Below are 56,444 nucleotides of genomic sequence, written 5' to 3' on the forward strand. Positions count from 1 at the left end.
AAAAGTCATTCGTAAAAAGAGTTTGCGGCGAGCCCTTGGCTCTCCGCCTGTTCTGTTTGACATCGTAAAGAGAAGATTTGTTCGAACTTCATGAGCCGCAAGGATCATGATTTGTCGCAAGGGACGCTCAATCCCTTGCATATGATGGGTTTGCCTAACCGCACCCTCGAACCGATCTCGAGAAGCTGGTCTTTTTGTGCCAATGACATCAAGTGCAACCCGTAGGGTTGTCACGTGAAGTGCAACCTGTAGGGTTGTCACGTGGCGACGATCCCTTTGGGATCGCGTGGCGACAATCCCTTGGGGATTGCGCTTGGGCTGATCCCGTAAGGGTTTGGCTGAAGCGACAATCCTTCGGATTGCGCGGTGGATATTGGCAATGAGAACGATCAAGTGTCTTAAGGGCAATTGGTGGATGCCTTGGCATGCACAGGCGATGAAGGACGTGATACGCTGCGATAAGCTACGGGGAGGTGCGAATACCCTTTGATCCGTAGATTTCCGAATGGGGAAACCCACCTAAGGTGCTTGGAAAATCAGAGTAGCAGGGTGACTGACGCAAAATCCGCAAGGATTGCGCGTGAGGCGACGATCTCTTCGAGATCGCGCAGGCTTGCTGCTGTGGTTTCCAAGTATCAGATATAGGTAACTTATCCTGAATACATAGGGATAAAGTGGCGAACGCGGGGAACTGAAACATCTAAGTACCCGTAGGAAAGGACATCAACCGAGACTCCGGAAGTAGTGGCGAGCGAACCCGGACCAGGCCAGTGGCGATTGAGAGACAAGCGGAACCTTCTGGAAAGTAGGGCCATAGTGGGTGACAGCCCCGTACGCGTAATGCAATCAATCGTCCTCGAGTAAGGCGGGACACGTGAAATCCTGTCTGAAATTGGGGGGACCACCCTCCAAGCCTAAGTACTCGTGCATGACCGATAGCGAACTAGTACCGTGAGGGAAAGGTGAAAAGCACCCCGACAAGGGGAGTGAAAGAGTACCTGAAACCGATTGCCTACAAACAGTGGAAGCCCAAGGTTCGTCCTGGGTGACCACGTACCTTTTGTATAATGGGTCAGCGACTTAGTGTGACGAGCAAGCTTAAACCGCTAGGTGTAGGCGCAGCGAAAGCGAGTCTGAACAGGGCGTTCAGTTCGTCGCATTAGACCCGAAACCGAGTGATCTAGCCATGAGCAGGTTGAAGGTAAGGTAACACTTACTGGAGGACCGAACCCATAACTGTTGCAATAGTTCGGGATGACTTGTGGCTAGGGGTGAAAGGCCAATCAAACTCGGAAATAGCTGGTTCTCCGCGAAATCTATTTAGGTAGAGCGTCGACCGAATACCCCAGGGGGTAGAGCACTGGATGGGCTAGGGGTCCTCACCGGATTACCAAACCTAACCAAACTCCGAATACCTGGGAGTACTAGTCGGCAGACACACGGCGGGTGCTAACGTCCGTCGTGAAAAGGGAAACAACCCTGACCTACAGCTAAGGTCCCCAAGTTATGGCTAAGTGGGAAAGGATGTGAGGATCCCAAAACAACCAGGATGTTGGCTTAGAAGCAGCCATCATTTAAAGAAAGCGTAACAGCTCACTGGTCTAAATAAGGGTCTTTGCGCCGAAAATGTAACGGGGCTAAAGCCATACACCGAAGCTTAGGGTTTGGTCCGCAAGGGCCAAGCGGTAGCGGAGCGTTCTGTAAGCTGATGAAGCCATACCCGTGAGGGGTGGTGGAGGTATCAGAAGTGCGAATGCTGACATGAGTAACGTAAGGGGAGTGAGAGACTCCCCCGCCGAAAGACCAAGGGTTCCTGCTTAAAGCTAATCTGAGCAGGGTTAGCCGGCCCCTAAGACGAGGCGGAAACGCGTAGTCGATGGGAACCACGTTAATATTCGTGGGCTTGGAGGTAGTGACGGATCATTGAGGTAGTCCAATCTTATCGGATTGAACGGGCTGCTGCGTGGTTCCAGGAAATAGCTCCTCCTTATAAACCGTACCCGAAACCGACACTGGTGGTCTGGTAGAGTATACCAAGGCGCTTGAGAGAACTATGCTGAAGGAACTCGGCAAATTGCACGCGTAACTTCGGAAGAAGCGTGACCCTTTTCTACGCAAGTAGAGGAGGGTGGCACAGACCAGGGGGTAGCGACTGTTTATCAAAAACACAGGGCTCTGCGAAGTCGCAAGACGACGTATAGGGTCTGACGCCTGCCCGGTGCTGGAAGGTTAAGAGGAGGGGTGCAAGCTCTGAATCGAAGCCCCAGTAAACGGCGGCCGTAACTATAACGGTCCTAAGGTAGCGAAATTCCTTGTCGGGTAAGTTCCGACCTGCACGAATGGCGTAACGACTTCCCCGCTGTCTCCAGCATAGACTCAGTGAAATTGAATTCCCCGTGAAGATGCGGGGTTCCTGCGGTTAGACGGAAAGACCCCGTGCACCTTTACTATAGCTTTACATTGGCATTCGTAGTGGCATGTGTAGGATAGGTGGTAGGCTTTGAAACCTGGGCGCCAGCTCAGGTGGAGCCACCCTTGAAATACCACCCTTATTACTATGGATGTCTAACCGCGGCCCGTTATCCGGGTCCGGGACAATGTATGGTGGGTAGTTTGACTGGGGCGGTCGCCTCCTAAAGAGTAACGGAGGCGCGCGATGGTGGGCTCAGAACGGTCGGAAATCGTTCGCTGAGTGCAATGGCATAAGCCTGCCTGACTGCGAGACTGACAAGTCGAGCAGAGACGAAAGTCGGTCATAGTGATCCGGTGGTCCCGCGTGGAAGGGCCATCGCTCAACGGATAAAAGGTACGCCGGGGATAACAGGCTGATGACCCCCAAGAGTCCATATCGACGGGGTTGTTTGGCACCTCGATGTCGACTCATCGCATCCTGGGGCTGGAGCAGGTCCCAAGGGTATGGCTGTTCGCCATTTAAAGCGGTACGTGAGTTGGGTTCAGAACGTCGTGAGACAGTTCGGTCCCTATCTGCCGTGGGTGTAGGAATATTGAAAGGATCTGTCCCTAGTACGAGAGGACCGGGATGGACGGATCTCTGGTGGACCTGTTGTGGCGCCAGCCGCATAGCAGGGTAGCTATATCCGGACGGGATAACCGCTGAAGGCATCTAAGCGGGAAACCCACCTTAAAACGAGTATTCCCTGAGAACCGTGGAAGACGACCACGTTGATAGGCCGGGTGTGGAAGAGCGGCAACGCTTGAAGCTTACCGGTACTAATAGTTCGATCGGCTTGATCGTTCTCATTCCTAATGTCCATTTGACGAAGTCAAATGGTTTGTTCTCACTCACGCTTGTTCCGCCCTTCGGGCGGCGCTACGTGGGTGCGGCGCATCGGCGCCGACGGTCGGTCGACCTTGCGAAGCTTCGCTTCGAAGGGCCAGACCCAAGGACGGCCAGGCACAAAAAAGACCAGCGAAAAGCTCCGAGAAAGCACAAAATAGGTCCCCTATTCGCTCCTCTCTATGGCTATTCGCTCAAACCAGCTTCTCGAATAACGTGCGTTTTGCCGACCTGGTGGTTATGGCGGAGCGGCTGCACCCGATCCCATTCCGAACTCGGCCGTGAAACGCTCCAGCGCTGATGGTACTTCGTCTCAAGACGCGGGAGAGTAGGTCGCTGCCAGGTCTGCTAAACGCACGTTCAAACTCACATCCAACCGGATGACAGAGAAATCTTCTCATTGCTTTGTTCGATGCATGTCGTTGCCCCAAAACCGCTAACACTTTTGGGCGACATGCATAAAAGCCCGCCAAGGGATCCCGGGCCGCTCTAAGCGGCCCTTTCATTTGGTGGATACAGGAATGCCGCAGTCGCCAAAGTAGAGCGGCGATCGCGGTGGTGGCGCGGGGTGGAGCAGCCCGGTAGCTCGTCAGGCTCATAACCTGAAGGTCACAGGTTCAAATCCTGTCCCCGCAACCAAACTTACCAAAACGGCCCGCCAGGCTCAAAGCCGGCGGGCCGCTTTGCGTTCGGATAAGCGCCGCCTTGGATCCGGCCTGACCGCCCCAAGCAGACCAAGCCGGCGACCCGCACAAAAATCAAATCCTCCCCCCAAAACCAAATCAAAAAGACAGCCGCCAAGGCTCCAAGCCGGCGGGCCGTTGCGTATGCGAATCACCGTGGAGTGTCGATCCAATCCTGTCCAGGCCCGCAAAAGAGGCGACGCCGATGCCGCGGACAAAAATCAAATCAGTGAAGACCATGGAGGGATGGCCAGGTTCAAGATTGATTGGCCGCCAAGCATGAACAGATTAGCCGGTTGGGCTTTAACTCAGCCGGCTTCCTCACACGCTATTGGATGGTGGATAGCAGGATCTGCGGCCTCCGCTCGCACCGAGACCCTCGATCGCGTGGTGCTGCCCCAATCGGTAGTCCAATTCCGTCGAATCGGGACCGAGGCGATGCCGCTTGGCGGGTCATGATGATGAAGCGTCGCCGAATCGGCAGTGGATTGCCAGCTATCGCTATCTATTGTCATCAATGACGCTCAAGCCATGATCTCCACCAGGAGGTCGCCATACCCAACTGCGCTTTGAACGAGCACTGTGAGAGCTTCATCAGGAAACAGCTCGAGTTCGGCCGCTACAACAATGCCAGTGGGCTTGGCGGCTTCAGGCTGGAAACAGGAAGGCGGAAGCAGGATCGAAAAAAATCCGCCTGCCGGTGGCGCAATCCGCGCTATCCGGTTCCGCCGCGTCCGAAGTCGGCCTGACATCGATCTCATCGCCGCCGCCGGTTCGCGCCACGACGCGCTTGCGGTCACCGAAGAAGGCGGTATCGACGATCTCGACGGCGAGCGCTGCGCATGCAGGTCCGGGCGTCAGCCGGAACGCCTCGGGGCGCACCATCAGGCGGGCCTTCTGGCCGCGATCGAAGGCCTGCGTCGTCTTCACGCCGCTCACGACCGAACCGTCGGCCAGGCGCACGGTCGATGCGCCATTGGCGGTTTCCAGATGCTCGGCGGGCAGGAAATTCGAATTGCCGATGAAGCCGGCGACGAACTCGCTGGCCGGCCTGAGATAAAGGTCCTCGCCGGTGCCGATCTGCTCGATACGCCCTTCCTTGAACAGGGCGATGCGATCCGACAGATGCAGCGCCTCTTCCTGATCGTGGGTGACATAGAGGATGGTGACACCGGTCTCACGGTGGATGCGGCGGATCTCGGCCTGGATCTCCTGGCGCAGTTTCTTGTCGAGCGCCGACAGCGGCTCGTCCATCAGCAGGATCGGCGGATCGTAGGCGAGCGCACGGGCAAGCGCCACGCGCTGCTGCTGGCCGCCCGATAGCGCGCCGGGATAGCGGCCGGCGAAATTCTCCAGCCGCACCAGCGCCAGCATGTCGGCGACTTTCCTTTTCACTTCGGCGTCGGGGCGGCCGCGCACGCGCAGCGGGAAGGCGACGTTTTCGGCAACGCTCAGATGCGGAAACAGCGTGTAACGCTGGAAGACCATGCCGATGTTGCGCTTGTGCGACGGCACTGAAAGCAGCGACTTGTCCTCCAGCAGAACGTCGCCGGAGCTCGGATCCTGGAAGCCGGCGATCGCATAGAGCGTCGTCGACTTGCCGGAGCCGGACGGCCCGAGGAAGGTCAGGAATTCGCCCTTGGGCACATCGATGGTGACGTCGTGGACGGCGACGAAGGCGCCGAACGTCTTCCTCACCGCGCGTATGGACAGGAATGGCCGGGTCATCTCGATAATTTTCTGCGAAAGAGTGCGGTCACGATCATCAGGCACAAGGTCAGGCAGACGAGCAGGCTGGAGGCGGCGGCGACGACCGGACTGAGGTCGGCGCGCAAACTGCCCCAGATCTTCACCGGCAAGGTCTGCAAGGTCGGGCTCGCCATGAAGATCGCCACCACGACCTCGTCCCATGAGGCGAGGAAGGAAAAGATCGCCGCCGAGAAGATGCCGATCCGGATCGAGGGCAAGGTGATCCGCAACCGTGCCTGCAGCGGGCTGGCGCCGCAGACGATGGCCGCGTCCTCGATGGACTTGTCGAAACCCTCGAGCGCGGCGGTGATCGGAATGATGGCGAAGGGCAGTGCCAGGACGGTGTGCGAGATGACGAAGCCGATCGTGGTGCCCGCCAGCCCGATGCGCAGGAAGAAAGCGTAGACGGCGATGGCGAACACCACCACTGGCAGCACCATGGGCGTCAGCAGCAGCCCACGCAGGATCTGGCGCCCGCGAAATTCACCCCGGATCAAACCGAAGGATGCGAACAGGCCAATGATGACGGCGAGGATGGCGGCCATGGCGGCGATTTTTGCGCTGGTCAGCGCGGCATCGATCCAGGTCGGGTCCGCCAACAGCTGCTCGTACCATTTCAGCGTCCAGCCGGGCGGCGGGAAGGCAAGCCAGCGTGAGGAGCCGAACGACAAGAGCACGATGAAAACCACCGGCAGCAGCAAAAAAGCCGCGACCAGCGCGGTAAAGCCGGCAAGCGCCATGCGCAGCCATCCGAGCCTGTCATAGTCGAGCAGCATGTCAGAGCCCTCCGGCGGGGCGCTTGGCGCCGACCAGACGAAGCTGGAGCGCGTAAAGCGCCATAGTGACGACGAGCAGGACGAAGGCGGCCGCACTGCCGAGTCCCCAGTTGAGCAGCGACTGCACCGTCTGGGCGATCATCTCGGCCAGCATCATGTTGGACGTGCCGCCGAGCAGGGCAGGCGTGACGAAGTAGCCAAGCGACATGACGAAGACCATCAGCCCGCCGGCGGCGATGCCGGGAAGCGACAGCGGCAACAGGATACGGCGGAAGGCCTGGAACGGGGTTGCCCCGCAAAGGGCGGCGGCGCGCAGCGTCATCGGGTCGATGGCGCGCAGCGTGCCGACCAGCGGCAGGATCATGAAGGGCAGCATGATGTAGACCATGCCGATGGTGACGCCGGTGAGATTGTTGATCAGTGGCAGCGGCTCCTGGATGATGCCCAGGCCCATCAGGGTCCTGTTGATCACCCCTGTGCGTTGCAGCAGCACCATCCAGGCATAGGTCCGGGTGAGGAGGTTGGTCCACATCGACAGGATGATGATGCCGAAGACGAGCGAGCCGAAGGCCGGCGGCATGATCGCCAGCATCCAGGCTACCGGAAACGCCACCACGATGGTGACGGCGGTGACGACGGCGGCGACGAGGAAGGTGTTCAGGAATACGCGCACATAGGTGCCGCTGCCGAACAGCGCGGCGTAGTTCTGCAGACCGGGCTCGGGATCGGTGACGCTGCGCAGCAAAAGGGCGACGACCGGCACGACGAAGAACAGGCCGACCAGAACGACGGCCGGCAAGGCGCCGCCGCTGCCGGCCGGCAGGCCGGCAATGGCACCGCGTCTGAGAGAATTTCCTTGCATCGGCCGGTTCCCGTTACCCGAACGGGGCGCGGTTCCCGCGCCCCGTCGGTTTCTGTGGCGCTATTTGGTCTGCCAGGCGTACCAGCGCGTGGCGATCTCGTCGCGATGCTCGGCCCAGTAGTTCATGTCGAGGTTGATCTGGCCGTCGACATGAGCGTCGGGCAGGGCCTTGACCGCATCGGCCGTCATCTCGGCCTTGGCCTTGGTATTGATCGGCGCATAGCCGCTGGCCTCGGCGAATTTCGCCTGGCCGGCCGGGCTGGTGGCTGCGGCCAGGAACTTCATGGCGCTATCCTTGTTCTTCGCCCCTTTCGGTACGACCAGAACGTCAGCGGCGGTTAGGTTCTGCTTCCAGGAGACGCCGACATCGGTTCCGTCCTGCTGCAACGCGAAGACGCGGCCGTTCCAGAGCTGGCCGAAGGCGGCCTCGCCGGAGGCGATCAGCTGCTGCGACTCCGCGCCACCGCTCCACCAGACAATGTCCGACTTGATGGTGTCGAGCTTCTTGAAGGCGCGGTCGAGGTCGAGCGGATAGAGCTTGTCCGCCGGCACGCCGTCGGCGAGCAGTGCGATCTCGATGACGCCCGGCGCCGACCATTTGTAGAAGGTCCGTTTGCCGGGGAACTTCTTGGTGTCGAACATGTCGGCCCAGCTAGCCGTGTCGCCGGAGACCGCGCCCTTGTTCCAGGCGAGCACGAAGGAATAGTAGAAGCTGCCGACGGCATGCTCATTGCTGAAGCGGGGGTCGAGATCGGCCTTGGGCACGATCGCATAGTCGATAGGCTCCAGCAGACCATCCTTGGCGGCCTTTATAGCGAAGTCCATCTCGACGTCGACGACATCCCAGGTGACGTTGCCGGCGTCGACCATGGCCTTGAGCTTCCCGTAGTCGGTCGGCCCGTCCTGGAGGACCTTGATGCCGGAGCTGGCTTCGAAGGGCGCCGCCCAGGATTTGGTCTGTGCTTCCTGCGTTGTGCCACCCCAGCTGGTGAACGCCATTTCATCGGCCTTGGCGGCGGTCGCCGCGAGCAGTCCGGCCAGAATGCCGGTCAAAATCAGTTTCATTTTGTTCTCCTCTGTTGGTCTGTTCTTGTTTTTCTCAGTGCACCTGCGCCACACGCTGTTCAGCGCATGACGAAGGGATCGGGGATCGGCTCGTCCGAGGTCTTGATCCAGACGGATTTGGAGCGCGTATAGTCTCTGATGGCATCGAGGCCGCCCTCGCGGCCGAGCCCGGAATGGCCGTAACCGCCGAAGGGAACGAGCGGCGACACGGCGCGGTAGGTGTTGACCCAGACGACGCCGGCATGGATGTCGCGCGCCATGCGGTGCGCCTTGCCGAGATTGCTGGTGAACACGCCGGAAGCCAGGCCGAAGGGGGTGTCGTTGGCGAGCGCCAGCGCTTGTGCTTCGGTGTCGAAGGCAAGCACGCTGAGCACAGGCCCGAACAATTCCTCGCGCACACATGCCAGATTGCTGTCGCCGGCATCAATGATGGTCGGCGCGTAGTAGAAGCCGAGGCCGCCGGGGCGTGTCCCTCCGGTGATCAGCGTGCCGCCCTTGGCGAGGCTTTCCGCGACGATCTTTTCGATCCAGTCGCGCTGACGTTGTGTGGCGAGCGGACCCATTTCGGTGGCCGGGTCCTGCGGATCGCCGATCCTGATCGCCTCGGCCTTGAGCTTCAGCCGGGCGAGGAACTCGTCCTTCACCGAACCTTCGACCAGCAGTCGCGAGCCGGCGACGCAGCTTTGGCCGGTCGCGGCAAAAATGCCGGCGACGACCGCGTTGGCGGCGCTGTCGAGATCGGCATCGGCGAAGACGACGACCGGGCTCTTGCCGCCGAGCTCGAGCGTCGTATAGGCGAGATTTTCCGCTGTGTTCCTGACGATCGCACGCGCCGTGGACGGGCCGCCGGTGAAGGCGACGCGCGAGACCAGCGGATGGCTGGTCAGGCGGCGGCCGCAATCCTGGCCGAAGCCGGTGAGAATGTTGACAGTGCCTTCGGGAAAGCCGGCCTGCTGGACGAGTTCGGCGAAGGCGAGCGATGGCGCCGGGCCATCCTCGGAGGCCTTGAGCACGACCGTGCAGCCGGCGGCCAGCGCCGGGCCGAGCTTGACGGCGGACAGGAAGAGCTGCGAATTCCAAGGCACGACCGCGGCAACGACGCCGATCGGCTCGCGGCGGATGGTGACGTCGAGATCCGCCTTGTCGATCGGCACATGCGCGCCTTCATGCTTGTCGGCGAGCCCGCCATAGTAGCGGTAGTAGTCGCCGACATAGGCGATCTGGGCACGGGTCTCGCGGATGATCTTGCCGGTGTCGCGTGTCTCGAGTTCGGCAAGACGCCCGGCATTGGCGGCGACGAGGTCGCCGAGCTTGACCAGCAGTTTGCCGCGCGCGGTGGCGGTCATCGCCGTCCACGGGCCCGAACGCAGGGCCCGGTGCGCCGCCTCGACAGCACGGTCGACATCGGCTTCGCTCGCCGCCGGCATCCTGGCCCATGGCGCGCCGGTCGACGGATCGATGCTGTCGAAGGTCGCGGATGGCTCGTCGAAACGGCCGTCGATGAAGTTCCTGAAAAGAGCGTCGGTCATGGGCTCGCTATCAGAGGAAGGCCGGCATCACCCGGTCGATGAACAGTTGCAGCGATTTCTTCTTGCGTTCGTGCGAGAGCCCGCTGTCGATCCAGATCGAGTACTGGTCGTAGCCGAGCGCCTCATAGGCCTTCAGCCGGGCAATGACTTCGTCGGCTTCGCCGATCACCAGATTCTGCCTGATCTTGTCGGGAGCGTATTGCGGCATCGCCGCGATCTCGTCCGGCGTCAGCGGCTCGAGCACACCCTGATGCACCGGCTTCTTGTTCTGGAACCAGGCGCCGAACTGGCAGTAGAAATTCGACAGGTCCCGGGCGAGCCGATCGGCGTCGGCCGCATGCTTGGCGACGAATGTGTGCATCAAGAGCATGATTTCCGGCCGGGCGATGTCGGGATGCGCATCGCAAGCGGCGTTGAAGCGCTGCATCAGGCTCGACACCTCGTCGTCGCCTGAAGCCAGCGGCGTTACCTGGACCTTGCAGTGGTTGACGACCGCAAAATCGTGTGAGTTCGGGTCGCGCGCCGCTACCCAGATCGGCGGATATGGTTTCTGCAAGGGCTTGGGCGAGGAAGTGGTCGGCGGGAACGACCAGAACTCGCCGGAGAGTTCGAAGTCGCCGTCCCATAGGCCACGGATCGCCGGTACCATCTCGCGCATGCGCTGGCCCGCGCCCCAGGCGTCGAGCCCGGGGAAGAGACGTTGGTATTCGTAACTGTAGGCGCCGCGCGCGATGCCGATGTCGAGCCGGCCGCCGCTGATGACGTCGGCCATCGCCGCTTCGCCGGCAAGCTTGATCGGATGCCAGAATGGCGCAACGATCGTGCCCGTGCCGAGACGGATGCGGCTGGTTTTGGCCGCCAGGTAGGCGATGTTGACGAATGGGTTCGGCGAGATGGTGAATTCCATGCCATGATGCTCGCCGATCCAGGCCGTCTCGAAACCGGCCTGCTCCGCTTGCAGGACCAATTCCTCGAGCTCGCTCACCAGCTCGGAATGCGGCTTGGCGAGATCCGACCGTTCCATATGCACGAAGAGCGAGAACTTCATCTGTGGTCACCTGTATAGGCGGCAGCGGACGTGGGCGCTTTGCCCAGCGGCCTGACTTCGCCTTCCATCTCATTACCGACATAGACGCCAAAGGCGTCCTGCGTGCATTCCCTGACATAGCGGGTAAGCATCGAGCGGACCGCCGGATCGACGATCTTCAAGTCGCTGATCGCGTCGATGTCGACCAGTCGGATGCCACGATCGCTGGAGGCGGGCACGTCGAACGTGCCGCGATAATAAACATGCGTGCGCGACGAATTGCCAGCGTCGTCCCAGACGGCGAAAAGGAAGCCGAGCTGGGCCTCGATAGCCTTGGCGGCAAGCAGGCCCCGGAGGCTCGTGCCATCGCCGGCCGAGCCCAGTCCCCGGCCGCGCGGCAGTTCGAAGCCATCAGCCGTTTCCAGGAATAGGATCCTGCCGCCATTTTCGAGAATGGCGCCGACATCGGTGCCGGGCTGGGCGGCGGCAAGCGCCTCCTGGCTGAGGCCGGGTGCGATATAGGCGCCGCGGCAGTAGCCGAGAGGCTGCGAGGAGTTGTGCTCGAAATCGCGTACGCGGCCAATAAGGATGGAATGGTCGCCCGCGTCGACCAGCCGCTCCATGTCGCAGTCGAACGACGCGACCGAGCCGTCCAGCAACGGGCTGCCGGTCTGTCCTGGACGCCAGGCCACGGAGGCGAATTTGTCGGCCGCTTTCGAGGCGAAGATGCCGGATGCCGCCTTCTGATCCTCATTGAGGATGTTGATGGCGAAGCTCTTCGAGGTGGCGAAGACGGGATGGCCCAAGGCTTTATGGGCGATACAGACGAGTACCAGCGGCGGATCGAGCGACACCGAGGTGAAGGAGTTGGCTGTGAAGCCGCGCGGCTCGCCTTCGGGCCCGATCGTGGTGACGATGGTGACGCCGGTAAGGAAGGAGCCGAGCGCGCGGCGGAAGTCGCCGCTGTCGAAACCGGAAGTCGCCGTCCCGTCCCCTTGCTCCGCTGCTTCGAGGAAGCCGACGATGCGGCGCGTGGTGCGGTCCGGCGCGGCCACCGCCATCATGTGCCGTTCGCCGGCAAGCACGATGCAGCGGCCATGCGGCGCCAACCGTGCCAGAGCGGCCGACATCGCTGGCGAGGAGTTCCTGTCCTCGGACCCGGTCATGAACAGAGCCGGCACGGCAAGCGTTTGCAGGCGCTCGGCGTGGTCGCCGTCGGCGCGGGCGAACAGGCGATAGGTGCGGGCGTAGCCTTCCGGGTCGACCGCACTGAGCGCGGATACCGTCTTGCCCGCCGCCGCCTCGAGTTCGGCGGGCACCGGATCCCCGAACCAGCGGGCAATGGTCTGTGCCGTGCCAGTCGCGTCGCCCTGGCCGGTGAGGGCGGCCGCGCGCTGGCGGACGGCCTCGGCCAATTCTGGTGGGCGCCGGAACACGGCATTCAGCGATACGATGCCGCGAACGCGCTGGGCTGCCCGCAACGCAAGCTCCTGGGCGACGAGCGCGCCCATCGAGTGGCCGACGACCGACACCTTGTCGAGGCCGAGATGATCGAGCAAGCGAATGGCCTGGTCGGCATAGTCGGCCAGTTCCGGGTTCGGTGGCGGGAGCGGCGACCGGCCATGGCCGAGCATGTCGATGGCGATCACATCCCAACTGCCGGCCATCCTGTCGATCTGCGGCTGCCAGATCGCTGCATTCATGCCGACGCCATGGATGAACAGCACCGGCGCGCCCGAGCCGGCTCGAATGAAGCCGGTGCCATCAGGCGCCGTACCCTGTCGAGCCCATGCCGATGCGGGTGCGTCAGCCATGCAGGTCGCCCACTTCCTTGAGGTCCTGGTAGCGGTCGCCGATACGATGGTGCGGCCGGCCGCCGATCGAGGCGCCGAGAGCCACCACCAACTCGTCCGGCGCCGGCGCGTCGCCGATCTGGAAATGCACTGTCAGGTAGTGCGAGCGCCTACCCTCGTCGTTCTTGTCCATCAGCGGGATCATGATCGGTGTGTTCGGGCCGCCGCGCAGATTGGTGAAGGCGAGATAGGTCTTGGCGCCCACGGCACGGCGGTAGTAATTGCCGAAATGCAGCGTGTGGATCAGTGCCGAAGCGTGTTCGATCTCGCCCGACGTGCCGCAGATCGCGGCCTTGCCGTAGCCCTCGATGGCGTCGCCCGAACCGGCGATGGCGATGATTTCCCGGGTCAGCGTCTCTCCCAGCACTGGCCCACAGGCGCGGATTTCGGGCGACAGATCGTCGGTGAAGCCGCGTCCGGCCCACGGATTGGCAAGCACTGCCGCGACGCCGATCAGGCGCAGCGGCCGAGGCGCTGCCTTGCCGCCCTCGATCAGCGTGTTTTCGGTGTAGGTGACGATCTTGCGAATGACGGGCTGCATGAAGTCCTCGGTCGTCTATGCCATATCATCTTATGGTATACCATGGTATGGAGCGCCAAGAAACTTGTCAACCGGCCATGGAATCTGTTTTCGTGGCGAGGCAGGAGACCGCCCATGTCAGACGACACGCTTCGCATCGACCGCAGCGCCAAGACCTTGAGAACACTGGCGCTGGAGCGCATGCGCGAGGCGATCATGGATTTCCATTTCCAGCCCGGCGAAAGGCTGGTCGAGCGGCCGCTTTGCGACCAGCTCGGCGTCAGCCGTTCGGTCGTACGCGAGGTCTTGCGGCAGCTAGAGGCTGAAGGCCTGGTGCAGATGATACCGGGGCACGGGCCGGCGGTGGCCAAGCCGGACCTTGGCCGAACCGACGAGATCTATGAGCTCAGGGCCCTGCTCGAAGGCATAGCCGCGCGTGCCTGCGCTATGTCGGCGACGAACGCGCAACTGACCCTGCTCGACAGTGCGCTCGCCAATCTTTTCGAAGCTTGGGCATCCGGCAAGCCAGCCGAGGTAATGCGGGCGACGACAAAGTTTTACGAAGTGCTTTTCGAGGCAGCCGACAAGCGCGTCGCCTGGGAGATCGTGACCGGGCTCAATGTGCGCATCAATCAGCTGCGTTCCATGACCATTCTTTCGGTTAACCGTCGCGGACCGGCGATTGCTGAAATGACCGAGATCATGGACGCCATCAGATCGCGCAGGCCCGACGAGGCTGAAGCGGCGGCACGGCGGCATGTCAAATCCGCCTGGCAGATCGCCCGCGCGACGCTTCGGCTGCCACCGGCATAACCGGCGCTGGCACCTGAAGCGGCTCAGGCGTCGCTGGCCAGGGTCGCGCGCAGCCATGCGGCGATGGCATCGAAGTCGATCGGCTGCGTCGTATCGACGTCGAACAGCGGCCCGCGCCGCAGCGGTTCGGCGCGCTTGGCCAGTTCAATCAGTTCAGGGATATAGGCAGCGCCGGGATGGCCGGGTAGGCGCTGACCGAGCCGGGCGCCATAACGTTCGGCCAGAACCTCGCCGGGCGCGTGGCACCAGATTTCGACTGTGTGTTCGACGCCGGCCTTGCGCAGATGATTTTCGAGCACTTGCCGCGGCTGGAAACCGAACCAGGCATCGACGATGAAGGTGCTGCCTGCAGGGGCGTCGCCGACGAGCGACCAGATTGCCTGGTAGCTGGCGCGGCCGAGCGTGCGATTGAATTCGCGGTCGGCGCCGCCGAGCACTTCGAGGAACGGATTCTTGACGGTATCGAGTGCAAGCAGCGGCCATCCCATGCGATCGGCGATGCCGCGTGACACTGTGCTCTTGCCGCTGGCCGGGATGCCGTTGACGAGCACGGCGCGTCTGGCGCGGCCAGGCTGAACGGAAGGCGATGTCGACGCCGTCGCCGAAAGCGCCTGCAGCGCGGCGCCGATCACACCGGCATCGTCGCCGAGCTGCGCCGGCGCTACCGGGCATTGGTACCACGGCGCCAGCGCCGGCGCGTGGCCGAGCGCTCTGTGTGCCGCCAGGCCAAGCCCACCGCCAAGCAGGACGAGATCGGGGTCGAACATGGCGACGGTGGTATCGATTGCCGCGCGCATCGGCCTTGCCCAGGTCTCCAGTATGCCGCGCGCCTTGATGTCGCCGGCCGCGTCGCGGGCAAAGAGCTGGTCGACCGAAACGTTGGGGCCAAAGCCGGCGCGCGCGATATGGCGGCCAAGTGCCGTGCCGGAACTGGTGGTTTCGACACAGCCGCGACGCCCGCAGGCGCAGACCTCGCCGTTGACGTCGACGGTGATGTGGCCAAGTTGCCCCGCCGTTGCCCGGCCGCGCATGATCCGTCGGTTCTGGACGACGGCGCCGCCGATGCCTGTGCCGATGGTGAACATCGCAATGTTGTCGTGGCCTTGGCCGGCGCCAAGGACCATCTCGGCGGCCAGCGCCATATTGCAGTCATTGTCGAGGATAACAGGCTTGCCGGTCATGCTTTCCAGCCGCTGCGCGAGCGCGACCGAGGCAAGGTTGACGTAGCCTCCCGACAGGACCGCGCCGCGGCGCGCATCGACGCGGCCGGGAACACCGACGCCGATGGCCACCACATCAGGCGTATCGAGAAGGCGCACCATGTCGGCAACGCGGCCAAGCACCAGTTCCGGATCGGGCGCGCTCTTCTCGGAAAGGCGTTTGAGCATTTCACCGGTGCCCGAGATGCGGGCGGCACGCAAATTGGTGCCGCCGATATCGATCCCTATGGCCATCGACTTTTGTGGCATGACATCCTGCACGTGCCGGTGATCCAACAGGATATCAGGCGGCGGCCTTCTGCCGATAGTGCCCGATCACCGCCTGGATCTCGCGCAGTCGCGGCACCGCGATGGTCTCAAGCCTTTCGCGTTGAATGTCACGGTCGAGCGAGATGCAGTCCTTCCACAGTGAACGGCCGGCGATCACACCGGAGGCGCCGTTTTGCATGGCGATCTCGACCTGGCCGAGAAAGGTGGCGTGGTTGACGCCAGCCGAAAGCACGGCCCACGGCACTTCGCCGGCCATCTTTGTAATGTTGGCGCAGGCTTCCGGTGTTCCGGGGTAGGGAAGCTTCAGCACCTTCGCGCCGCATTCCAGCGAGATCCTTGTACCCTCCTCGATCAGCCAGGGTGTCTTGGCCGCATAGTCCTCGGGGCTTTCACCTTCGAGCTGATAGGTCAGGAATTCGACCACGAGCAGCAGGTCCTCCTTGCAAAAATCGGTGATGCATTGGCGCAGGATGGCGATGTTGTGTTCGTTGGCCTGCGGCTTGTCGGCTCGCAGATACACCATGATCTTGCCGCCCGTGCCGCCGAGTTCGCGCACGCGCCGAGCATCGATGTCGGGAACCAGCCGAGACAGGCGGTAGCCTTCCGGCGAGACATCGAAACCGGAGGCGTCGAGGCCGATGAGGAGTGCGGTATCCCGGTTCAGCACGCCTTCATCGACAACCCGCGGCACGGCGCAGAGCGGGTCGAGCAGCACGCAGGAGGCCGCACTTGCCAGGTAGCGCGTGATGTCGGCCTTGGTGTCGCCGAGCATGTCGTTGGTGATCCTGGCCTGGTCCGCGGGGTCCGACGCCAGCAAGGTGCGCATGCCGCCGCGCTGGTCGCAAGCGATGGCCACCATGGCTCCGTCCTTGCCGCATATCTGCTGGTAGCCGCGCCGTTCCGCGGTGGTCATCTTCGTCATGGTCTTCTGTCCGATGTTGGCGCTCTCTCGCCGAGGGCGCTGATCCCGTGGATACAATGGTCAGTTTGCCCGCCCGCCGGCAGGGAGATTTTTGCCGCCTGAGGCATTGCCGGCCGCTGGGATAAGCAGCCTTGCCGGCGCTTGGCCTGGTATGGCCCTCAAGTTGCGAGTTCGCCGGATTTGCGCGATAACTCCCATCGGCGTATACGTGTGTAACACGTTGCTGAAAGGAATTGCAAGCTGTCTGTTCCCTCCGTCCAGGACGCGACCGCATCGCGCACCATGCTGCACACGGTTGCCAAGCTGCACTATGTGGAGGAGATGTCGCAGGTCGACATAGCGCGGCAGCTCGGTGTCTCCACCGCAACGATTTCGCGCCTGCTGCAGCGGGCGCGGGCCGAGGGTATCGTGCGCATCGAGGTCATCGACCTGGCGACGCCGGAAGATATCACCAGGGAACTTGTCGACGGATTGAAATTGCGGGACGCCGCCGTTGTCGAGACGCCGGCGGCGGGCGCGCTGACGGCGCTTTCCGCCCCGCTTGGCGCTTTGCTCAGGCAGGCGCAGCTGGTGGCCGGCTCTGTGGTCGCCATCGGCTGGGGGCGCGCCGTGCGCGAGGTCATTCGAGCCGGCCTGCCGCGCATGCCAGGCGTGCTGACGGTGGCCGCAACCGGCGGCATGCAGCAGCACGCGGCGCATTTCCAGGTCAACGAATTCGTGCGGCTTGCCGCGGAGGAGTTCGGCGGCACGCCGCACTTCATCCACGCCCCCTATCTGCCGTCGCGCGAGCTGCGCGAGGTCTTCCTCGGAGACGCCACCATCCGCGATGCCGTCGCGCTGTGGGACAGGACTGATGTGGCGATCGTCGGCATTGGCCTGCCGCATGCCATCAACGCGCCCGAGGCGAGTGCCGCCACGCCGAGCGAGCAGGCGCTGGTCCACGCGGCCGGCGATGTCCTTCGGCATTATTTCGATGCCGATGGCGTGCTGATAGCCTGGGAAGGAGAGGGCCGGATGATCGCCATGTCGCCGGCGCAACTTCGGGCCGTGCCCTTGGTGATCGGTATCGCCGCGACGCCGGAAAAAGCGACGGCCATCATTGGCGCCGCTCGCGCCCGGCTGATCAACGCGCTGGTAACGGATACCAAGACGGCGCAGGCCATCCTCGCGGTTCTTGCAACGCGATAGCTGCCGGACTGATGCCTCGCTGTCGGCGCGGAGAGAAGCTGTTGCGAAATCGATTGTGTCGCCGGGGAGTCGGGACGATAGTTCGCCGGGGCTCCGAGGAGCAGTCAGATGGTGTCTGGAAAAGCCGGCGTTGTGGCCTCGGAAAAAACCGTGTTGCAATTTATTTCTGCAAAGTGTTACAAACTGCGAACCCGGCGTGCAGGCATGCCGGGCGCGGTGGTTCCCTGACCTCGCGGAGGCGAGGAAAGCGAGCACGGCGATCGTGCCGGTCGGCTGGACCGGCTGACATTTAGACTGGAGGGCGCTTGGGAGGAGCTGCCCGCGAAAGGCAACAGGCGTTCCCGGCCGTCGGCATCCTGCCTCCGCGCGGATGACGGCCATTCCAATGTCACCGAAAACGGCAGAACTGCCAACAATGAGGAGGATGTCATGAAGAAGATCGTTGCCGCGCTCGCGGTACTTGCCGTCAGCGCGACGGTGCTGATGGCGCCCGCGCAGGCGCAGGACAAGAAATACACCATTGCGCTCATTCCAGGCCTCACCACCGACGGCTTCTACATCACCATGCGCAAGGGTGCCCAGGCGGCGGCCGATGCGCTCGGCGTGAACCTAGTCTTCCAGGGCGCTCCAGACTTCAACCCGGTCACCCAGGTGCCGGTGCTCGACGCGGTCATCGCCAAGAAGCCGGATGCGATCCTGATCGCGCCGACCGACAAGGTTCAGCTGGTCGAGCCGCTGCGCAAGGCCAATGACGCCGGCATCCCGGTCATAACAGTCGATACTTTCATCGGCAGCGGCGTCTACCAGACGGGTGCCGGCGATGCCGATTTCCCGCTGGCCTACATTGCCTCGGACAATGTGCTGGGCGGCGAGATCGCCGCGCGCGCGCTGGCCACCGCCATCGGCGACAAGGGCAAGGTCTATGTGTCGAACGTCAAGCCCGGCATTTCGACCACCGACCAGCGCGAAGAAGGGTTCAAGAAGGAGATGGCCAAGCATACGGGCATCACCGTGCTGGAGACCCAATTCAATGATGACGACGCCAACAAGGCGGCCTCGCAGCTGCAGGCTGTCTTCGCGCGCAATCCCGATCTCGTCCGCGTGTTCGGCGCCAATCTGTTCTCGGCCCTGGGTGCCGCCAACGGCGTCAAGCAGGCGGGCCAGACGGGCACCGTCAAGGTCGTTGCCTTCGATGCACCGACCAGCATCGTCGACAACATCAATACCGGCCTCGTGGATGTGGCAATCGCCCAGCATCCCGCCGAGATCGGTTATTTCGGGGTCGTTTCGGCCTATGCCCATCTGACCGGCCAGTCGATCCCAGTCGCGATCGGCACCGGCTTCACGATCATGGACAAGTCCAACATCGCGGACCCGAAGATCTCGAAGTATCTCTACTCCGAGTAGGTCCAGACGAGCTTGGCTCCTCCCGGTCGCCGGGGGGAGCTCGTGCCGGGTCCCGCAAAAGGCGGGGCCTGTTTGAAGGCAGCCGCGCCGCGGAGTATTCATGACCTCGACATCACCAGCCCAGCCGGCCGAGAAGCATGTCGCCCCCCAGGCCGATCATGGCGATCCGGCCAGGACCCTGATCGGACGCATCGCCGAAGGGCGCGCCTGGTTGTTCCTCGCCGGCCTGATCATCTGTTTCGAGATATGGTCGAGGTTCGCCTTCGGCGCGACGTTCGTGCTCAACCCGTTCAACTTGCAGTCCATCGCGATCTTCGCGATAGCGCCGCTGCTGCTTGCGACCGGACAGACCTTCGTCATCATTTCGGGCGGTATAGACCTGTCGCTCGGCTTCATCATGGGGCTTGCCGCAGTCGTTGCCGCACATGCCACCAATCTGGCGGGCGCCGCCATTCCCTTGCCGCTGGCCATGCTGGCTGGCATCCTTGCGGCGGTGATAGTCGCCAGCTTGCCCGGCATTATCAATGGCCTCCTAATCTCGCGCCTCAGGGTGCCGCCGTTCATCGGAACGCTCGGCATGTTCGGCGTGGCGCGCGGTGTCGCCTTCCTGCTTGCCGGCGGCACGACTGTGCCGGTGCAGAATTCCTGGTTCGCGCTGCTCGGCAATGGCAAGTTCCACGGCGTGCCTTATCTGGTCATGATCGCTGCCGTCTTCGTCATCGCGATGCATTATCTGCTCGGCCAGACGCGGTTCGGCCAACACAATTATGCCATCGGCGCCAATGTGCAGGCGGCGCGGCGTGCCGGTATCGACATCAGGGGCCACATATTGCGGCTCTATGTGCTGTCGGCGATGTGCGCCGGCCTTGGCGGGGCGCTCTACGCGGCGCGCTTCACCGCCGGCGCGGCACAAGCCGGCGAGCCGTTGCTGCTCGACAGCGTCGCTGCGGTGGTGATCGGCGGCGCCAGCCTGTTCGGCGGCTCCGGCACGATCCTGGGCACGGTCGCCGGCGCGCTGGTGATCGCGGTGATCCAGTACGGGCTGGTCTTCGTCAATGTCGAGCCGTTCTGGCAGTTCATCGCCGTCGGCGTCGTCATCATCATTTCCGTGCTCATAGACCAGGCGCAGCGCCGGTTCAGTGGAGGCCGCCAGGATGAATAACACCAACCCGAACACCCCCTTGCTCGAAGTCCGCAACTTGTCCAAGCATTTCGGCGCCGTGCGTGCGCTGAATGATTTCTCCATGGCCGTGCGGGCGGGCGAAGTGGTGGCGCTTGCCGGCGACAATGGTGCAGGCAAGACAACGCTGATCAAGGCGATCTCGGGCGTGTTCCAGCCGACAGGCGGCGAAATCCTGCTCGGTGGCCAGCCGGTGGCATTCGCGACGCCGCAGGAGGCGCGCGAAAAAGGCATCGAGACGATCTACCAGGATCTGGCCTTGGCCGACAATCTATCGATCGGCGCCAACATCTTCCTTGGCCGCGAACCGATGCGCAAGGCGTTCGGCTTCCTGCCGGTGCTCGACCGCAAGGCGATGGCCGACGCGGCCAGGGAGACGATGAAGCGGCTGGATTTCCACGTCAGCCGGATGAACGCCCCGGTCAGCAATTTCTCAGGCGGCCAGCGCCAGGCCGTCGCCATCGGCCGCGCCGTCTACTGGGACGCGCAGATCCTCATCATGGACGAACCGACGGCGGCATTGGGCGTGCCGGAGCAGCGCAAGGTGATTTCGCTGATCCACCAGCTCAAGGCGCAAGGACGCGGCGTGATCTTCATCTCGCATAATCTGCAGGATATCTTTGCGGTCTCGGACCGCATCGTCGTGCTGCGGCGCGGCGTCCAGGCCGGCGAGCGCAAGATTTCCGAGACCAACCATGATGAGGTCGTCCGGCTGATGGTCGGGGGTTAGGGCGTGTTGATATTCAGGTGATGCGGTATCAGCCGCTTTGGGCTCAGCCAGAGCTGAACCACAACGCATTCTTTGGACGATAAATTGCTTAGCCGGCATCGCGATTGGTTAGCACGATGTGGCAGCAGCCGGATCCGTGGCCCGGCGTCCAGGTGATGTTGTCGAAGCGCACGCCGGTCGCCTCGAACAGCCCGCGGTCGAAGGCGCCGGCGATGCGGCAGAGGGTCGCGAGCTTGTCGTCGCCGACACCAGCCTCGACCCAGGCATCCTTCAGCGGGCAGCGCTTGACCTTGAAAGCGATGCGGTCATCACTGCGTTCGATATCGGTCGGGTACATCAGGCCGCTATCCGGGCTGACAGCCAGAAACGCCTCGCCGATTGCTGGCGCATCGTTGGGGCCGAAGGTGGCAAAAGCGGCCGCTGCAACCTCCCTACCACGCTGTTCGATGGTGCGGATCATGATCGCCTCGGCCTTTTCAGCGCCCAGCTCCTCGGTCAATTCGTCGAGAAAAAGGCGATAGAGATCGGCGCGGTTGCGGAAGGCGGAATCGAGCTCGCGCGACAGTTTCTCTGCTCTGGCTTCGGGATCGGTCATGATGCGTCCTGTGTGGTCGTGTGTAATCTCGGGGCGGCTGCCACCAGCGCCTGGCCGACGGCCGATTGCGGTGCACCGATGACGGTTCGGGCATCACCGTTCTCGGCGATCCGACCGGCATCGAAAAGGATGACACGGTGGGCGACCGCCCGGACGACGCCGAGATCATGCGAAATGAAGAGATAGGCGATCCGTTCCTCGCGCTGCAGGTCGAGCAGCAGATTGAGGATCTGGCCGCGCACTGAAACATCGAGCGCCGATACTGCTTCGTCAAGCACGATCAGCGACGGTTTGGTGGCGATGGCGCGGGCAATCGCCACGCGCTGCCGCTGACCGCCGGAGATTTCGTGGATGGCGCGGGGCGCGAGATCGGCCGCCAGGCCGACCCGTTCCAGCAAGGCAGCGATGCGGCGCGGGCGCTCGAATCGCGAGGCGACGCCGTGGATGCGCAAGGGGTCGTCGAGGACGCGCGCCACCGTGGCGCGCGGATTGAAGGCGGCGAGCGGATCCTGGAACACCATCTGCAGGCGGGCGCGGCGCGCACGCAAGGCCGCGCCGCGCAAGGCAAGGAAATTATCACCTTCGAATTCGATGCGTCCGCCATCCGGCTCGATCAGTCGCAGCACCAGCCGCGCGATTGTCGACTTGCCGCTGCCGGAAGGGCCTGCCAGCGCCAGCGTTTCGCCTGGCTCGACATGGAAGGAGACATCGTCCACCGCGGCGAGAGTCTTGCCGCCGCGACTATAGCGTTTGATGAGATTGGACACCGTCAGCAGGTTCATGGGTTCAGCCGCTTCGGTTCAGCAAGGGCTCGGCGTCGAGGCCGATATGGGCGTCGAGCAGCGCGCGTGTATAGGCTTGCGTCGGTGCGTTGACGATTTGCCCAGTGCCGCCGATTTCGATCAGTTCGGCATGACGAAATACGGCGATGCGTTCGGCAAGCTCGGCGGCGAGCGCAATGTCATGGCTGATAAACAGCAGCGCCATGCCGTCCTCGGCCACCAGCCGTCGGATCAGCGCGATGATCTCGGCCTGCACGATGGTGTCGAGCGCGCTGGTCGCCTCGTCGGCGATCAGCAGTTTCGGCCCGGCGGCAATCGCGGCGGCAATCGCCACACGCTGCTTTTGACCGCCGGAGAGCTGGTGCGGGAAGGCGTGAATGGTGGAGTCCGGGTCGGGCAGGTGGACGCGTTCGAGCAGTGTCTTTGCCCTGACATGAGATGCTGGCCAGCCGAGACCAAGATGGGTGCGCACCACTTCCGCGATTTGTTTGCCGACGGTCATCACCGGGTCGAGGCTGGCTGATGGGTCCTGGAAGACGAAGCCGATGTCGCGGCCGCCGAGGAGGGTATGGTTTGGCTTGGAGGCAGACTTTCGGCCCCTGCGCCCTACGAGGCCCCCCTCCGGCAGGACAGAGGGGGGTGCCTTGGCACCCAACGATGAAAGGGAGAACCACTCGATGCTCCCTTCTGCCCTGGCGGACTGCGGCAACAACCCCGCGATCGCCAGCGCCAGCGTGCTCTTGCCCGAACCGCTTTCGCCGATAATCGCCAGCCGTTCGCCTGCCTGGACATTGAGAGTAATGTTCTTCAGCGCCGCGACGTCGCTGCCATCGCGGCGGTAGGTCACCGTCAGATCGCGGATCGACACCAGCACCGTCACGACAGACCCCTGCGCACGGCCGTCGTCTCGACGATGCCTTCGCCGGCGAGATAGACGCCCAATACCGTCAGCACCAGCGCAATGCCCGGGACGATCGAGAGGAACGGCGCGGTGCGCAAGACAGCGCGCCCTTCCGCGATCATGCCGCCCCAGGTGACGCGGTTGGGATCCCCGAGGCCAAGGAAGGACAGAGCCGCTTCAGTGAGGATCGCGGCGGCGACGATGACCGACGACATCGCCAGCACCGGCGGCAAGGCATTGGGCAGCACTTCGCGAAAGGCGATCTCCAGCGGACGCATGCCGATGACGCGGGCACCGGCGACATAGTCGCGCTCACGGATCGACAGCACTTCCGCGCGCGCAATGCGCGCTGGCCCGGTCCAGGTGCCGAGCGCTATCGCCACGACGACGACGCCGAGCGAGGGGCCAACCACGCTGACGAAGGCCAGTGCCAGCAGGAAGCCAGGCACGGTCTGGAACGCGTCGGTGATGCGCATCAGCACCTCGTCGACGAGGCCGCCGGCAAAGCCGGCCAGCGTGCCGACGACCGCGCCGATGACGAGGGCCGCGGCGGCCGCGGCAAGGCCGACAGCAAGCGAGGTGCGGGCGCCGTGGAACAGTTCGGCCAGTACGTCGCGGCCGAGCCGGTCGGTGCCGAGCGGCAGCGACCAATCCTGGAATGGCGGCAGCAGCGCGGGGCCGGCAATCGCTTGCGGGTCCCCGGGAAACAACAGCGAGGCCGACAGCGCCATGGCAAACAGCACCGTCAAAAGGATAGTGCCGGCAACTGCCTCGGGCGTGCGCAGGAAGCGGCGCAGACGTCTCATGCGCCCGCCTCACTGGCGCCGACGCGCGGGTCGAGGAAGGCATAGGCGATGTCGACAAGAAGGTTGATGAGGATGACCAGCACTGCGCTTGTGAGGATGATGCCAAGCAGCAAGGGGGTGTCGCGCGCGGCCACCGCTTCCTGCGCCAGCCGGCCGAGGCCGGGCACGGCAAAGACGCTCTCGATGACGACGCTGCCACCCAGCATCTGCGCCGATTGCAGACCGAGCATGGTGACCAGCGGCAGCAGTGCGTTGCGGGCGACATGGGCGAGCACGATGCGGCGGCGCGACAGCCCCCTGGCGCGGGAGGCCAGCACAAAATCCTGGCGCCAGACCTCGGCCATGCCGGCGCGCATCATGCGCAGATAGAGCGCCAGATAGATGAAGCCGAGTGCTGAAACCGGCAGCACCAGATGGATAGCTATGTCGGCGGCGCGGTCGAGACCGGTCTTGTCCGAGGCCAGCGTCTCGACGCCGCCGATCGGCAGCCAGCGCAGGTCGACGGCGAAGATTACGATCAGCACCAGGCCGAGCCAGAAGCCGGGCACCGCGTAGAGCGCCAGCGAGGCGACGGAGAGAAAACGGTCGCGCAAACTGCCGGGCCTTGCGCCGGCATAGATGCCGAGCGTCGAGCCGAGGCCGAAGGAGAGCGCGGTGGCGCTGACCATCAGGATGAGCGTGGTCGGCAAGCGCTCGAGGATGACGTCGCGGATCGGCCTGGAGAAGGTGACGGACTGGCCGAGGTCGAGATGCAGCAATGCCCAGAGATAATTGGCGAGCCGCGTCAACTCCGACTGGTCAAGGCCCCAGCGGTGGCGCAAGAGCTCGATCATACCGGCATCGCCGCCGGTCGAGACGATGTAGGCGTCGACTGCATCACCCGGGGCGGCTTCGAGCAAAAGGAAAGTGCCGATGACGACGATCAGCAGTACGAAAATGCTGCCGACGAGGCGACGGCGGAGGAGGACCAGGGTCATCGGCGCCCCGGAATTTTGACGCGCGGCTGGCTATAACAAATGCCGAGCCCCGGCGCCCCCCTCTGTCCTGCCGGACATCTCCCCCGCAAGGGGGGAGATTGGCTGTTGCCAGCGACCTGCCCAATCTCCGATGTTGCAGAATTGGCGAGACGGACAAGTTGCTGATCTCCCCCCCTGCGGGGGAGATGTCCGGCAGGACAGAGGGGGGTGTGAAGGAACTCGGCTTTTGCCCAAGGTCCCATTCTCGCGCGAATTCTCATCCGGGTGAGTGTGTCACGATTCCAAATATGTGTCCGCCCAGTTCGAAACCGCCCAGCGCGGGTTGTTGGCGATGTTGCCGACCTTGTCACTGGCGACGCTGATAAAACTCCATTCGGCGACGTTGATCAGCGGCAGGTCGGCCGCGACCTGCTTCTGGAACTCCTTGTAGAGGTCGGTGCGCGCCGTGGTGTCGAGCGTTTCGGAGGCCTTGGTGATCAGCGCGTCGAGCGCGTCGTTCTTGTAGCCGCCTTGGTTGGAGAACGGCACGCCATCGGGAATGCCGCTCTGCACCAGGATGGTGGTCGAGATCGCCGGGTCGCCGCGGAAGACCGGCGGGCCGACCGCGAGGTCGAAGGCGTGGTCTGTGTAGACCGCCTTGATGTGCGCCGCCGAGTCGTTGTTGACCAGCTGCGCGTCGATGCCTATTGCCGCGAGCGCCTGGCGCAGATAGTCGCCGAACTGTTTTGTCTCGTTGAAATAGGGGGCCGGCAAGAGCTTGAGCGAGAAACGGTTGCCGTCGGCGCCTTTCCTGTAACCGGCTTCATCGAGCAGCGCGTTGGCCTTGGCGACGTCGAAGGCATAAGTCGGCACGTCGGCGGTGTAGAATTGCGGATCGTTCTTCGGCACCGGGCCGGTGGCGGTGGCGGCATAGCCGAGGAACATCGTCTTGACGACGAAATCCTTGTCGATGGCATGCGCGATGGCCTGGCGCACCTTGATGTCGGCCAGTTCCTTGCGGCGATGGTTGATCTCGACCACGAGCTGGTAGGTCAGGCCCTCATAACCCTTGGTGATGACCTTCAGGCCGGGAACCTTGGAGATGCGGTCGAGGTCGGCCAGTGGCACGGCGGAGAAAGCCGCGAGCTGGATTTCCTCGGCCTCGAGCGCGGCAGCGGCCGAGGTACGGTCGGGCAGGACCTGATAAATGATTTCGTCGAGATAGGGCTCGTCCTTACTCCAGTAATCGGTGTTCTTCGTCAGCCGGTAATACTGGCCGGCCTTGTACTCGCCGAACTTGAACGGCCCGGTGCCGATGGGTGCGTTGTTGGCCGGGTTGTCCTCGATCTTGCCGACTTCGTAGACGTGCTTCGGCACGACGCTCGACAGTGCCGGCAAGGCGTTTCGGATCAGCTGGAACGGCGTCGGCTTGGCGAATTTGAACACTGCGGTCAGATCGTCTGGTGTGTCGACCGCGCTGAGGTCCTTGAACACCGTGCGGCCGAGATTCTGCAGCGGCTTCCAGATCCGCAGCGCCGAGAAGGCGACGTCGGCCGAGGTGAACGGCTTGCCGTCATGCCATTTGACTCCTTCGCGCAGCTTGAACGTCGCCGACAACCCGTCGGCGGCGCCTTCCCAGCTCACCGCCAGCCGAGGTGCAAGCCCATCCTTACCCTCGAAGGAGGCTTCGGCCAGCGTCTCGACGATCTTGCTGGAGATGAAGAAGACGCCGTTGGAGGCGACGATCGCCGGATTGAGATTGCGTGGCTCGGAATCGGCGGCAAGCACGAGCCGACCGCCCTTCTTCGGCGTCTGTGCCCAGCTTGATGTCGGCATGGCCGTGGAGGCCAGCAGTATTGCCGAGCCGGTAAGCATGGTGCGCCTGGAAATGGTGAAACCTGACATGATCGAACTCCGTCCTCTCCGCGACCGGGCGCGACAACACCCCCTCGAACGCCGGCGCGTGCATCGGCATTCTTGCGGCGGATTATGAGCCTTGCCGAGGGTTTCGCCAGAGATGGAATTGGCGCATCGTTGCTTGGCTTTGAAATTTTCGTCCGCTGGACCAGTTAGCACAAGTCCATTCAATTCGGCTGGCTGGTAGGACCAGATCTGCGGATATATGGACAAATGACGCTTGGTGACCGTCGGGGCGTTGCGTCGTAAACATTCTGGCTAGACCACAGTGAGAAAAATGGTGCAGATTTGATCGCGAGCCGGCGGATCGAGTGCGAAACAGCACCGATCCCGGGCAATTCAGGGAGAGAGTGATGAACATTGCGCCGGGCAAGAGTGCCGTCAGCAATATCCCGTTCGACCAGGCGAGGGTCGACCGGCTTATGGAGGAGGCGGGCATCGACGTGCTGCTTGCGACCTCCAAGCACAACACGCAATATCTGTTGGGCGGCTACAAGTTCATCTTCTTCGCCGCCATGGATGCGATCGGCCACAGCCGCTACCTGCCAATCGTCGTCTACGAGAAGGGCGGGCCGGACCATGCGGCCTATATCGGCAACCGCATGGAGGGCGGCGAGCACCAGAACCATCCGTTCTGGACGCCGACGCTGCATGCCGCCTGCTGGGGCACGCTCGATGCCGCCAATCTTGCCGTCGAGCATGTCAGGAAGATCGGCAAGGACGGTGCCCGCATCGGCATCGAACCCGGCTTCCTGCCGTCGGACGCCTATGCGCTGGTCCGCAAGGCATTGCCCGACGCGAAATTGATCGACGCGACCGACATGCTGGAACGCATGCGCGCCATCAAGACGGACGCGGAGCTCGAAAAGCTGCGCACCGCCTCCGAACTGATCACGGATTCCATGCTGGCGACCATCGCCTGGGCGCGTGAGGGCACGACCAAGAGCGAGATGATCGAGCAGCTACGGCGCGAGGAGACCAATCGCGGCGCGCATTTCGAATATTGCCTGCTTACGCTGGGCTCCAGCCACAACCGCGCTTCGTCAAGCCAGGCGTGGAGGAACGGCGAGGTGCTGTCGATCGATTCCGGCGGCAATTATCACGGCTATATCGGCGACCTCTGCAGGATGGGCATTCTGGGCGAACCGGACGCAGAGCTGGAAGATCTGTTGGCCGAGGTGGAGACCATGCAGCAGGCGGCCTTCTCGAAGGTGAAGGCGGGCACGCTTGGCGGCGACATGATTGCTCACGCCGAGGGTGTGCTGAAGACATCCAAGGTCGCGCCCTACACGGATTTCTTCGCCCACGGCATGGGCCTGATCACGCATGAGGCGCCGTTCCTGATGACCAACCATCCGGTGACTTATGAAGGCACTTATGCCGCCAAGCCGCTGGAGAAAAACATGGTGCTGTCGGTGGAGACCACCATGCTTCACCCGACGCGCGGCTTCATCAAGCTGGAGGATACGGTGGCGGTGACGGATGCTGGTCATGTGATGTTCGGTGATCGGGGCAGGGGCTGGAACAAGGGTGGTACGGCCTGATTGGATTGAGGTGCGCTGCCCCTCATCCGGCTGCCGCCACCTTCTCCCGTATAGGGACGGGCAGAAGGGAGCTGTCGCAACCTCCGCGCTCGTCCTGCACCGTTGAAAATTGACGAAAGCATCGGTGTAGCGTCTTTCTCACCGTCACTTCACGGGGAGAAATGTCCGGCAGGACAATGAGGGGCGGCGCCGCCCCGAGCAGATCATCACTGTCCCGCCGGGATCAGCCTGAAATCCGGCAATTCACGCAACCCAAGCTCCGGTCCCGCCGGCGAATAAACCACGAAGAGCTGCATAGGCCCGTCACCAGTGTTGAGCGTCGAGTGGAATCGGCTTTCCGGCACATAGATGGTGCAGCCGGGGCCGACATTCTCGACCACCGGATTGCCCTTCTCGTCCTCGACCATCTGTTCGCCATGGCCCGAGATGACGAAGATGATTTCCTCGGCGCCGGGATGGTTATGGCGGGTATGGCCCTTGCCCGAGGGCAGGTCGACGACGCCGCCGGAAAAGCGGGTCGCGCCATTCACTTCGGGCGCAACGGTCAGGGACAATTTCCCCCAGTCGAAACCGAAGGCGCTGACGTCCTTCGGGTAGACAAACACCTTGCTCTTGTCGGCCATCTCTCATCATCCCTTCTTTTTCTTGGCGGTCTTCTCGCCGCCGAGCGCCTTGAAATCCGCTGTCTGCCTGGCGATCGCGGCTTCCGCGGGCAGCCGTTCCATCGAGCTCGCGCCATAAAAGCCGTGCAGGCCTTTGGCATGGGAGAGGATGTAGCGCGCATCGTCGGGCATTGAGATTGGGCCGCCATGGCAAAGCAGGATGACATCCTTGCGTACCGAGCGCGCGGCCTCGGCAATGGCGTCGATGGCAACGACGCAGTCGTCGAGCGACTTGGCCGAGGTGGCGCCGATCGAGCCGCCAGTCGTCACACCCATATGGGCAACGACGATGTCGGCTCCGGCCTTGGCCATGGCGCGAGCTTCTTCGGGGGTGAAGACATAGGGCGTGGTCAAGAGATCGAGCTTGTGCGCCTCGGCGATCATGTCGACCTCGAGGCCGAAGCCCATGCCGGTCTCCTCGAAGCTCTGCCGCATGGTGCCGTCGAAGAGACCGATGGTCGGGAAATTCTGCACGCCGGAAAAGCCCATCGTCTTCAGTTCCGCCAGCAGCAGCGGCATGATGACGAAGGGATCGGTGCCGTTGACGCCGGCCAGCACGGGCGTGCGCCTGACCACCGGCAAGACCTCATAGGCCATCTCCTTGACGATCTCGTTGGCATTGCCATAGGCGAGCAGGCCCGCGGCCGAACCGCGTCCGGCCATGCGGTAGCGGCCGGAATTGTAGATGATGATGAGGTCGATGCCGCCGGCTTCCTCTGCCTTGGCCGACAGGCCGGTGCCGGCACCGCCGCCGACGATCGGCACGCCCTTGTCGATCATTCCCCGGAATTTCTTCAATATGTCCTTGCGCGGTATGGCTGGCATGTCTGGGTCTCACTGTCTGGCGATATCGAGAAAGGCAGCGACCGCGGCCCTGGCGAATTCGGGATCGTTGATGTGCAGCGGCAGGCGGGTGACGCGGCGCGTCGCACCTGGCCTGATGGTGCGCTCGATGGCGTCGAACAGGACGGCATCGGCTTCCGGATCGAAGAAGGCGCCGCCTTCGATATCGAGTGCGGAGACGCCTTTTTCCGGGATCAGGAAATGCACTGGACCTTCGCAATGGGCGAGCCTGGTGCCGATCCATTCGCCGATCGCGCGGCATTCCTGTGCGGTCGTGCGCATCAGGGTGACGTTCGGGTTGTGCTCATAGAACAACCGGCCGCGATAGCGCTCCGGAATGGTCGAAGGCGCCCAGAAGTTGACCATGTCGAGCGCGCCCACCGAACCGACATAGGGCAGGCCGGTGCGGGCGATGGCACCGAAACGATCCTGCGTCGCCGGCAGCACGCCATTGAACAGCAGGTCGCAGACCTCCGTCGTGGTGATGTCGATGACACCCGACAGCAGGCTGCTGTCGGCCAATTTCTCCATGCTGCGGCCGCCGGTGCCGGTGGCATGGAAGACGATGCAGTCGTAGATGTCGCGCAATTGATCGGCGATTGCGGTCACGCAAGGCGTGGTGACGCCGAACATGGTGAGGCCGATCGATGCTTTGCCGTCCGCTGCCGGCGCCGGATTGCCTGCCATGCCCGCTATCGCCTGGGCGGCGTTGTGTAGGACGACACGAGACAGCCGGTTGAGGCCAGCCATGTCGGTCACCGACGGCATCATGATGATGTCGGATATGTCCACATAGGGAGCGGTGTCGCCCGAAGCGAGCGTCGAGACCATGATCTTGGGCAGGCCGAGCGGCAGCGCGCGCATGCCCGCGGTGACGATCGAGGTGCCGCCACCACCGCCAATGCCGATCACACCTGATATGTCGGTGCACGACTGGACAAAGCGCGTGAATGCCCCAGCCATCGCCGCAACCGATCTGCCGCGGTCGTCGATGCCGAGCACCGCACCGCGGCCATCGGGATGACAGGCGGCGACCTCCTCAGCCGAGACGTCGACCGGCACGGTCGCGCCTCGCGTGCCGATATCGACACGGCAAACGACGACGCCCGTGGCTGCGATCGCATCTGCGAGGAAGCCGAGTTCCTCGCCCTTGGTATCGGCCGTGCCCACCACATAGACGCGCTTCATCTGCGCCCCCCTGTGCTGGATGGCCCAAAGGTGGTGATGCTCAGCAGATGAAAGCTTTGTGCGCCATAAAGCGTCAACATAGCCACTCCGGGATAAGGGGCTGCCATTGCAATTTTTTGAGACGCGCGTATCGTATTGGTATGTATGTCTCACGTCAACAACCCGCAACGAACGAAGACACCGGTGAGAGAGCCGAACGCGGACCCCGCGCGCGTACGAAACGGCTGATGCTGGAGACGGCGACAAGGCTGATGCAGGCGGGGGCGACGCCCTCGGTCAGCGAGGTGGCGGAGGCGGCCGAGGTTTCCCGCGCCACCGCCTATCGCTATTTCCCGAGCCAGGCAGCCTTGGTGCAGGCGGTCGTCGACGAGGGGCTCGGGCCGATCCTCACCTGGAAATCCACCGCCGCCGATGCCGAGCGCCGGGTCGCAGACCTGTTCGATACGGCCATGCCGCGCATCGAGGCCTTCGAGGCGACGTTCAAGGCAGCGTTGAAGCTGTCGCTCGATCAATGGGCGCGACGCCAGGCGGGTACGCTGGGCGGCGAGCCTGCCTTCACGCGCGGCCATCGCGTCGAATTGCTGAAAGAGGCGCTCGCGCCGCTCAAGGGCCGCTTGCCGCCGCGCGATTTCAAGCGGCTGGCGCAGGCGCTGTCGCTCATCTTCGGCGTGGAGGTGCTGATCGTGCTCAAGGATATATGGGGGCTGGACAGCCGCCGGACGATGTCGGTCGCGCAATGGGCGGCGAGTGCGTTGGTGCGCGCGGCGATCGCGGAGTCGGCCACCGATACGGCCGGGATGACGCTGGCGACGACATAGGAATAGCGCTAATCTGGTTCTACCAGATTGGCGCGTGGACCACTGATAATACCCGCAATGCAAAAGTCCGCACAAGGCCAAAGCATATCAATGAGTAGGAAAATACAGAGAAAACAGTTGGATAAGTCTGAAATTCGACGGCTTTGGCAGGCATCGTTGCGCAAGAAAGGGCTTGACGCGCATTCATAATTGGTAATACCAGATTTGGAAAGAAAAGCGGATCGAAAGTGAGGGCTGCGACCCATTTCCGGACAGAGCGAGGAGGCTCCGAATTTCGGAAAGCGCGACCACCGGAGGAACTACCAGGGCCAGCTCCGTCGCCGGCTCGCAAGACAAGGTAGAATGCGCACAAGGGAGGAAATCATTATGCGCAAGTTAGTGACCAGCGTGCTTGCTGGTATCGGCTTAACGCTTGCCTGCGGAACATCCGTCTACGCGCAGGAAAAGTCGCTCACCATCTTCTGGGCGGAGTGGGATCCGGCCAATTACCTGCAGGAACTCGGCAACGAGTACGAGAAGGAAACCGGCGTCAAGATCACGGTGGAGACCACGCCCTGGTCCGACTTCCAGACCAAGGCCTTCACCGAGTTCAACGCCCATGGCGACGCCTATGACCTGGTCGTTGGCGACTCGCAGTGGCTCGGCGCCGGCTCCACCGGCGGCCACTATGTCGACCTGACCGACTTCTTCAAGAAGCATGATCTTGGCAACGTCATGGCACCGGCGACGGTGAAATACTATGCCGAGTATCCCGGCAACAGCGGCAAATACTGGGCGATCCCGCTCGAGGGCGATGCCGTCGGCTGGTCCTATCGCAAGGACTGGTTCGAGGATCCGAAGGAGAAGGAAGCCTTCAAGGCCAAGTACGGCTACGACCTCGACGTGCCGAAGGACTTCAAGGCGCTGCGCGACATCGCCGAGTTCTTCCACCGGCCGGATCAGAAGAGATACGGAATCGCCATCTACACCGACAATTCCTACGACGCGATGGCGATGGGCTTCGAGAACGCGCTGTTCTCCTATGGCGGTGAGTTGGGCGACTACACGACCTACAAGGTCGATGGTCACATCAACTCCGACAAGGCGGTGGCCGCGCTCGATGCCTATAAGGAACTCTACAAGTTCACGCCTCCGGGCTGGGCCAAATCGTTCTTCGTCGAGGACAACCAGGCAATCACGGAAAACCTGGCCGCGATGAGCATGAACTTCTTCGCGTTCTTCCCCTCGCTGATCAACGAAGCGTCGAACCCGAATGCCAAGAACACCGGCTTCTTCGCCAACCCTCCCGGTCCCAATGGCGACCAGTTCGCCGCGCTCGGCGGGCAAGGCATCTCCGTCATCTCGTACTCGCAGAAGCAGGAAGAGGCGATGAAGTTCCTCGAATGGTTCATCAAGGACGAGACCCAGAAGAAGTGGGCGGCCCTTGGCGGCTATACCTGCAGCCAGGCAGTGCTCAAGTCGCCTGAGTTCCAGAACGCCACGCCCTACAACAAGGCCTTCTACGAGACCATGTTCAAGGTGAAGGACTTCTGGGCGGTGCCGGAATATGCCGAACTGCTGCAGCAGCTGAACCAGCGCGTCTATCCCTACATAATCGGCGGCAGTGGCACCGCCAAGGAAACGCTGGACGCTTTGGCTGGAGACTGGAACGCGACCTTCAAGAAATACGGCCGCGGCCAATAATCATTCATGTCCCGCGGAGGGGGCGGTGTCGCCTCCTCCGTTTCTTTTTCTTGAACCGGGAGCAGGGTCTTGGCGACCACGATGATCACCACCCTCGACAGATCCTCGCGTGCCGCGGCGCGCGGCCTGAGCGATATTTCCATCCGCAATCTCTTCATCATCCCGACGGTTCTGTTCCTGATCGTCTTCAACATTTTTCCGCTGATCTACTCGCTCGGCTATTCCTTCACCGACTTCCGCGCGTCGACCAACGCGCCGGCGAATTTCGTCGGGCTGCAGAGCTATCGCGACCTGCTCAACGACCCCTATGTCTGGTCGAACTTCGCCATCACGGCGAAATACGTGATTGTCTCGGTCGTCGGACAGCTGCTCGTCGGCTTCGGCGTGGCGATGCTGCTCAACCGGGATATTCCGCTCAAGGGTCTTATCACCACGCTGCTGCTGCTGCCGATGATGCTGTCGATGGCGGTCGTCGGGCTGTTCTGGAAATTGCTTTACGACCCGTCATGGGGGGTCATCAACTATGCGCTCGGGCTCGGCAATTTCGAGTGGCTGGCCGACCCCAAGATGGCGCTTTACGCCGTCGCGCTGACCGACATCTGGATGTGGTCACCCTTCGTCATGCTGCTGTCGCTGGCCGGCCTGTCCGCAGTGCCGAAGCATCTCTACGAAGCCGCCGCGATCGACCGCGCCGGGCCGTTCTACACCTTCTTCCGTATCACGCTGCCGCTGGTCGCGCCGATCCTGATGATTGCGGTCATTTTCCGCACCATGGAAGCGTTCAAGACCTTCGACCTTGCCTACATCCTGACTAGCCAGCCGACGGCCGAGCTGATCTCGATCCGGCTCTACAAAATGGCGTTCCAGGAATGGCAGACCGGGCGCTCCTGCGCGATGGCCTACATCGTGCTGATCATGGTGCTGGCGATCACCAACATCTATGTCAAATACCTCAACAAGGTGAAGGAGCGCTGAGATGGCCGCCGTCCGCACTTCTTCCGAGATCACCTTCAACCGCGTCGCCATCGTCGCCGTGCTGCTGGTGACGATAATATTCCTGGCGCCGATCTACTGGATCGCATCAACGGCGTTCAAGCCGCGCAATCTTGCCACGACCATTCCGCCGACCGTCGTCTTTCAGCCGGAGATATCGCCCTTTGTGAAGCTGTTCACCAAGCGATCTCAATTGCGCAGTCCGCCGTCGCCGGAAGAGTACGCGGCGGCCCCATGGTGGGAGCGCGTCGTCTTCGACGGTGGCGAAAAGATCGTGCGCGACGGCAAGGGCCAGGTCCAGTGGTCAGGCTATCCGAGCCGCTTTCTGAACTCGCTGATCATCGCCATCACTTCGACGGTGCTGGCGGTCGGCATGGGCACGTTCACCGCTTATGGGTTCTCGCGTTTCAAGGTGAAGGGAGAGGCGGACCTGCTCTTCTTCATCCTGTCGACACGCATGCTGCCGCCCGTGGTGGTTGCGATCCCGATGTTCCTGATGTACCGCGCGGTCGGCCTCAACGATACCCACATCGGATTGATCATCCTCTACACCGCCTTCAACCTGTCCTTCTCGGTGTGGCTGATGAAGGGTTTCATGGATGAAATCCCGAAGGAATATGAGGAGGCGGCACTGGTCGACGGTTACACCCGCATGGAAGCCTTCTTCAAGATCGTGCTGCCGGAGGCCGCCACCGGCATCGCCGCCACCGCCGTCTTCTGCTTCATCACGGCGTGGAACGAATATGCCTTCGCGCTGATCATGACCAACCGCCGCGCCCAGACCGCGCCGCCGTTCATTCCCAGCCAGGTCGGCTCCGGCCTGCCGGACTGGACGGTGATCGCCGCCGGAACCTTCCTGTTCCTGCTGCCGGTCGCCATCTTCACCTTCCTGCTCCGCAATCATCTCTTGCGCGGCATGTCCTTCGGAGCAATCCGCAAATGAGCTTTCGCGCCATCAATCAGAAATATCTGGAACCGGGTTCGCAAATACTCATGGTGCTCGGCATCGTGGCCCTCTGCCAGCCCTGGAACATGCTGCTGCACGCCTATGGCCTGACCATCATCCTGGTCGGGCTGATCGGCTTCAACATCACCTCGAAGATCGCGCCCGAGGAACAGGCCGGCACCGGCCATGGCGCGGACGCGCGAAATCCGGGAGCACAGCATTGACCCAGATCGAGCTTCGCGGCGTCCAGAAATTCTTCGGTGCCGTCCAGGTCATCAAGGACCTCAACCTCAAGATCGCGGACAATGAGTTCATCGTGCTGCTTGGCCAGTCCGGCTGCGGCAAGACGACGACGTTGCGCGCCATCGCCGGGCTGGAAACCATCGATGAGGGCGATATCCTCATCGACGGCAAGCCGGTCCAACATCTGAAGGCGGCCGACCGCGATATCGCCATGGTGTTCCAGTCGTTTTCGCTCTACCCGCATATGAGCGTCTACGAGAACATCGCCTTTCCACTCCGCGCCACGCGCAAGAGCAAAAGCGAGATCGATCAGGAAGTACGTTCGGTCGCCAAAACGCTGCAAATCTTGGACCTGCTGGCCAAGAAACCGTCGGCGCTCTCAGGCGGCGACATGCAGCGCGTCGCCATCGGCCGGGCGCTGGTGCGGCGGCCGAAGGCGATGCTGATGGATGAGCCGATCGGTGCGCTCGACGCCAAGCTGCGCGAGGAGATGCGGGCCGAGATCAAGCGGCTGCACATCAAGCAGGGCTCGACCACCATCTATGTCACGCACGATCAGATCGAGGCGATGAGCCTGGCGGACCGCATCGTCATCATGCATGAGGGGGTGCTGCAGCAGGTGGGAACGCCCGACGAGGTCTATTCGCGTCCGGCCAACCTGTTCGTGGCCCAGTTCGTCGGCAGCCCGGTGATGAACGTCGCCGACGCGGCGGTCGCCGAGACGGCGTCTTCCGTTTCGGTCTCGGTCGGTGGAGCGGCTTCCGGCTTCGAGTTTCCCCGCACATTGCTGTCGAAGCTCAATGGCCATGCCGGTGGCAGCCTGGCGCTCGGAATTCGGCCCGAAGGGGTGCTCATTCGCCGTGACGCGGCCGATGGCTTCATGGCCGTCGAGACGCAGATCGTCGAACCGCTCGGCTCCTTTGACATCGTCGACCTCAAGGTCGGCTCCAAGATGCTGCGTGCCCGCACCAAGAGCGGCTACATTTCAGGCCCCGGCGAAAAGGTCTTTGCCAGGATCGATCCGACGCAGGCGCATTTCTTCGACAAGGCAAGCGGCAAGTCGCTTGAGGTGAGGCTCTGATGGCCCATATCCAGCTCAAGAACATTTCCAAGAGTTTCGGCAACCACACGGCCTTGACCGGACTGGACCTCGACATCGCCGATGGCGAATTCTTTGTCCTGCTCGGCGAAACGGGTGCCGGCAAGACGACGACGCTGCGGCTGATCGCCGGGCTGGAGAAACCGAGCGAGGGGCAGGTCTTCATCGACGGGGTCGACGTTGCCGACTGGGGCGCGGCCGAGCGCGACGTGGCGCTGGTGCTGCAGCAATACTCGCTTTATCCGCGTTACACGGTGCGCGAGAATCTCGAATTTCCGCTGAAGCCGAAGATCCGCCGTCTGCCGGACGCCGAGATCAAGGACCGCGTCGACCGCGCCGCCCGCACGCTGCGGATCGAGCACCTGCTCGACCGCAAGACCGACCGGCTATCCGGCGGCGAGATGCAGCGCGTCTCCATCGGCCGCGCCATCGTGCGCAAGCCGCGCGTGTTCCTGATGGACGAGCCGCTGTCGGCGCTCGACGCCAAATTGCGCGAGGCGCTGCGCACCGAGTTGAAGAACCTGCAGATACAGCTCGGCGCCACCTTCCTGTTCGTGACCCACGACCAGATCGAGGCGATGTCGATGGGCGACAAAGTCGGCGTGCTCAACCACGGCCGCATCATCCAGACCGGCACGCCGCACGAGATCTACAACAATCCGCGCGACACCTATGTGGCGAGCTTCGTCGGCTCGCCGCCGATGAACCTGATCGACGGCAGGCTGGTGAACGGCCGCGCGGTGATGGCGCCGTTGAATTTCGAACTGCCCTTTGCGGGGGCGGCCAAAATCTTTGCGGGGGCTGGGGCGAGTGGGGCGACCGACGGTCGCCCGCTCGTCTTCGGCATCCGTCCGGAGGATGTCTATCTGGAAAGCGGCGCACCGGTCGAGGCGCGTGTCCACGACGTCGAGAACCATGGCGTGGAAAAGATCCTGACGCTGCGGGTCGGCGATACGACACTGCGCGCCACGGTGCCGGCCAGGACCGATGTCGCTATCGAGCAACCGGTGCGCTTTGCCTGGAACCCGGACAAGGTGGTGCTGTTCGACAAGGGCAGTGGGGTCAGCCTGCGGCACGCGTCATAGGGCGCGGCTATTTTGGCAGGTAGGTCTCGTATGGCGTGTCGTTGATCAACAGGATCACGCATTCCGTCTCCGAGAGGCAGGCGTCGTCATGCATCTCATTGGCCTTTTGTGTCCAGTAGGAACCAGGCGGCAGTTCGACCTTGGTCGCCTCACCGCCTTCCATCTGCCAGTGAGCCCACAGACCCTGGATGACCACGGCGCGATAGTCGGCGGTGTGCGCGTGAACAGGAGCACGCCAGTTGCCCGGGACTTTCAGCAAAGTTCCGGCAGGGCCCTTTGCCCTTTCGCCCCACAGCGGTCCCAGGCGCTGCGGCTGGTTCGGTGCCTCGGAGACGTAAGGGATCTTGCCTGCCGGCAGATAGCTGTCCTCGAGGGCAAAGGCGCGTCCGGGAATGACCGACAGGACACCAAGCGCGAGCAGTGCGAAATGATTGGCCATGGGATTTCCTCCCCGGACCAGATTATCCGCCGGAAGCCGGCCGGCAATGACGCTGCGTCCAAAAGACCTGGCAATTCCTCCAGCCGGGAAGGATTGGAGCGATTTCGTTGCCTGAGGTCAGGACGGGTCGTCGCCGGCACCAATGTGGCGCAGATGGCTCGGCGCCACGCCCATCACCCGCTTGAAGGCGCGGCTGAAGGATGCTTCCGAATCATAAGCCAGTTTCGCCGCCGCCACCGATACCCTCATGCCATCCCGGGCCAACCATTGCCTGGCCTGGTGCATGCGCACGCGCAGCACATATTTGGCCGGCGTCTCTCCGACCACTGTGGCGAAGCGCTGGGCAAAGGCGGAGCGCGAGGCTCCCATCATCCGCGCCAGCGCCTCGACGCTCCAATCGCGGTCCGGCTGCAGGTGGATGGCTGCCAGCACTTTGCCGACGTCGGGATTGCGGACGGCGGCGATCCAGCCGGTGGCATCGCCACAGCCGTTCTCCACCCAGGAGCGGATGATCGTGGCGGCGAGCACATCGGCAAGGCGGGCAAGGATTCCGCCGGAGCCGACCCGGTCCATCGTCACCTCGCCGGCCATCGCGTCGAGCAGATGCTGGATACCGGGCGCGTTCGCCATCAACTTATGCGCCTGCATCAGGTTTGGCATCATGTCGAGCAGCGGGTGCGAGCCGTCGAGATTGAAATGCATGCTGCCGCAAAACAGCAAGGTCTTGGGCCCACCGCACTCGTTGGAGACGTCGTATATGTTCTCGCACACCGGTTCGATCGTGTAGCGGCCGATCGGCACCGGGGGCACGCCGGGCGCGCTGGCCAGGACATGCGCGTCGCCGCGCGGGATCAGAAGCGCGTCGCCTACGGAGAGTTCGATCCACTCCCTGGCCGGCGAGAACAGCCAGCAACCCTGCTGGCCGATGAAATGAAACCGCGCTGCCTTCTGTGCAGGGAAGGAAACGGCCCAGGGCTCGCCCAACACGCAGCGGCCATAGTCGACGCCGTCGAGCCGTAGTCCGCGCAGCATGTCGGTCAGCGGATCACCAGAAGTCGGCAGCGTCATTTTGGACGAATTGTAATTCATTCTGGTGTTTATAGCATGGAAACTCCAACCCGTCACTCCCATGTTGTGCTGCAGCCAAATGCTGCGCTGCAAACAAACCGAAGACCCGGCCGCATAGCCAAGCCATGGCGGCAAGGCGTGTAACGGTAGCCCGAGCCGGTTCTCTTCCATGTGGCGCTGCAAACATCGGAGACTGACCATGGCCGAACCCGCGACAGGCGCCATTGACGCCGCACTTCTGAACCCCGCAGAATCCGATGAACGAACCGAGCCCGCATGGGGCGTCGTGGTCTCGCTCGCCCTTGGCGTTTTCGGTCTGGTCACCGCCGAATTCCTGCCCGCCAGCCTTTTGACGCCGATGGCGCGCGATCTCAGCGTAAGCGAAGGCGTGGCAGGGCAGGCGGTGACGGCAACCGCCATCGTCGGCGCCATCGCCGCCCCCACCATGGCCATCATCACAAGGCGCATGGACCGCAGGCTGGTGATGTGGATGCTGACGATGTTCCTCATCCTGTCCAATCTTCTCGCCACCTTTGCCTCGTCGCTGCCCATGCTCCTGCTTGCCCGTGTCGTGCTCGGCGTGGCCCTTGGCGGCTTCTGGGCGATGTCGGCGGCCATGGCGTTGCGGCTGGTGCCGATGCGGCTGATGCCGCGCGCCATGTCGATCATCCTGACCGGCGTGTCGCTTGCCACCGTTACCGCAGCGCCTGTCGGCGCCTATGTCGGCGACGTCTGGGGCTGGCGCACGGCCTTCATGATTGCGACGATCGTCGGGGCGCTGGCGCTGCTGGTGCAATTGGCCACCATTCCAAAGCTGCCGCCGGTGGGGGTCGCGAGCTTCCGCACCTTGCTCGAGGTGCTGGAGCGGCCGTCGATCAGGGTTGCCCTGCTGGTGGTGCTGCTGGTCGCGTCCGGGCACTTTGCCGGCTTCACCTATGTCCGTCCCTTCCTCGAGAAGGTGCCGGTGCTCAACATCGAGACGATCTCGCTGGTGCTGCTGGCCTACGGCATAGGCGGTTTCTTCGGCAACATCGCCGGCGGCATCCTGGCCGAGCGCAACCTCAAGGTCGCGGTGGCGCTGGCGCCCCTGCTGATTGCATTGGCGGCCGCCTCGATGCTGATCCTTGGCACTTCGCCCATGATCGCGGCCGCCGCCGTCGCGGCCTGGGGCTTTGCCTTCGGCGCGGTGCCGGTCGGGTTGCAGAGCTGGCTGGTGCGGGCAGCACCCGACCAGGCTGAAAGCGCCGGCGGCTTGATGGTCGCGACCTTCCAGGTGGCGATTGCGATGGGCGCCGTCTTTGGCGGTCTGCTGGTCGACCATGCCGGCGTCGCCAGCGCCTTTGCCTATTGCGGCGCGGCGACGTTGCTGGCTGCCGTCGTGGTGTTTCTGCGCGGTCCGAAGCAGGCCGAATAGTTTCCCCCAACGGTCGTCCCTGGCAGCGGCCCGAGAACCCTTACGGTTTTCGGGCCGCCGTTATTTTGAGGTCGCGGTGAACGAGTAGCGGGCGATGGGGATACTGGGAAGCTTAGACTGCCCGCCCGTCGAAGTCGAAGATCGGCAAGGCGGACGGGTCGAGACCGGTGACGCAATTGATGTTGACGTAAGCGCTGCGTTCGCCGCCTTCGCTGGTGTCCTCGGCAAAGGGATGGATGCCGCAGGTTCGGCAGAAGCGGTGCGCTATTCTCGCCTCGCCGAATGTGTAGCGGCCGAGGTCATCGCCCCAGGCGACGAGGGTAAGCCTGTCACGTGGCACGGCCCATAGCAGCGCACCCTTGCGGGCGCAGATCGAGCAATTGCAGCGCACGACGCCCTCAAGCTCGCCCTCCACCTCGAACGCAACCTTGCCGCAATGGCAGCTGCCTTTGTACAGCATCAGTATCTTCCTATCGCTGGCAGGTGCAAAGGCACGCTGACCGGGTTATCCCTTCGGCAGACTTAGCGGCTGCTTGCCCTAAGGACGTTTCTATCCTGGCGGAGTCCGACATCGACATGCAATCAATCCGCGACCGTCTCGAAAACATCCTGTCACGTCTTGCCAATCGTACGGCCGACGAGAAGGTCTTCACGAAGCTCTATGCCGAAGCCGCGCGGGCCGCGGCTGACGCCAGCGATGTCCGCAAAAGAGTGGGCGTGACGCTCGGCCCGCTCGACGGCACCATTTTCTCGATCAAGGATTTGTTCGATGTCGCCGGCGAGCCGACCACGGCCGGTTCCCTGATGCGCAAGACGGCCGCGCCGGCGCAGCGCGACGCCGCCATTGTCAGCCGGCTTCGGCAAGCCGGTGCGGTGATCATCGGCAAGACCAACATGACCGAATTCGCCTTCACCGCGATTGGCGATAACATGCATTATGGCACGCCAGGCAATGCAAGGGATGTCAGGTGCATCCCCGGCGGTTCGTCATCCGGGGCCGGTGTGTCTGTGGGCGAGGGGACGAGCGAAATTTCGATCGGCTCCGACACCGGTGGTTCGATCCGCATTCCGGCGGCGCTCAATGGTGTCGTCGGTTTCAAGCCGACAGCGCGGCGCGTACCGCTCTCCGGCGCCTTTCCGCTTTCGGGAACGCTGGACTCGGTCGGACCGCTCGCCCGAACCGTCCCGCAATGCGCCGCCGCCGACGCGGTGATGGCCGGCGAGGAGCCGAACGAGTTGGTGGCCATTCCACTCGCCGGGCTTCGCATCGGTATTCCGCGCGGCGTTCTCTTCGGCGGCACGGAAGGCGAAATTGCCGCGGCCTTCGAGCATTGTCTTGGCAAGATCGAACAGGCTGGCGCACGCATCGCGGATCTGCCGATCGACGACATGATCGCGGATCTGCGCGCGGCCACCAAGCGCGGGTCGATCGCGGCGATGGAGGGCGCGGAAGTGCATGCCGACTGGCTGGCGACAGGCGCATCGGTCCCGGTGGATCCGCATGTCAGCGGGCCTCTGTCGCGCGCCGCACTGCTGCCGACGCCGGTTTATATCAGGGCGCTCCGCCGCCGTGCCGCGCTTGCCGCCGCCATGGATGAGCGGCTGGCGTCGATTGATGTGCTGGCGTTGCCAACCGTGCCGGTGACGGCGCCGACCATCGCTGCATTGGCCGAGGATGCCGAACTGCGTGATCGTATCGAAGGACTGCTTTTGCGCAACACGCAGGTCGCCAACCAATTCGACCTCTGCGCGATCTCGTTGCCGATGCCGGGTGCATCGCTGCCAATGGGACTGATGCTCGTGGCGCGCAATGGCCATGACAGTCGTCTGCTAAGGATCGCCGCGTCGGTGGAGAGGCTGCTGGGTGGTTGATCGGCAGTGGCCGTAGATGACGGATCAGTGCGACGAACAGTGCTTGCGTTCGCCGTCCTTGGCGGTGCGCACGATGCGGGTCGCGACCAGCCAGGGCAAGCTGTAATCCTTGCCGGTGATGGTCTGCGTGCGCTGCTCGATCGCGCCCCTGACCACGATCTTTCCGCTATAAAGCACGTCGGACTGATCGGTTATCGCCTTGTCGGCCTGCGGCAATCCGCTGGTGTCGATCGACACACCCTTGATGATCGTGCCGGTGACGAGATCGAGCGCGCTGCTCGATGGACAGGGCGCCTTGAAGCAGCGCATCCCGTTGTCGCAATAGACATAGCTGCTCTCGGCCGCAGCGAGTGCCGGCAAGGTGCAGATGGAGGAAGTTGCGGCAATCAGAGATGCAAGGCGAAGACCGGACATGGCCTCAACGTCGCGGAGAATTGGGGCGAAACCGCGATGCTATATCTGCGCCGGAAACCGTCGCCGGTAATGATCGACCACTTCCGGATTGCGCAGATTGACCGGCAGCTTGCCGGCCAGCACCAGCAAGACTTCGCTGGCCGCGCCGACGCCCATGCGCATCATCGATTCCTCGGTAATCCCCGCCATATGCGGGGTGATGACGACATTGTCGAAGCCGAAATAGGAATGATTTGGCGGCAGCGGCTGCGTCGAAAAGACATCGAGCGCGGCGCCGCCGATGCGGCGCTCCCGCAAGGCCTCGATCATCGCGTCATCATCGACGACCGGCCCGCGCGACACGTTGATCAGCAGTGCGTTGGGCTTCATGCGGGCGATGCGTTCGCGGCTGATCAGGCCGCGGGTCTCCGGCGTCAGCGGGCAGCAGAGAACGATGATGTCGCTCTGCTCGACCAGCGCGTCGATCGACAGGAAGCCGACTTTTTCCGGCGCCGGCTGCATGCTGCGCGTCGTTGCCACCACTTTCAGGTCGAAGCCGTGCGCGGCGATGTGGCCGACGGCCTGCCCGACGGCGCCGAGACCAACAATGCCAATGGTCTTGCCGGCGAGTTCGATGTTGGAATTGGCATGCTCGCGTCCGGCAAGCCAGCCCTTGGCGCGCAGGTCGCGGTCGACCCTGCGGAACTGCCGCAGCAGTGCAAGCGCGGTGAACATGACATGTTCGGCGACCGAGCGGGCATTTACCGCCGGCACGTTGGCCACGAGCACGCCGGCTGCCGCGGCCGCTTCCATCGGGATCATGTCGAGCCCGGCGCCATGGCGGATCGCGGCCCTGAGCTTCCAGGCTCCCTCGAACAATGCCGGCGGCAGAGGCGCCCGCACGATGACGATATCGGCGTCCTTGGCCTCCCTGGTCAAGGTGCCGGCGTCGAGCGCGGAGGCAATGACGAGCTGACCGGCGCCGGCGAGCCTGGCCGTGGCGCGCGGGTGCAGCGGATGGGTCGACAGGATCTTGGGCATGGCCTGGGTCACGGTCAGGCCTTTTCGAGTGTCGCGCCCGCGGGCGCAGCCGCCATGCCGCCCTCGATCAAGCCCTTCCAATAGCTCTCCGCGCCTTGGAGGTGGGCGCTCATCAGCGCCTGGGCGAGATTGCCATCGCGGCGCAGCAGCGCCTCGTAGATCTGCACGTGCTCGGCATGCGAGCGCACGCTGCGTTCGGGATCGTTGAAGTAGATCGGCAGGCGCTGCTCGCCCATCAGATAGTAGACGCTGCAGATGTTGTGGAAGACGCTGTTCTTGGTGGCGCGCACGATCTCCAGATGAAATTCGCGGTCCTCCTTGGCCAGGCCTTCGCCTGCGGCGATGCGGTCTTCCGACGCTTTGAGGATTTCGCGCAGGCGCTCGAAATTCTCCTCGGTGGCGCGCGAGCAGGCAAGCTCGGCGGCCTTGATCTCATGGATCTTGCGCAACTCGACCGTTTCATAAATCTGCAAGGGATCGAGCGGCAGGCCGGCGCGCGCAAACAGCGCCAGCGCCTCGACGCTTGCCTGCTTGGTGTCGATGTAGATGCCCGATTTGGCGCGGCGCTCGACGATGCGCATGGCTTCGAGGATGGCGAGCGCTTCGCGGATCTGGCCACGGCTGACGCCGAAATGCTCCGCCAGCTCGCGTTCCGACGGCGTGCGGCCGCTCTCCTTGTCCGAATGGGAGAACAGATAGGCGGCGAGTTCCGCGAGAAGGTTCTTTTCTTTCATCGTCAATTGCGTTGCGCGTGCGCCTCCAGGAATCGCTCCGAAACGGTGAATCCCAATCCGGGCTTTTCCGGGATCGCTATCATGCCGTCCCTTGCTTCGACAGTCTCTTCGATCAGATCGTGGATCATCGGGTTGGCGCCAAGCGAATATTCGACCGTGAAACTCGAAGGCGAGGCGGCGCAGACATGCAGCCCGGCGAAGAAGCATGGCGCACCGGCCCAAAGATGCGGCGCGAAGCGCAAATTGAAGGCGCTGGCGATGGTGCCGATCTTCATCGCCTCGCTGATGCCGCCGCAGAAGGCCGGGTCCGGCTGGAAGATGTCGGCGGCCTTGAGCACGGCGAGGTCGCGGAAGGCGTAGCGCGTCGCTTCGCTCTCGCCGGTGGCGATCGGAACCGCGCCGGCGGTGCGCACTTCGGCCATGCCCGGCTTGTCGTCGGCGATCACAGGCTCCTCGAACCAGGCGAGATCGAGATCGCCGACGAGATGGATGAAGCGCTTGGCCTCCGCGACCGTATAAGTGCCGTGGGCATCGACCATCAACTCGACGTCGGGGCCGAGCGCCTGGCGCGCGGCGCGCACGCGGGCGGCGGAAATGTGTGCCGCGCCATCCATGGCGCCCACCCGCATCTTCAGCGCCTTGAAGCCGCCCCTGGCGACGTAGGATCTCAATTGCTCGCCGATGGCATCGGCGGAGGCCCAGCCGCCGGAGGCATAGGCCTGCATGCGATCGGCCTTGCGGCCGCCGAGCAATCGCCAGACCGGCTGGCCCAGCGACTTGCCAAGGATGTCCCAGAGCGCGATGTCGACGGCGCTGATAGCGGCGATGCTCATGCCGCGCCGCGCCAGTTGCGGCATGGCGTGGCCGGCATGGGCGGCGCTCTCATGGCGTACGCCGTTGTAGAGCATCTCCCAGATGACGCCGATATCGGCCGGATCGCGGCCGATCAATTGCGGGCCGATCTCGTGGTTCAGCATGTGGACGAGAGCGCCGTAGCTGCCGGCGCTGCCAGCTGCGTTCTTGCCTTCGCCCCAGCCGACCAGCCCGTCATCGGTTTCGATGCGCAGGATGGCGGCGTCGAAGGTCGTCACCTGGCCGAAGTCGCTACGATGCTGCTTCGCGGCTTCGATCGGCACGCGGACCCACCAGGCCTGGACTGTCTTGATGCGCATTTTGTTCCCCTGCCCGCCGCCGGTAGGGCGGAAGGGCAAATTCCAGGCGTCGACTACTTGATCAGCGGCAACAGCGTTTCGGCGGTGATGCGCATCTGGTCGGTGTAGAATTTCTCGGTGAGCACGCTGGAGCCGTGGTCCTGGATGAACTTCAGCTGCTCGGGCGAGATATCGACAGGGTGGCGCTCGACCATTTCGGGATAGGGTGCTGCCGGCGTGCGGTCGACCGGGGCGACGAACTCATTGGTCAGCGCGCCGTCATAACCGACTTCCTTCAAGGTCGCGACGATCCTTGGCCAGTCGATCTGGCCGAGCCCGGCGGCGAAGCGATTGTTGTCGGCGACATGGAAGTCGAACAGGCGCTTTCCGACCTGCCGGATGGCGTCATGGACGTTAAATTCCTCCATGTGGATATGATAGGCGTCAAGGCAGACGCCGCATTCGGGGCTGACCGCATCGGCCAGCGCCAGCGCCTGGGCGCCGCGATTGAACAGATAGGTTTCGAAGCGGTTGAGCGGTTCGACAGCGATTTTGACGCCAACCTTCTTGGCGTGGGTGAAACATTCGCGGGTCGCATCGACGACCCACTTCCACTCCTCCTCCTCGGTGCCGTCCGGCACCACCTTGCCGACGGTTGCCGGAACCAGCGTGATGATCTCGCCGTCGAGTTCGCTGACCATCGTCAGCACATCCTTGACGTATTGCACGGAGCGCTCACGCTGGCCCTGGTTCCTGGCGGCAAGGTTACGTTCACCCAGCATCAAGGTGACCGCGCCCCAGCAGCGGATGCCATGCTCCTTCAGCAGCGCCCGTGTCTCCTTGGTCTTGTACTGCGCGGGCTCGCCGGAAATCTCGATCGACTCATAGCCGAATTTCTTGATGCGCTTGAGCGTCGTCTCAAGCGGTTCCGCGCGCATCCAGTTGTGCGTCGAAAGATGCATGGCCTGTCCTTCCCAGATTCGTCCGTATGGTTTGCCTGCGACATGCATCGCCGAAAGACGACGCAAGGGTTCCTCCCCAAGGCATCCCCAGACTTTTCCTGCAAACTGGTTCGACCAATTGGGCCTAAAAAGAGGTCTACAGCAAATTCCTCGAGACGGCAACAACTGTGGTGGCGCAACTTTTGGGGTGGATTAGTTTATTGATTACATTGCGATATGTGCCGTTATTTTGCGCGTCCGGAGCGCCTTTTCGGCGCATTCCGAGACTTGACCAAATTGCCTTATTTGGTCATACCAGAATGGCATTGTCGGCAGAGCGCCCGACGCGAAAAGACCAAAGTGACTGGCCCTGCTTTCATCAGACGCTATGCTTGGTCGTGACAAAACGAGGAGGATGCCGATGCCGACGACAATGAAGGGCCCTGGACTGTTTCTGGCGCAGTTCGCGGGCGATGCCGCACCGTTCAATTCGCTGGCGTCGATCACCAAATGGGCTGCCGGTCTCGGCTACAAGGGCGTGCAGATCCCAACCTGGGACGCTCGCCTGTTCGACCTCGAGAAGGCGGCGTCCTCCAAGGCCTATTGCGACGAGGTGAAGGGCACCTGCACTGACGCCGGCGTCGAGATCACCGAACTGTCGACGCATCTGCAGGGGCAATTGGTGGCAGTGCATCCGGCGTATGACGCGCAGATGGATGGATTCGCGCCAGCTTCGGTGCACAACAACCCGCAGGCGCGGCAGAAATGGGCCGTCGAACAGATGAAGTTCGGCGCCAAGGCGTCGCGCAATCTCGGGCTGAATGCATCGGTGTCGTTCACCGGCTCGCTGGCTTTCCCATACCTTTATCCCTTTCCGCAGCGGCCCGCCGGACTGATCGAGGAAGCCTTCGGCGAACTCGGCAAGCGCTGGAAGCCGATCCTCGACGTCTATGAGGACAATGGTGTCGATGTCGGGTACGAAATTCATCCTTCAGAGGACGTGTTCGACGGGGCGACCTTCGAGATGTTCCTCGACGCGGTCGGTGGCCACACGCGCTGCAACATCAATTACGACCCTTCGCATTTCCTGCTGCAGCAGCTCGACTATCTCGAATTCATCGACATCTATCACGAGCGGATCAAGGCCTTCCACGTCAAGGACGCCGAGTTCAATCCGACCGGACGGCAGGGCGTGTACTCCGGTTACCAGAGCTGGACGAACCGCGCTGGCCGTTTCCGTTCGCTCGGCGACGGGCAGGTGGATTTCGGCGGCATCTTCTCCAAGCTGACGCAGTACGATTACGATTCCTGGGCGGTGCTGGAATGGGAATGCTGCCTGAAGCATCCGGAGGACGGCGCGGCCGAAGGGGCACCCTTCATCCAGCACCACATCATCCGGGTGACGGAGAAGGCATTCGACGATTTCGCCGCCGGCACCACGGACAAGAAGCTGCTGCGCGCCATGATGGGAATTTGACACGGCTTTCGCTTCCCCTCGGCGGAGGGGAATCTCACACGAGGGAGAAAAACATGGTTGCTGCATCGAAGTCGGAAACGGGAGGCGGCCCGATCCGCTACGGCATGGTTGGCGGCGGGCAGGGCGCTTTCATCGGCGCCGTGCACCGCATCGCGGCACGCATGGACAATGATTTCGTGCTGGTCGCCGGCGCCCTGTCGTCCGACCCGGCGCGTGCGAAAGCCTCGGCCGCCGAACTCGGGCTCGATCCCTCACGCAGCTATGCGTCCTACGCCGAAATGGCCAAGGCCGAAGCGAAGCGCCCGGATGGCATCGAGGCGGTGGCCATCGTCACCCCCAACAACGTGCATGTGCCGGCAGCTAAGGCTTTCCTGGAGGCAGGCATCCACGTGATCTGCGACAAGCCTCTGGCCACGACACTGGCCGAAGCCAAGAAGCTCGCAGCGATAGTCGAGAAGACCGGCAAGGTGTTCGTGCTCACCCACAATTACACCGCCTACCCGATGGTGCGGCAGGCCCGCGAAATGGTGGCAAAGGGCGTGCTCGGCGACATCCGCATCGTGCAGTCGGAATATCCGCAGGACTGGCTGACCGAGGACCTCGCCGCCACCGGCCAGAAGCAGGCGTCGTGGCGGGGCGACCCCAAGCAGGCGGGTGCCGGCGGCGCGCTCGGCGATATCGGCACCCATGCCTACAACCTCGCCCGCTTCGTCTCCGGGCTCGAGCTCGATACCCTGTCGGCCGATCTCGATGCCTTCGTGCCGGGCAGGCTGCTCGACGACAATGTCAATGTCATGCTGCGTTTCAAACCGACGGGAAAAACGCATCCGGCAAAAGGCATGATTTGGGCAAGCCAGGTGGCGCCTGGTCATGAGAACGGCCTGAAGCTGCGCATCTACGGTTCGAAGGGCGGGCTGGAATGGGTGCAGGCCGACCCCAACTATCTCTGGTACACGCCGTTCGGCCAGCCTAAACAATTGATCACTCGCAACGGCGCCGGCGCGCTGCCGGTGGCCGGCCGTGTCAGCCGCATTCCGTCAGGCCATCCCGAGGGTTATCTCGAAGGCTTCGCCAATATTTACCAGGAGGCGGCACGCGCCATCCGCGCGGCACGCAAGAAGGGCGGCAAGCCGGCAAAGGATGTCGTCTTCCCGACCATTCAGGACGGCGTCGAAGGCATGGCTTTCATCGAGGCCTGCGTGAAGTCGTCGAAGAAGAATGGGGCGTGGACGAAGCTGTAAGAGGCGCCTGGCCGGCGGAAAATGGGGGAGGGCGTCGATGAAAATCGGCATGTGCATGTTCTTGTGGACAACGGTGGTGTCGAAGAAGCACGAGCCATTGCTTCGCGACATCAAGGCAACCGGCTTTGACGGTGTCGAAATCCCGATCTTCGCCGGCACGCCGGACGACTACAGGAAACTGGGCGAGCTGCTGGACCGGATCGGGCTGGAGCGGACCGCAGTCTCGGCGATGGGCGATCCGGCGATGAACCTGATCGCGGCCGATGCGGCAACGCGCAAGGCCGGTGTCGATTACATGAAATGGGCCATCGATTGCGCCGATGCGCTTGGCGCCAGCACGCTGAGCGGACCGCTGCATTCGACCCTTGGCGCCTTTTCCGGGTCCGGACCGACTGCCGCCGAGAAGAAGCGCTCGGTCGCCTCGCAACGCGCCATCGGCGACCATGCCGCCAAGCGCAACGTCACCATCGGGCTCGAGGCGCTGAACCGCTTCGAATGCTATCTCCTCAACACGATGGCCGACCTGTCTGAGCACATCGACGCCATCGACCGGCCGCACATCAAGGCGATGTACGACACGTTCCACGCCAATATCGAGGAGGCCGACCCGATCGGCGCCTATACCAAGCACCGCAGGAACGTCGTGCATATCCACATATCGGAGAACGATCGCGGCGTGCCGGGGCGCGGCAACATCCCGTGGAAAGAAACCTTCGCGGCGATCCGCAAGAGCGGCTACGACGACTGGCTGACCATCGAGGCGTTCGGCCGCTCGCTGAAGGAATTGGCGGCTGCGACCAAGGTGTGGCGCGATTTTTCCGAAACGCCGGAAGCGGTGTACCGGGAGGGGTACAAGCATATCAAGAACGGGTGGAAGAAGGCGGCTTAGGCTCCTCCTTTCGTCATCCACGGGCGGAGCGGACGCGTAGACCCGTGGATGACGAAGGTGATAGCTGCAGGCCACAGAGCGGGTTGATCAACCCTGCTTGGCCTGGATCCTGTTGTAGTCGTGAATCGTCCGGCTCAGCCTACGGCGCAGGAAGTTGGATATGTTGTCGAAGATGAAGACGACGAGCAGGATCAGCAGCACCATGTAGAAGACGTTGGCCCAGTTGGAGTTGGTGCGCATCGCTTCCCACAGTTTCAGGCCGATGCCGCCGGCGCCGACGGCGCCGATGATGGTGGCGCCGCGGGTGTTGGATTCCCACTGGTAGAGCGTCTGGCTGATGAAGACCGGGATCACCTCGGGCATAACGCCGTAGCGCTGCACCAGGATGCCGTTGGCGCCGGTCGATAGCACCCCTTCACGTGGTTTGTCGTCGATGTTCTCCAGACCTTCCGAATAGACTTTGCCGAGGGTGCCGATCTCGGTGAAGAAGATCGCGGCACTTCCCGCCAGCGGGCCGGGGCCGAAGGCGCGGGTGAAGAACAGCGCCCAGATCAGCATATCGACCGAGCGCATGAAGTCGAAGAAGCGCTTGAGCACCTGGCTGAGCACGCCGCTCGGCGTGATGTTGCGCGCCGCGAAGAAGGCCAGCGGGAAAGCGACGATGCCACCGAGCAGCGTGCCCAGGAACGCCATGACAATGGTCTGCAAGAGCTTCGTCCAGACATCGCCATGTTGCCACTGGGCGTTGTTCCAGATGTTGTCGCCGGCCAGTGCGAGGTTCGAGGTGCCTGGTTTCAGTTCTGGTCCCGACATGACCAGCGAGATCACCTCCCCCGCTGATTTGCCGAAGAAAGGCGAGCGCGTGTCAAAGACGAAGTTCGCCCAGCCGAGGAAGCGCTTGCGCACCTTGACGCGGTCGACGGTGACGCGCACCTCGCCGACAAAGCCCATCTTGGCCACCACCTCGTCGTCATGCGCGGTGATCCAGTTCGGCACCGGACCCGTGATCACCGGCTTGCCGCTGGTCAGCGCCACCGGCACCGTCTGGCCATGAGCGACAATCGTCGCGTAGGTCTTGTCGAATGTGACGGATTTGGCCCGGCCGTCGATCCGCACGGTGAAGGACCCGTCGGCATTCTTGATCACCCAATCCGGATTGGGATTGTCGCCCAGTGCCGAGAAACGCGGATATTTGGGCGTGATCTCCGGCTGGTCGAGACGGAATTCCGGTTGCAGATCGTAGCTGATCCATTGCGTCAGGAAGAGCGGGAGGCGCTCCCAATGCGATTCCCACAATACCTGCGGCAGGCTGAAGAACCACAAGGCATAGACCAGATAGAGGAGGGTGCCGGTAAACAGGAGCAGCGGACCGAAGCGCTTGTATGCCGGGCGCCGGAACACCTGCGGGTGGCGCGCCTCGATCGACAGCATCTCCTCGGCGGTCATGGTCGCCATGATCTACGAACCCATCATAAAGGCTTGTTCGCCGACCAGCTTGCGACGAAGCCAGGCGGAAAACTGGTCGATGATGAAGATGGTCGTGAACAGCAGCAGCACCAGCGCCAGCGTCTTGGCGCCGAAGCCGCGCGAGATGGACAGCTTCAGCTCTTCGCCGATGCCGCCGCCGCCGACGGCACCGATGATGGTGGAGGCCCGCACGTTGATCTCGACCCGCAGCAGCGTATAGGACACGAAATTGGGCAACACCTGCGGCAGGTCGGCGAAGCGCACCCGCTCGAACCAGTTGGCGCCGACCGCCGTCAGGCCTTCCTCGGCACGCATGTCGATGTTCTCGTTGATCTCGTAGAACAGCTTGCCGAGTGCGCCGATCGAATGCAGGCCGATGGCGATGATGGCGGCGATCGGACCGGTCGAGACGATTGCCGCGAAGAGGCCGGCGATGACGATTTCGGGAAAGGCGCGCAGCAATTCCATGAAGCGCTTGACCACCAGCCTCAGAGCCGGATGGGGCGTCAGGTTGCGCGCGGCGATGAAGGAAAAAGGCACCGCGAAGATAAAGCCGATGAAGGTCGAAACCAGCGCCACGTTCACCGTGGTCAGCATCAGCTCGAAATATTCGGGGACGTAGAAACCGCCCCACACATAGACGCGACCAAGCGGGAAGTTGAATTCCTGGGTGCCGGTATCACGCGGCGAGGCGATGTCGAACAGCGCCCGCCAGACGTCGTTCCAGTCCTTCGGGACCAGCCAACTCAGGAAATCCAGTATGTGCGGCAGCCGGTCGAAGAAGTGCCCGGCATTGGCTTCGTCGGCGAACCACATGCTGGAGAGCATCGCGGCAAGCAGCAGTCCGACGCCGAGCACTGTATAGAGCCGGCGCAGCGACGTCTGGCGTCGCCAGGCATCGGCCGTCTGGTGGGTGGCGCCGGAGGCGGCTGTCACGGAAAGGGTCATGATCGGAGATGCAAAAGGGGCGGTATCTGAGATACCGCCCCTTTGCAATTTCGCCGCTAGCCGCCGATGGCTGCCTTACGGGCTTCGACGATGACGCTGTAGAAGTCCGGCTTCACCGGAACATAGCCGGTGAAATCGCCGCCTTCGACGCCTTCGAAACAAGCCTTGTCCTTCTTGGGCAGGTCGGTAAAGAAGGCGGTCAGCTTGGCGGTCATGTCGTCGCCGATCGCGGTGCGCACGACGAGCGGACCGTTCGGGATCAGGCCCGAACGCCAGACTTCGACGAAATCGTTGGGGTCGACGGCGCCCTTGGCGACTTCCTTGTGGAAGGTGCCGGATGTGTAGCCGTTCTTGAAGTCGCCTATACCCGAGGAATCGTCGACCGCGACATCGACCTTGCCGTCACGCACGGCCAGAACGTTGTTTTCGTGGCCGCCATTGAACTGGGTCGAGGCGAAGAAGGTTTCGTTCGAGGCGCCGGTGGTCTTCGGAATCTGGGTCAGCGGGATCAGGTAGCCGGAGGTCGAATCCGGGTCGGCATAGCCGAGCTTCTTGCCCTTGGCCGACTTGATGTCGGTGATCCCCGAGGTCTTCAGCGCCAGGCCGACGGAATAATAGCCGGTGGCGCCGTCGGTCTGCTGGGTGGTGAGGATCGGGGTGACCGCCTTCGGGTCCTTGATGTAGACGCTGGCATAGCCGGAAGCGCCGAGTTCGGCGAAGTCGAGCGTGCCGCCGAGCAGGCCCTGGATAACGCCGTCATAGTCGGCGGCGGGGAACAGCGAAACCTTCTCGAAGCCGAACTCGGCCTTCAGGTGGTCGGCCAGGCACTGGTAGTTACGCAGCCGGTCGGTTTCGTTTTTTCGCCGCCGAGAATGCCGACGCGAAATTCCTTCATATCGGCGGCGTGGGCCATGCTGGTGGCCATGGCGAGCACCGAAACGGCACCGAAAACCATCTTCCTGAACATTTGCTATCTCTCCTGTAGGTTCCGGCCCCGCGCCGGCAGCGTTCTTGATCTTGACAAGTGCCCTTGACGCGGGCGGACGATCCAGGCTGCTCGCTATGCCCGTAATGGGCTCAGTATCCGGGGAATGCGGGTTCGAGCGGTCCGGCGGATGCGGCGATCTTCTGCTTGAAGGCAACGCTGGTGGAGGTGATGACCTCCGATATCTCACCGCCATTGCTGTCGGCGCCATAGACTAGACGCACCGCTTCGCGGTTGAGCTCTTCGGGCGGCCCGTCGAAGACGACCTTGCCGGCGGCCATGCCGATGATGCGGTTGCAATAGGTGCGGGCGGTATCGAGCGTGTGCAGGTTGGTGACGACGGTGATGCCTTCGCGCAGATTGGTGTCCTGCAGCGAATCCATCACCACCTTGGCGTTGAGCGGGTCGAGCGAGGCGATCGGCTCGTCTGCGAGGATCACCTTGGGCTGCTGCATCATGGCGCGGGCAATCGCGACGCGCTGCTGCTGACCGCCCGACAGGGTGCCGGCGGGTTGAAGTGCCGTACGGGCGATGTCGAGCCGCTCGAGCGCGGCGACCGCCTCGGCGCATTCGGCACGGGAGAACATGCCGAGAAGGTTGGACAGGGTCGAACGGTGGTTCAATTTGCCAAGCAGCACGTTGGTGAGCACATCGAGGCGCGGCACCAGGTTGAACTGCTGGAAGATCATGGCGCAGTCGCGCTGCCAACGCCGCAACGGCGACCCGCGAAGGCGGGAGACCTCGGCGCCGTCAAAAAAAATCGACCCCTGGCTGGGGTCGACAAGACGGTTGATCATGCGAAGAAGCGTCGACTTGCCTGCACCCGAACGACCGATGACGCCGACCATCTGCCCCTGCGGGATCGAGATGTTGACGTCGCTGACGGCGGTGTTCTTGCCAAATCGTCGGCTGACACCGCGAATTTCGAGCGTGGCAGAGCTTGCTGACATGGGCTGGTTCCAGTCCGGTCCATATTGATCGTCAGGCACTCGCCTAACGCAGCCACATGAACCTGCCGTGTCGCCAGCATGTCAGTTTTGTTACGCTCCACAGATACGACGGCCGGCGTCCTGCCGGCGATCAGCCGAGCACCAGCAATTCCTCGAAATGCTCCATGTCGCGGAATGCGCAGAAGGCTGGAGCCTTGATCTCGATCACCGGCGCCTGCGGCGCGAAAAGCGCCAGGCATTCGTCGAACAGCGTCTGCCATGCGGCGGCCCTGTCGTTGGCAAGACGCTGGATCTGATAAGCGAAGGTGATGTGAAAGACATAATTGTCGTGATCGGGGTGCCGGTAGCCGAACGGCACGGCCAGCGCTTCGCGCCATGCACGCATGATGCGCACATCCTCGTCGGTCGCGCCGGCAACGGTGAGCCCGGTCGGCACGATCTCGAGCACCTTGATGTTGAACGGACCGGCGCCCTGGAAACCCCTCAGGCGCTTCAGATAGAGGCGGGTCATGACGTCGATGCCGGTGTCGAGCGGCACGTCCCGTGGCCAGTAAGGCAACCGGCGGCGATATTCGATGATGCCCTGGAACAGCGTCATGTGCAGGCTGGAGACAGGCGTGAAGGCAAGGCGGTCGGCATCCGGCATCGCCATCATCCGATCGCGCACGGCGAGCACCACGGCTTCGGATGGCGAGCCGCTGACCAGATGGCTGACGACGGTGTTGCCGGGCTCGAGGAGAAAGTTGCCTGACGCGTCGTAGCGCGTGCCGAGATGCGCCGGCGGCGTCGGATTGGAGCCGGCAAAGAATCCGGCGAGCGAGGGTCTGACGGTGTCGAGCATGGCGATCTCCTTGGAACACCCGCGTCCTGCCCCGGTGATGTGTCAAGGATATGAAACAGAGTCGCTCATGACGTCGATGTGAGGGCTATGTCTCCTTGCCTGCAACAATTGCGAACGGAAAACCGGTTCCCACTTTTTCTGGAGCTGCTCTATCCCTCGTATTTCTCCAGGAACGCCTCGGCCGACAGCTCGCGGAAGTCGGCGAGCGAGGCACGCAGTCTGGCATGGTCCCAGTCCCACCAGGCAAGCGCCTGGTAGCGCTCGGCGGTGCGGCGGTCGAAGCGCTCGCGGATCGGTTTGGCCGGCACGCCGGCGACGATGGTGTAGGGCGCGACGTCCTTCGAGACGACCGCGCCAGCGCCGACCGCAGCACCATCGCCAACGGTGACGCCGGGCAGGACGGTCGAGCCGTGGCCGAGCCAGGTGTCGTGGCCGATGGT

Annotated in this window: 50 protein-coding genes, 1 tRNA gene, 2 rRNA genes and 2 pseudogenes (1 of these 55 cut by a window edge); 22 read left to right on the forward strand and 33 right to left on the reverse strand. The window is 63.0% G+C overall.

Annotated features, from left to right (window positions below; all coding sequences use genetic code 11):
- Positions 1 to 387: 387 nt before the first annotated feature.
- The 4 genes and pseudogenes from M653_RS0118075 to M653_RS1000000138240 form a co-directional block, all read left to right on the forward strand.
- Positions 388 to 3,256 (forward strand): 23S ribosomal RNA (locus M653_RS0118075).
- A 272-nt stretch (positions 3,257 to 3,528) separates the two neighbouring features.
- Positions 3,529 to 3,643: ribosomal RNA gene (gene rrf / locus M653_RS0118080) — 5S ribosomal RNA — on the forward strand.
- A gap of 217 nt (positions 3,644 to 3,860) precedes the next feature.
- A tRNA-Met gene (locus M653_RS0118085) sits at positions 3,861 to 3,937 on the forward strand.
- A 598-nt stretch (positions 3,938 to 4,535) separates the two neighbouring features.
- A pseudogene (locus M653_RS1000000138240) lies at positions 4,536 to 4,616 on the forward strand (type II toxin-antitoxin system ParD family antitoxin); the annotation flags it as partial.
- 13 nt (positions 4,617 to 4,629) lie between these two features.
- Here M653_RS1000000138240 and M653_RS0118090 read toward each other — a convergent pair.
- From M653_RS0118090 to M653_RS0118125, 8 genes are read right to left on the reverse strand one after another with little or no spacing between them, the layout of a single operon-like run.
- Positions 4,630 to 5,709 carry an ABC transporter ATP-binding protein gene (locus M653_RS0118090; protein WP_027144609.1) on the reverse strand — a complete coding sequence of 360 codons (1,080 nt, stop codon included), beginning with the start codon at positions 5,707 to 5,709 and terminating at the stop codon, positions 4,630 to 4,632.
- Positions 5,706 to 6,506: an ABC transporter permease gene (locus M653_RS0118095; protein WP_027144610.1), complete on the reverse strand. Its 801-nt coding sequence runs from the start codon at positions 6,504 to 6,506 to the stop codon at positions 5,706 to 5,708. Before M653_RS0118095 ends, M653_RS0118090 begins: the two co-directional genes overlap by 4 nt.
- 1 nt (position 6,507) lies before the next feature.
- A complete protein-coding gene (locus M653_RS0118100; protein WP_027144611.1) occupies positions 6,508 to 7,368 on the reverse strand; it encodes an ABC transporter permease in 861 nt (286 codons plus the stop codon).
- Between the two features lie 60 nt (positions 7,369 to 7,428).
- Positions 7,429 to 8,433 carry an ABC transporter substrate-binding protein gene (locus M653_RS0118105; RefSeq protein ID WP_027144612.1) on the reverse strand — a complete coding sequence of 335 codons (1,005 nt, stop codon included), beginning with the start codon at positions 8,431 to 8,433 and terminating at the stop codon, positions 7,429 to 7,431.
- A gap of 59 nt (positions 8,434 to 8,492) precedes the next feature.
- Positions 8,493 to 9,962 carry an aldehyde dehydrogenase gene (locus M653_RS0118110; protein ID WP_027144613.1) on the reverse strand — a complete coding sequence of 490 codons (1,470 nt, stop codon included), beginning with the start codon at positions 9,960 to 9,962 and terminating at the stop codon, positions 8,493 to 8,495.
- A gap of 10 nt (positions 9,963 to 9,972) precedes the next feature.
- Positions 9,973 to 11,010: an LLM class flavin-dependent oxidoreductase gene (locus M653_RS0118115; RefSeq protein WP_027144614.1), complete on the reverse strand. Its 1,038-nt coding sequence runs from the start codon at positions 11,008 to 11,010 to the stop codon at positions 9,973 to 9,975.
- Positions 11,007 to 12,803: an alpha/beta fold hydrolase gene (locus M653_RS0118120; RefSeq protein WP_027144615.1), complete on the reverse strand. Its 1,797-nt coding sequence runs from the start codon at positions 12,801 to 12,803 to the stop codon at positions 11,007 to 11,009. Before M653_RS0118120 ends, M653_RS0118115 begins: the two co-directional genes overlap by 4 nt.
- Positions 12,796 to 13,383: an amino acid synthesis family protein gene (locus M653_RS0118125; protein WP_027144616.1), complete on the reverse strand. Its 588-nt coding sequence runs from the start codon at positions 13,381 to 13,383 to the stop codon at positions 12,796 to 12,798. Before M653_RS0118125 ends, M653_RS0118120 begins: the two co-directional genes overlap by 8 nt.
- Before the next feature lie 114 nt (positions 13,384 to 13,497).
- Between M653_RS0118125 and M653_RS0118130 the strand changes: the two genes are divergently transcribed.
- On the forward strand, positions 13,498 to 14,175 hold the full coding sequence (locus M653_RS0118130) for a GntR family transcriptional regulator (protein WP_027144617.1): 678 nt from the start codon (positions 13,498 to 13,500) through the stop codon (positions 14,173 to 14,175).
- A gap of 23 nt (positions 14,176 to 14,198) precedes the next feature.
- On the opposite strand, the gene M653_RS0118135 is transcribed toward M653_RS0118130, so the two are convergent.
- Complete coding sequence (locus M653_RS0118135; RefSeq protein ID WP_027144618.1) at positions 14,199 to 15,644, reverse strand: ROK family protein; 1,446 nt, start codon at positions 15,642 to 15,644, stop codon at positions 14,199 to 14,201.
- 34 nt (positions 15,645 to 15,678) lie between these two features.
- On the reverse strand, positions 15,679 to 16,587 hold the full coding sequence (locus M653_RS0118140; protein ID WP_027144619.1) for a tagatose-bisphosphate aldolase: 909 nt from the start codon (positions 16,585 to 16,587) through the stop codon (positions 15,679 to 15,681).
- 282 nt (positions 16,588 to 16,869) lie between these two features.
- Between M653_RS0118140 and M653_RS0118145 the strand changes: the two genes are divergently transcribed.
- From M653_RS0118145 to M653_RS0118160, 4 genes are all read left to right on the forward strand, one after another.
- Positions 16,870 to 17,775, forward strand: coding sequence for a sugar-binding domain-containing protein (locus M653_RS0118145; RefSeq protein ID WP_027144620.1), 906 nt, complete (start codon positions 16,870 to 16,872; stop codon positions 17,773 to 17,775).
- Positions 17,776 to 18,204: 429 nt separating this feature from the next.
- Complete coding sequence (locus tag M653_RS0118150; protein ID WP_027144621.1) at positions 18,205 to 19,182, forward strand: ABC transporter substrate-binding protein; 978 nt, start codon at positions 18,205 to 18,207, stop codon at positions 19,180 to 19,182.
- A 100-nt stretch (positions 19,183 to 19,282) separates the two neighbouring features.
- Positions 19,283 to 20,344 carry a ribose ABC transporter gene (locus M653_RS0118155; RefSeq protein ID WP_027144622.1) on the forward strand — a complete coding sequence of 354 codons (1,062 nt, stop codon included), beginning with the start codon at positions 19,283 to 19,285 and terminating at the stop codon, positions 20,342 to 20,344.
- The gene (locus M653_RS0118160; protein WP_027144623.1) at positions 20,337 to 21,092 is read left to right on the forward strand and encodes an ATP-binding cassette domain-containing protein; all 756 of its coding nucleotides are present in this window, start codon (positions 20,337 to 20,339) and stop codon (positions 21,090 to 21,092) included. The genes M653_RS0118155 and M653_RS0118160 overlap by 8 nt, the downstream gene beginning before the upstream one ends.
- An 88-nt stretch (positions 21,093 to 21,180) precedes the next feature.
- On the opposite strand, the gene M653_RS0118165 is transcribed toward M653_RS0118160, so the two are convergent.
- The 6 genes from M653_RS0118165 to M653_RS0118190 all read right to left on the reverse strand — a co-directional run bounded on the left by M653_RS0118165 (position 21,181) and on the right by M653_RS0118190 (position 27,037).
- Positions 21,181 to 21,687: an L-2-amino-thiazoline-4-carboxylic acid hydrolase gene (locus M653_RS0118165; RefSeq protein WP_027144624.1), complete on the reverse strand. Its 507-nt coding sequence runs from the start codon at positions 21,685 to 21,687 to the stop codon at positions 21,181 to 21,183.
- Positions 21,684 to 22,469, reverse strand: coding sequence for an ATP-binding cassette domain-containing protein (locus M653_RS0118170; RefSeq protein ID WP_027144625.1), 786 nt, complete (start codon positions 22,467 to 22,469; stop codon positions 21,684 to 21,686). Before M653_RS0118170 ends, M653_RS0118165 begins: the two co-directional genes overlap by 4 nt.
- 4 nt (positions 22,470 to 22,473) lie before the next feature.
- Entirely contained in the window at positions 22,474 to 23,349 is an 876-nt protein-coding gene (locus M653_RS0118175) for an ABC transporter ATP-binding protein (protein ID WP_027144626.1), read from the reverse strand.
- Positions 23,346 to 24,176, reverse strand: coding sequence for an ABC transporter permease (locus tag M653_RS0118180; RefSeq protein ID WP_027144627.1), 831 nt, complete (start codon positions 24,174 to 24,176; stop codon positions 23,346 to 23,348). Before M653_RS0118180 ends, M653_RS0118175 begins: the two co-directional genes overlap by 4 nt.
- The gene (locus M653_RS0118185; protein WP_027144628.1) at positions 24,173 to 25,153 is read right to left on the reverse strand and encodes an ABC transporter permease; all 981 of its coding nucleotides are present in this window, start codon (positions 25,151 to 25,153) and stop codon (positions 24,173 to 24,175) included. The genes M653_RS0118180 and M653_RS0118185 overlap by 4 nt, the downstream gene beginning before the upstream one ends.
- Positions 25,154 to 25,426: 273 nt before the next feature.
- Positions 25,427 to 27,037, reverse strand: a complete 1,611-nt coding sequence (locus M653_RS0118190; protein ID WP_027144629.1) for an ABC transporter substrate-binding protein — start codon at positions 27,035 to 27,037, stop codon at positions 25,427 to 25,429.
- 365 nt (positions 27,038 to 27,402) lie between these two features.
- On the opposite strand from M653_RS0118190, the gene M653_RS0118195 reads away from it, so the two are divergent.
- Positions 27,403 to 28,593: a Xaa-Pro peptidase family protein gene (locus tag M653_RS0118195; RefSeq protein ID WP_027144630.1), complete on the forward strand. Its 1,191-nt coding sequence runs from the start codon at positions 27,403 to 27,405 to the stop codon at positions 28,591 to 28,593.
- A gap of 206 nt (positions 28,594 to 28,799) precedes the next feature.
- Here M653_RS0118195 and M653_RS0118200 read toward each other — a convergent pair whose 3' ends face one another.
- Genes M653_RS0118200 through M653_RS0118210 form a run of 3 tightly spaced genes read right to left on the reverse strand, consistent with a single transcriptional unit; the run spans position 28,800 to position 31,286 of the window.
- The gene (locus tag M653_RS0118200) at positions 28,800 to 29,216 is read right to left on the reverse strand and encodes a cupin domain-containing protein (RefSeq protein WP_027144631.1); all 417 of its coding nucleotides are present in this window, start codon (positions 29,214 to 29,216) and stop codon (positions 28,800 to 28,802) included.
- Positions 29,217 to 29,222: 6 nt separating this feature from the next.
- On the reverse strand, positions 29,223 to 30,080 hold the full coding sequence (locus M653_RS0118205) for a phosphoenolpyruvate hydrolase family protein (protein WP_027144632.1): 858 nt from the start codon (positions 30,078 to 30,080) through the stop codon (positions 29,223 to 29,225).
- Positions 30,081 to 30,089: 9 nt separating this feature from the next.
- A complete protein-coding gene (locus M653_RS0118210) occupies positions 30,090 to 31,286 on the reverse strand; it encodes a Tm-1-like ATP-binding domain-containing protein (protein WP_027144633.1) in 1,197 nt (398 codons plus the stop codon).
- A 140-nt stretch (positions 31,287 to 31,426) separates the two neighbouring features.
- Between M653_RS0118210 and M653_RS0118215 the strand changes: the two genes are divergently transcribed.
- From M653_RS0118215 to M653_RS0118245, 7 genes are all read left to right on the forward strand, one after another.
- Positions 31,427 to 32,104 (forward strand): TetR/AcrR family transcriptional regulator, encoded by a 678-nt coding sequence (locus M653_RS0118215; protein ID WP_027144634.1) that lies wholly within the window; start codon positions 31,427 to 31,429, stop codon positions 32,102 to 32,104.
- A gap of 366 nt (positions 32,105 to 32,470) precedes the next feature.
- Entirely contained in the window at positions 32,471 to 33,787 is a 1,317-nt protein-coding gene (locus tag M653_RS0118220) for an ABC transporter substrate-binding protein (RefSeq protein ID WP_027144635.1), read from the forward strand.
- A gap of 69 nt (positions 33,788 to 33,856) precedes the next feature.
- Positions 33,857 to 34,762 (forward strand): sugar ABC transporter permease, encoded by a 906-nt coding sequence (locus M653_RS0118225; protein ID WP_027144636.1) that lies wholly within the window; start codon positions 33,857 to 33,859, stop codon positions 34,760 to 34,762.
- Position 34,763: 1 nt separating this feature from the next.
- A complete protein-coding gene (locus M653_RS0118230) occupies positions 34,764 to 35,723 on the forward strand; it encodes a carbohydrate ABC transporter permease (RefSeq protein WP_027144637.1) in 960 nt (319 codons plus the stop codon).
- The gene (locus M653_RS0118235) at positions 35,720 to 35,950 is read left to right on the forward strand and encodes a hypothetical protein (protein ID WP_027144638.1); all 231 of its coding nucleotides are present in this window, start codon (positions 35,720 to 35,722) and stop codon (positions 35,948 to 35,950) included. The genes M653_RS0118230 and M653_RS0118235 overlap by 4 nt, the downstream gene beginning before the upstream one ends.
- On the forward strand, positions 35,947 to 37,050 hold the full coding sequence (locus tag M653_RS0118240) for an ABC transporter ATP-binding protein (protein WP_027144639.1): 1,104 nt from the start codon (positions 35,947 to 35,949) through the stop codon (positions 37,048 to 37,050). The genes M653_RS0118235 and M653_RS0118240 overlap by 4 nt, the downstream gene beginning before the upstream one ends.
- Positions 37,050 to 38,153 (forward strand): ABC transporter ATP-binding protein, encoded by a 1,104-nt coding sequence (locus M653_RS0118245; protein ID WP_027144640.1) that lies wholly within the window; start codon positions 37,050 to 37,052, stop codon positions 38,151 to 38,153. Before M653_RS0118240 ends, M653_RS0118245 begins: the two co-directional genes overlap by 1 nt.
- Before the next feature lie 7 nt (positions 38,154 to 38,160).
- On the opposite strand, the gene M653_RS0118250 is transcribed toward M653_RS0118245, so the two are convergent.
- Together M653_RS0118250 and M653_RS0118255 are read right to left on the reverse strand one after the other, a co-directional pair.
- The gene (locus M653_RS0118250; protein WP_027144641.1) at positions 38,161 to 38,592 is read right to left on the reverse strand and encodes a DUF4437 domain-containing protein; all 432 of its coding nucleotides are present in this window, start codon (positions 38,590 to 38,592) and stop codon (positions 38,161 to 38,163) included.
- A 117-nt stretch (positions 38,593 to 38,709) separates the two neighbouring features.
- Positions 38,710 to 39,681: an AraC family transcriptional regulator gene (locus M653_RS0118255; protein ID WP_027144642.1), complete on the reverse strand. Its 972-nt coding sequence runs from the start codon at positions 39,679 to 39,681 to the stop codon at positions 38,710 to 38,712.
- Between the two features lie 178 nt (positions 39,682 to 39,859).
- On the opposite strand from M653_RS0118255, the gene M653_RS0118260 reads away from it, so the two are divergent.
- Positions 39,860 to 41,074 carry an MFS transporter gene (locus tag M653_RS0118260; RefSeq protein ID WP_027144643.1) on the forward strand — a complete coding sequence of 405 codons (1,215 nt, stop codon included), beginning with the start codon at positions 39,860 to 39,862 and terminating at the stop codon, positions 41,072 to 41,074.
- A 112-nt stretch (positions 41,075 to 41,186) separates the two neighbouring features.
- Here M653_RS0118260 and M653_RS0118265 read toward each other — a convergent pair whose 3' ends face one another.
- Entirely contained in the window at positions 41,187 to 41,534 is a 348-nt protein-coding gene (locus tag M653_RS0118265) for a GFA family protein (protein ID WP_027144644.1), read from the reverse strand.
- Between the two features lie 116 nt (positions 41,535 to 41,650).
- Here M653_RS0118265 and M653_RS0118270 point away from each other — a divergent pair, with 116 nt between their 5' ends.
- Entirely contained in the window at positions 41,651 to 42,946 is a 1,296-nt protein-coding gene (locus tag M653_RS0118270; protein ID WP_027144645.1) for an amidase, read from the forward strand.
- 24 nt (positions 42,947 to 42,970) lie between these two features.
- Here the strand turns inward: M653_RS0118270 and M653_RS0118275 are convergent, their stop codons facing one another.
- The 5 genes from M653_RS0118275 to M653_RS0118295 are packed head-to-tail and all read right to left on the reverse strand — an operon-like array spanning position 42,971 to position 47,227.
- Positions 42,971 to 43,360 (reverse strand): hypothetical protein, encoded by a 390-nt coding sequence (locus tag M653_RS0118275; protein WP_027144646.1) that lies wholly within the window; start codon positions 43,358 to 43,360, stop codon positions 42,971 to 42,973.
- 39 nt (positions 43,361 to 43,399) lie between these two features.
- The gene (locus M653_RS0118280; RefSeq protein ID WP_027144647.1) at positions 43,400 to 44,380 is read right to left on the reverse strand and encodes a hydroxyacid dehydrogenase; all 981 of its coding nucleotides are present in this window, start codon (positions 44,378 to 44,380) and stop codon (positions 43,400 to 43,402) included.
- A gap of 14 nt (positions 44,381 to 44,394) precedes the next feature.
- Entirely contained in the window at positions 44,395 to 45,114 is a 720-nt protein-coding gene (locus M653_RS0118285) for a FadR/GntR family transcriptional regulator (RefSeq protein ID WP_027144648.1), read from the reverse strand.
- A gap of 2 nt (positions 45,115 to 45,116) precedes the next feature.
- Positions 45,117 to 46,286, reverse strand: a complete 1,170-nt coding sequence (locus M653_RS0118290; RefSeq protein ID WP_027144649.1) for a mandelate racemase/muconate lactonizing enzyme family protein — start codon at positions 46,284 to 46,286, stop codon at positions 45,117 to 45,119.
- Between the two features lie 53 nt (positions 46,287 to 46,339).
- On the reverse strand, positions 46,340 to 47,227 hold the full coding sequence (locus M653_RS0118295; RefSeq protein ID WP_027144650.1) for a sugar phosphate isomerase/epimerase: 888 nt from the start codon (positions 47,225 to 47,227) through the stop codon (positions 46,340 to 46,342).
- Positions 47,228 to 47,627: 400 nt separating this feature from the next.
- Here M653_RS0118295 and M653_RS0118300 point away from each other — a divergent pair, with 400 nt between their 5' ends.
- From M653_RS0118300 to M653_RS0118310, 3 genes are read left to right on the forward strand one after another with little or no spacing between them, the layout of a single operon-like run.
- Complete coding sequence (locus M653_RS0118300; RefSeq protein ID WP_027144651.1) at positions 47,628 to 48,683, forward strand: sugar phosphate isomerase/epimerase; 1,056 nt, start codon at positions 47,628 to 47,630, stop codon at positions 48,681 to 48,683.
- 53 nt (positions 48,684 to 48,736) lie between these two features.
- Positions 48,737 to 49,924 carry a Gfo/Idh/MocA family oxidoreductase gene (locus tag M653_RS0118305; protein ID WP_027144652.1) on the forward strand — a complete coding sequence of 396 codons (1,188 nt, stop codon included), beginning with the start codon at positions 48,737 to 48,739 and terminating at the stop codon, positions 49,922 to 49,924.
- A 37-nt stretch (positions 49,925 to 49,961) separates the two neighbouring features.
- A complete protein-coding gene (locus M653_RS0118310; protein ID WP_027144653.1) occupies positions 49,962 to 50,813 on the forward strand; it encodes a sugar phosphate isomerase/epimerase in 852 nt (283 codons plus the stop codon).
- Positions 50,814 to 50,900: 87 nt separating this feature from the next.
- On the opposite strand, the gene phnE (M653_RS0118315) is transcribed toward M653_RS0118310, so the two are convergent.
- The 6 genes and pseudogenes from phnE (M653_RS0118315) to M653_RS0118340 form a co-directional block, all read right to left on the reverse strand.
- Positions 50,901 to 52,268 carry a phosphonate ABC transporter, permease protein PhnE gene (gene phnE / locus M653_RS0118315; RefSeq protein WP_027144654.1) on the reverse strand — a complete coding sequence of 456 codons (1,368 nt, stop codon included), beginning with the start codon at positions 52,266 to 52,268 and terminating at the stop codon, positions 50,901 to 50,903.
- A gap of 3 nt (positions 52,269 to 52,271) precedes the next feature.
- Positions 52,272 to 53,228, reverse strand: coding sequence for a phosphonate ABC transporter, permease protein PhnE (gene phnE / locus M653_RS0118320; RefSeq protein ID WP_027144655.1), 957 nt, complete (start codon positions 53,226 to 53,228; stop codon positions 52,272 to 52,274).
- Between the two features lie 56 nt (positions 53,229 to 53,284).
- Positions 53,285 to 54,195 (reverse strand): annotated as a pseudogene (gene phnD, locus M653_RS1000000134535) (phosphonate ABC transporter substrate-binding protein).
- Positions 54,196 to 54,305: 110 nt separating this feature from the next.
- Positions 54,306 to 55,163, reverse strand: a complete 858-nt coding sequence (gene phnC, locus M653_RS0118330; RefSeq protein ID WP_027144656.1) for a phosphonate ABC transporter ATP-binding protein — start codon at positions 55,161 to 55,163, stop codon at positions 54,306 to 54,308.
- Positions 55,164 to 55,293: 130 nt separating this feature from the next.
- On the reverse strand, positions 55,294 to 56,004 hold the full coding sequence (locus tag M653_RS0118335; RefSeq protein WP_027144657.1) for a DUF1868 domain-containing protein: 711 nt from the start codon (positions 56,002 to 56,004) through the stop codon (positions 55,294 to 55,296).
- Between the two features lie 149 nt (positions 56,005 to 56,153).
- Positions 56,154 to 56,444, reverse strand: the 3' end of a protein-coding gene (locus tag M653_RS0118340; protein ID WP_027144658.1) for a DapH/DapD/GlmU-related protein. The gene runs 327 nt beyond the window's last position; 291 of the gene's 618 nt are visible here — the last part of the coding sequence; the start codon falls outside the window, past its right edge; it ends in the stop codon at positions 56,154 to 56,156.

The organism is Mesorhizobium sp. WSM3626 (genome assembly GCF_000513935.1).
In the GTDB taxonomy this organism is placed as follows: domain Bacteria; phylum Pseudomonadota; class Alphaproteobacteria; order Rhizobiales; family Rhizobiaceae; genus Mesorhizobium; species Mesorhizobium salmacidum.

Coding starts and splice junctions, on each gene's coding strand:
- M653_RS0118180 (WP_027144627.1), bottom strand. CDS start 24,176: ATGAGACGTCTGCGCCGCTTCCTGCGCACGCCCGAGGCAGTTGCCGGC.
- M653_RS0118155 (WP_027144622.1), top strand. CDS start 19,283: ATGACCTCGACATCACCAGCCCAGCCGGCCGAGAAGCATGTCGCCCCC.
- M653_RS0118105 (WP_027144612.1), bottom strand. CDS start 8,433: ATGAAACTGATTTTGACCGGCATTCTGGCCGGACTGCTCGCGGCGACC.
- M653_RS0118290 (WP_027144649.1), bottom strand. CDS start 46,286: ATGCGCATCAAGACAGTCCAGGCCTGGTGGGTCCGCGTGCCGATCGAA.
- M653_RS0118170 (WP_027144625.1), bottom strand. CDS start 22,469: ATGAACCTGCTGACGGTGTCCAATCTCATCAAACGCTATAGTCGCGGC.
- M653_RS0118230 (WP_027144637.1), top strand. CDS start 34,764: ATGGCCGCCGTCCGCACTTCTTCCGAGATCACCTTCAACCGCGTCGCC.
- phnC (WP_027144656.1), bottom strand. CDS start 55,163: ATGTCAGCAAGCTCTGCCACGCTCGAAATTCGCGGTGTCAGCCGACGA.
- M653_RS0118195 (WP_027144630.1), top strand. CDS start 27,403: ATGAACATTGCGCCGGGCAAGAGTGCCGTCAGCAATATCCCGTTCGAC.
- M653_RS0118265 (WP_027144644.1), bottom strand. CDS start 41,534: ATGCTGTACAAAGGCAGCTGCCATTGCGGCAAGGTTGCGTTCGAGGTG.
- M653_RS0118165 (WP_027144624.1), bottom strand. CDS start 21,687: ATGACCGATCCCGAAGCCAGAGCAGAGAAACTGTCGCGCGAGCTCGAT.
- M653_RS0118140 (WP_027144619.1), bottom strand. CDS start 16,587: ATGACGAAGATGACCACCGCGGAACGGCGCGGCTACCAGCAGATATGC.
- M653_RS0118260 (WP_027144643.1), top strand. CDS start 39,860: ATGGCCGAACCCGCGACAGGCGCCATTGACGCCGCACTTCTGAACCCC.
- M653_RS0118235 (WP_027144638.1), top strand. CDS start 35,720: ATGAGCTTTCGCGCCATCAATCAGAAATATCTGGAACCGGGTTCGCAA.
- M653_RS0118220 (WP_027144635.1), top strand. CDS start 32,471: ATGCGCAAGTTAGTGACCAGCGTGCTTGCTGGTATCGGCTTAACGCTT.
- M653_RS0118275 (WP_027144646.1), bottom strand. CDS start 43,360: ATGTCCGGTCTTCGCCTTGCATCTCTGATTGCCGCAACTTCCTCCATC.
- M653_RS0118310 (WP_027144653.1), top strand. CDS start 49,962: ATGAAAATCGGCATGTGCATGTTCTTGTGGACAACGGTGGTGTCGAAG.
- M653_RS0118150 (WP_027144621.1), top strand. CDS start 18,205: ATGAAGAAGATCGTTGCCGCGCTCGCGGTACTTGCCGTCAGCGCGACG.
- M653_RS0118245 (WP_027144640.1), top strand. CDS start 37,050: ATGGCCCATATCCAGCTCAAGAACATTTCCAAGAGTTTCGGCAACCAC.
- M653_RS0118270 (WP_027144645.1), top strand. CDS start 41,651: ATGCAATCAATCCGCGACCGTCTCGAAAACATCCTGTCACGTCTTGCC.
- M653_RS0118125 (WP_027144616.1), bottom strand. CDS start 13,383: ATGCAGCCCGTCATTCGCAAGATCGTCACCTACACCGAAAACACGCTG.
- M653_RS0118200 (WP_027144631.1), bottom strand. CDS start 29,216: ATGGCCGACAAGAGCAAGGTGTTTGTCTACCCGAAGGACGTCAGCGCC.
- M653_RS0118190 (WP_027144629.1), bottom strand. CDS start 27,037: ATGTCAGGTTTCACCATTTCCAGGCGCACCATGCTTACCGGCTCGGCA.
- M653_RS0118090 (WP_027144609.1), bottom strand. CDS start 5,709: ATGACCCGGCCATTCCTGTCCATACGCGCGGTGAGGAAGACGTTCGGC.
- M653_RS0118250 (WP_027144641.1), bottom strand. CDS start 38,592: ATGGCCAATCATTTCGCACTGCTCGCGCTTGGTGTCCTGTCGGTCATT.
- M653_RS0118280 (WP_027144647.1), bottom strand. CDS start 44,380: ATGCCCAAGATCCTGTCGACCCATCCGCTGCACCCGCGCGCCACGGCC.
- M653_RS0118300 (WP_027144651.1), top strand. CDS start 47,628: ATGCCGACGACAATGAAGGGCCCTGGACTGTTTCTGGCGCAGTTCGCG.
- M653_RS0118255 (WP_027144642.1), bottom strand. CDS start 39,681: ATGAATTACAATTCGTCCAAAATGACGCTGCCGACTTCTGGTGATCCG.
- M653_RS0118160 (WP_027144623.1), top strand. CDS start 20,337: ATGAATAACACCAACCCGAACACCCCCTTGCTCGAAGTCCGCAACTTG.
- M653_RS0118120 (WP_027144615.1), bottom strand. CDS start 12,803: ATGGCTGACGCACCCGCATCGGCATGGGCTCGACAGGGTACGGCGCCT.
- M653_RS0118135 (WP_027144618.1), bottom strand. CDS start 15,644: ATGCCACAAAAGTCGATGGCCATAGGGATCGATATCGGCGGCACCAAT.
- M653_RS0118115 (WP_027144614.1), bottom strand. CDS start 11,010: ATGAAGTTCTCGCTCTTCGTGCATATGGAACGGTCGGATCTCGCCAAG.
- M653_RS0118305 (WP_027144652.1), top strand. CDS start 48,737: ATGGTTGCTGCATCGAAGTCGGAAACGGGAGGCGGCCCGATCCGCTAC.
- M653_RS0118210 (WP_027144633.1), bottom strand. CDS start 31,286: ATGAAGCGCGTCTATGTGGTGGGCACGGCCGATACCAAGGGCGAGGAA.
- M653_RS0118295 (WP_027144650.1), bottom strand. CDS start 47,227: ATGCATCTTTCGACGCACAACTGGATGCGCGCGGAACCGCTTGAGACG.
- M653_RS0118205 (WP_027144632.1), bottom strand. CDS start 30,080: ATGCCAGCCATACCGCGCAAGGACATATTGAAGAAATTCCGGGGAATG.
- M653_RS0118130 (WP_027144617.1), top strand. CDS start 13,498: ATGTCAGACGACACGCTTCGCATCGACCGCAGCGCCAAGACCTTGAGA.
- M653_RS0118095 (WP_027144610.1), bottom strand. CDS start 6,506: ATGCTGCTCGACTATGACAGGCTCGGATGGCTGCGCATGGCGCTTGCC.
- M653_RS0118185 (WP_027144628.1), bottom strand. CDS start 25,153: ATGACCCTGGTCCTCCTCCGCCGTCGCCTCGTCGGCAGCATTTTCGTA.
- M653_RS0118215 (WP_027144634.1), top strand. CDS start 31,427: ATGTATGTCTCACGTCAACAACCCGCAACGAACGAAGACACCGGTGAG.
- M653_RS0118110 (WP_027144613.1), bottom strand. CDS start 9,962: ATGACCGACGCTCTTTTCAGGAACTTCATCGACGGCCGTTTCGACGAG.
- M653_RS0118335 (WP_027144657.1), bottom strand. CDS start 56,004: ATGCTCGACACCGTCAGACCCTCGCTCGCCGGATTCTTTGCCGGCTCC.
- M653_RS0118100 (WP_027144611.1), bottom strand. CDS start 7,368: ATGCAAGGAAATTCTCTCAGACGCGGTGCCATTGCCGGCCTGCCGGCC.
- phnE (WP_027144655.1), bottom strand. CDS start 53,228: ATGACCCTTTCCGTGACAGCCGCCTCCGGCGCCACCCACCAGACGGCC.
- phnE (WP_027144654.1), bottom strand. CDS start 52,268: ATGGCGACCATGACCGCCGAGGAGATGCTGTCGATCGAGGCGCGCCAC.
- M653_RS0118285 (WP_027144648.1), bottom strand. CDS start 45,114: ATGAAAGAAAAGAACCTTCTCGCGGAACTCGCCGCCTATCTGTTCTCC.
- M653_RS0118145 (WP_027144620.1), top strand. CDS start 16,870: ATGCTGCACACGGTTGCCAAGCTGCACTATGTGGAGGAGATGTCGCAG.